At 66.4% G+C, this 46,857-nt stretch carries 45 protein-coding genes and 1 pseudogene (1 of these 46 running past the window's edge); 26 read left to right on the forward strand and 20 right to left on the reverse strand.

Features of this window, described 5'->3' with window-relative positions; genetic code table 11:
* The 6 genes from QM685_RS02115 to argS all read right to left on the reverse strand — a co-directional run.
* A protein-coding gene (locus QM685_RS02115; RefSeq protein ID WP_415112203.1) for an ABC transporter substrate-binding protein crosses the window boundary here: on the reverse strand, positions 1-395 show its 5' end (the start). It extends 1,192 nt beyond the left edge of the window; the window shows 395 of its 1,587 coding nt (coding positions 1-395); its start codon is at positions 393-395; its stop codon lies off the left edge, out of view.
* Positions 396-701: 306 nt separating this feature from the next.
* A complete protein-coding gene (locus QM685_RS02120) occupies positions 702-1,520 on the reverse strand; it encodes a helical backbone metal receptor (protein WP_415112205.1) in 819 nt (272 codons plus the stop codon).
* Positions 1,521-1,523: 3 nt separating this feature from the next.
* A complete protein-coding gene (locus tag QM685_RS02125; protein ID WP_415112207.1) occupies positions 1,524-2,297 on the reverse strand; it encodes an SDR family oxidoreductase in 774 nt (257 codons plus the stop codon).
* 15 nt (positions 2,298-2,312) lie between these two features.
* Positions 2,313-2,951 carry a thiol:disulfide interchange protein DsbA/DsbL gene (locus tag QM685_RS02130; RefSeq protein WP_415112209.1) on the reverse strand — a complete coding sequence of 213 codons (639 nt, stop codon included), beginning with the start codon at positions 2,949-2,951 and terminating at the stop codon, positions 2,313-2,315.
* Between the two features lie 135 nt (positions 2,952-3,086).
* On the reverse strand, positions 3,087-3,875 hold the full coding sequence (locus QM685_RS02135) for an SPOR domain-containing protein (RefSeq protein ID WP_415112211.1): 789 nt from the start codon (positions 3,873-3,875) through the stop codon (positions 3,087-3,089).
* 61 nt (positions 3,876-3,936) lie between these two features.
* Positions 3,937-5,727 carry an arginine--tRNA ligase gene (gene argS, locus QM685_RS02140; protein ID WP_415112213.1) on the reverse strand — a complete coding sequence of 597 codons (1,791 nt, stop codon included), beginning with the start codon at positions 5,725-5,727 and terminating at the stop codon, positions 3,937-3,939.
* Positions 5,728-6,138: 411 nt separating this feature from the next.
* On the opposite strand from argS, the gene QM685_RS02145 reads away from it, so the two are divergent.
* Positions 6,139-6,465, forward strand: coding sequence for a DUF1840 domain-containing protein (locus tag QM685_RS02145; protein ID WP_415112329.1), 327 nt, complete (start codon positions 6,139-6,141; stop codon positions 6,463-6,465).
* 184 nt (positions 6,466-6,649) lie between these two features.
* On the opposite strand, the gene QM685_RS02150 is transcribed toward QM685_RS02145, so the two are convergent.
* The 7 genes and pseudogenes from QM685_RS02150 to QM685_RS02180 form a co-directional block, all read right to left on the reverse strand.
* Positions 6,650-6,853 carry an acid-shock protein gene (locus tag QM685_RS02150; protein WP_415112215.1) on the reverse strand — a complete coding sequence of 68 codons (204 nt, stop codon included), beginning with the start codon at positions 6,851-6,853 and terminating at the stop codon, positions 6,650-6,652.
* Between the two features lie 145 nt (positions 6,854-6,998).
* Positions 6,999-9,728: pseudogene (metH, locus tag QM685_RS02155) on the reverse strand (methionine synthase); the annotation flags it as partial.
* Positions 9,729-9,800: 72 nt separating this feature from the next.
* Complete coding sequence (locus QM685_RS02160) at positions 9,801-10,871, reverse strand: homocysteine S-methyltransferase family protein (RefSeq protein ID WP_415112217.1); 1,071 nt, start codon at positions 10,869-10,871, stop codon at positions 9,801-9,803.
* Positions 10,872-11,162: 291 nt separating this feature from the next.
* Positions 11,163-11,420 (reverse strand): DUF3567 domain-containing protein, encoded by a 258-nt coding sequence (locus QM685_RS02165; RefSeq protein ID WP_415112219.1) that lies wholly within the window; start codon positions 11,418-11,420, stop codon positions 11,163-11,165.
* A gap of 119 nt (positions 11,421-11,539) precedes the next feature.
* Positions 11,540-12,328 (reverse strand): alpha/beta fold hydrolase, encoded by a 789-nt coding sequence (locus tag QM685_RS02170; RefSeq protein ID WP_415112221.1) that lies wholly within the window; start codon positions 12,326-12,328, stop codon positions 11,540-11,542.
* Between the two features lie 223 nt (positions 12,329-12,551).
* The gene (locus QM685_RS02175; protein WP_415112223.1) at positions 12,552-13,844 is read right to left on the reverse strand and encodes a DUF3108 domain-containing protein; all 1,293 of its coding nucleotides are present in this window, start codon (positions 13,842-13,844) and stop codon (positions 12,552-12,554) included.
* A gap of 42 nt (positions 13,845-13,886) precedes the next feature.
* The gene (locus QM685_RS02180) at positions 13,887-14,813 is read right to left on the reverse strand and encodes an IclR family transcriptional regulator (protein WP_415112225.1); all 927 of its coding nucleotides are present in this window, start codon (positions 14,811-14,813) and stop codon (positions 13,887-13,889) included.
* 147 nt (positions 14,814-14,960) lie between these two features.
* On the opposite strand from QM685_RS02180, the gene QM685_RS02185 reads away from it, so the two are divergent.
* The 6 genes from QM685_RS02185 to rfaE2 all read left to right on the forward strand — a co-directional run bounded on the left by QM685_RS02185 (position 14,961) and on the right by rfaE2 (position 21,517).
* Entirely contained in the window at positions 14,961-15,944 is a 984-nt protein-coding gene (locus QM685_RS02185; RefSeq protein ID WP_415112227.1) for a fumarylacetoacetate hydrolase family protein, read from the forward strand.
* A 240-nt stretch (positions 15,945-16,184) separates the two neighbouring features.
* Positions 16,185-17,411, forward strand: a complete 1,227-nt coding sequence (locus QM685_RS02190; protein WP_415112229.1) for an ABC transporter substrate-binding protein — start codon at positions 16,185-16,187, stop codon at positions 17,409-17,411.
* A gap of 76 nt (positions 17,412-17,487) precedes the next feature.
* Positions 17,488-18,411 carry an enoyl-CoA hydratase/isomerase family protein gene (locus tag QM685_RS02195; protein WP_415112231.1) on the forward strand — a complete coding sequence of 308 codons (924 nt, stop codon included), beginning with the start codon at positions 17,488-17,490 and terminating at the stop codon, positions 18,409-18,411.
* Between the two features lie 131 nt (positions 18,412-18,542).
* Complete coding sequence (locus QM685_RS02200; RefSeq protein ID WP_415112233.1) at positions 18,543-19,313, forward strand: PhaM family polyhydroxyalkanoate granule multifunctional regulatory protein; 771 nt, start codon at positions 18,543-18,545, stop codon at positions 19,311-19,313.
* Positions 19,314-19,936: 623 nt separating this feature from the next.
* A complete protein-coding gene (locus tag QM685_RS02205; RefSeq protein WP_415112235.1) occupies positions 19,937-20,815 on the forward strand; it encodes a ferritin-like domain-containing protein in 879 nt (292 codons plus the stop codon).
* 219 nt (positions 20,816-21,034) lie between these two features.
* Positions 21,035-21,517 (forward strand): D-glycero-beta-D-manno-heptose 1-phosphate adenylyltransferase, encoded by a 483-nt coding sequence (rfaE2, locus tag QM685_RS02210; RefSeq protein ID WP_415112237.1) that lies wholly within the window; start codon positions 21,035-21,037, stop codon positions 21,515-21,517.
* A gap of 102 nt (positions 21,518-21,619) precedes the next feature.
* Here the strand turns inward: rfaE2 and QM685_RS02215 are convergent, their stop codons facing one another.
* The 3 genes from QM685_RS02215 to QM685_RS02225 all read right to left on the reverse strand — a co-directional run bounded on the left by QM685_RS02215 (position 21,620) and on the right by QM685_RS02225 (position 23,776).
* On the reverse strand, positions 21,620-21,859 hold the full coding sequence (locus tag QM685_RS02215; protein WP_415112239.1) for a hypothetical protein: 240 nt from the start codon (positions 21,857-21,859) through the stop codon (positions 21,620-21,622).
* Between the two features lie 127 nt (positions 21,860-21,986).
* Complete coding sequence (locus QM685_RS02220; RefSeq protein ID WP_415112241.1) at positions 21,987-22,859, reverse strand: type III pantothenate kinase; 873 nt, start codon at positions 22,857-22,859, stop codon at positions 21,987-21,989.
* Positions 22,856-23,776 (reverse strand): biotin--[acetyl-CoA-carboxylase] ligase, encoded by a 921-nt coding sequence (locus QM685_RS02225; RefSeq protein WP_415112243.1) that lies wholly within the window; start codon positions 23,774-23,776, stop codon positions 22,856-22,858. Before QM685_RS02225 ends, QM685_RS02220 begins: the two co-directional genes overlap by 4 nt.
* Positions 23,777-23,889: 113 nt before the next feature.
* Here QM685_RS02225 and QM685_RS02230 point away from each other — a divergent pair, with 113 nt between their 5' ends.
* From QM685_RS02230 to QM685_RS02275, 10 genes are all read left to right on the forward strand, one after another.
* Positions 23,890-25,023: an MlaE family ABC transporter permease gene (locus QM685_RS02230; RefSeq protein WP_415112245.1), complete on the forward strand. Its 1,134-nt coding sequence runs from the start codon at positions 23,890-23,892 to the stop codon at positions 25,021-25,023.
* Entirely contained in the window at positions 25,020-25,898 is an 879-nt protein-coding gene (locus tag QM685_RS02235; RefSeq protein WP_415112247.1) for an ABC transporter ATP-binding protein, read from the forward strand. The genes QM685_RS02230 and QM685_RS02235 overlap by 4 nt, the downstream gene beginning before the upstream one ends.
* Before the next feature lie 31 nt (positions 25,899-25,929).
* Positions 25,930-26,901: an MlaD family protein gene (locus tag QM685_RS02240; protein ID WP_415112249.1), complete on the forward strand. Its 972-nt coding sequence runs from the start codon at positions 25,930-25,932 to the stop codon at positions 26,899-26,901.
* A gap of 30 nt (positions 26,902-26,931) precedes the next feature.
* Positions 26,932-27,558, forward strand: coding sequence for an ABC-type transport auxiliary lipoprotein family protein (locus tag QM685_RS02245; protein WP_415112251.1), 627 nt, complete (start codon positions 26,932-26,934; stop codon positions 27,556-27,558).
* A 31-nt stretch (positions 27,559-27,589) separates the two neighbouring features.
* Entirely contained in the window at positions 27,590-28,747 is a 1,158-nt protein-coding gene (locus tag QM685_RS02250; RefSeq protein WP_415112253.1) for a VanZ family protein, read from the forward strand.
* A 147-nt stretch (positions 28,748-28,894) separates the two neighbouring features.
* Positions 28,895-29,218 (forward strand): (2Fe-2S) ferredoxin domain-containing protein, encoded by a 324-nt coding sequence (locus QM685_RS02255; protein WP_415112255.1) that lies wholly within the window; start codon positions 28,895-28,897, stop codon positions 29,216-29,218.
* Between the two features lie 32 nt (positions 29,219-29,250).
* The gene (locus QM685_RS02260; protein WP_415112257.1) at positions 29,251-29,895 is read left to right on the forward strand and encodes an alpha/beta hydrolase; all 645 of its coding nucleotides are present in this window, start codon (positions 29,251-29,253) and stop codon (positions 29,893-29,895) included.
* 322 nt (positions 29,896-30,217) lie between these two features.
* Entirely contained in the window at positions 30,218-31,447 is a 1,230-nt protein-coding gene (locus tag QM685_RS02265; RefSeq protein WP_415112259.1) for a D-alanyl-D-alanine carboxypeptidase family protein, read from the forward strand.
* A 13-nt stretch (positions 31,448-31,460) separates the two neighbouring features.
* On the forward strand, positions 31,461-32,414 hold the full coding sequence (locus QM685_RS02270; protein WP_415112261.1) for a D-amino acid aminotransferase: 954 nt from the start codon (positions 31,461-31,463) through the stop codon (positions 32,412-32,414).
* Complete coding sequence (locus QM685_RS02275) at positions 32,386-32,655, forward strand: DUF493 family protein (RefSeq protein WP_415112263.1); 270 nt, start codon at positions 32,386-32,388, stop codon at positions 32,653-32,655. Before QM685_RS02270 ends, QM685_RS02275 begins: the two co-directional genes overlap by 29 nt.
* Before the next feature lie 19 nt (positions 32,656-32,674).
* Here the strand turns inward: QM685_RS02275 and QM685_RS02280 are convergent, their stop codons facing one another.
* Positions 32,675-33,658, reverse strand: a complete 984-nt coding sequence (locus QM685_RS02280; protein ID WP_415112265.1) for a transcriptional regulator GcvA — start codon at positions 33,656-33,658, stop codon at positions 32,675-32,677.
* Positions 33,659-33,756: 98 nt separating this feature from the next.
* Between QM685_RS02280 and QM685_RS02285 the strand changes: the two genes are divergently transcribed.
* From QM685_RS02285 to QM685_RS02315, 7 genes are all read left to right on the forward strand, one after another.
* Positions 33,757-34,083: a DUF2917 domain-containing protein gene (locus QM685_RS02285; RefSeq protein WP_415112267.1), complete on the forward strand. Its 327-nt coding sequence runs from the start codon at positions 33,757-33,759 to the stop codon at positions 34,081-34,083.
* Between the two features lie 77 nt (positions 34,084-34,160).
* Positions 34,161-34,892, forward strand: coding sequence for a lipoyl(octanoyl) transferase LipB (gene lipB / locus QM685_RS02290; RefSeq protein ID WP_415112269.1), 732 nt, complete (start codon positions 34,161-34,163; stop codon positions 34,890-34,892).
* Positions 34,893-34,905: 13 nt separating this feature from the next.
* Positions 34,906-35,910 (forward strand): lipoyl synthase, encoded by a 1,005-nt coding sequence (lipA, locus tag QM685_RS02295; RefSeq protein WP_415112271.1) that lies wholly within the window; start codon positions 34,906-34,908, stop codon positions 35,908-35,910.
* 256 nt (positions 35,911-36,166) lie between these two features.
* Positions 36,167-36,958 carry a glycerophosphodiester phosphodiesterase gene (ugpQ, locus tag QM685_RS02300; RefSeq protein ID WP_415112273.1) on the forward strand — a complete coding sequence of 264 codons (792 nt, stop codon included), beginning with the start codon at positions 36,167-36,169 and terminating at the stop codon, positions 36,956-36,958.
* A 434-nt stretch (positions 36,959-37,392) separates the two neighbouring features.
* Positions 37,393-38,673, forward strand: a complete 1,281-nt coding sequence (locus QM685_RS02305) for a dicarboxylate/amino acid:cation symporter (protein WP_415112275.1) — start codon at positions 37,393-37,395, stop codon at positions 38,671-38,673.
* A 50-nt stretch (positions 38,674-38,723) separates the two neighbouring features.
* Positions 38,724-40,745 (forward strand): sensor histidine kinase, encoded by a 2,022-nt coding sequence (locus QM685_RS02310; RefSeq protein WP_415112277.1) that lies wholly within the window; start codon positions 38,724-38,726, stop codon positions 40,743-40,745.
* A gap of 17 nt (positions 40,746-40,762) precedes the next feature.
* Entirely contained in the window at positions 40,763-42,112 is a 1,350-nt protein-coding gene (locus QM685_RS02315) for a sigma-54-dependent transcriptional regulator (RefSeq protein ID WP_415112279.1), read from the forward strand.
* Positions 42,113-42,182: 70 nt separating this feature from the next.
* Here the strand turns inward: QM685_RS02315 and QM685_RS02320 are convergent, their stop codons facing one another.
* The gene (locus QM685_RS02320) at positions 42,183-42,719 is read right to left on the reverse strand and encodes a TlpA disulfide reductase family protein (RefSeq protein WP_415112281.1); all 537 of its coding nucleotides are present in this window, start codon (positions 42,717-42,719) and stop codon (positions 42,183-42,185) included.
* Between the two features lie 201 nt (positions 42,720-42,920).
* On the opposite strand from QM685_RS02320, the gene QM685_RS02325 reads away from it, so the two are divergent.
* Positions 42,921-43,613, forward strand: a complete 693-nt coding sequence (locus QM685_RS02325) for a hypothetical protein (protein ID WP_415112283.1) — start codon at positions 42,921-42,923, stop codon at positions 43,611-43,613.
* 334 nt (positions 43,614-43,947) lie between these two features.
* On the opposite strand, the gene QM685_RS02330 is transcribed toward QM685_RS02325, so the two are convergent.
* Together QM685_RS02330 and QM685_RS02335 are read right to left on the reverse strand one after the other, a co-directional pair.
* Entirely contained in the window at positions 43,948-45,561 is a 1,614-nt protein-coding gene (locus QM685_RS02330) for a YifB family Mg chelatase-like AAA ATPase (RefSeq protein ID WP_415112285.1), read from the reverse strand.
* Positions 45,562-45,681: 120 nt separating this feature from the next.
* Positions 45,682-45,936: an accessory factor UbiK family protein gene (locus tag QM685_RS02335; RefSeq protein WP_026228952.1), complete on the reverse strand. Its 255-nt coding sequence runs from the start codon at positions 45,934-45,936 to the stop codon at positions 45,682-45,684.
* 377 nt (positions 45,937-46,313) lie between these two features.
* On the opposite strand from QM685_RS02335, the gene QM685_RS02340 reads away from it, so the two are divergent.
* Positions 46,314-46,652: a P-II family nitrogen regulator gene (locus tag QM685_RS02340; RefSeq protein ID WP_013088261.1), complete on the forward strand. Its 339-nt coding sequence runs from the start codon at positions 46,314-46,316 to the stop codon at positions 46,650-46,652.
* Positions 46,653-46,857 lie beyond the last annotated feature (205 nt).

Genomic DNA, 46,857 nt, shown 5'->3' on the forward strand with positions numbered 1-46,857 from the left:
CCGCTCGCGCCCGCCACCTTGTGCCACGGATTGTTGTCGTTGAGCATGCGGTCGAACGTGAAGATCACGTCGTCGGCATTGAGCGCGCGGGTCGGCTTGAAGTAGTCGGTGGTCTGGAACTGCACGTTCGGGCGCAGGTGGAACGTGTAGGTGAGGCCGTCGGGGCTCACTTCCCACTTGTCGGCGAGCGCCGGCACCACCTTCTTCGCGGCTTCGTCGAACGAGACCAGCGAATTGAAGATCACGTCGGCCGACGCATTGGTCGTGACGAGCGAGTTGAACTGCACCACGTCGAAGCCGTCCGGGCTCGATTCGGTACAGACGGTGAGCGGCTTGGCGAGCACGAGCGCGGGCGCTGTGAACAGGATGGCGGCTGCGAGCAGTTTGAAGCGCATAGGATCTCCGGTAACGAGCGCAGTCAGGCAGTGCGTCTGGTTGTGTTTATGGCGATGACGCGGGGCGGGCGCGGGCGTCGTCATTCGTCATGATTGTGATACGTTCCCGGCGCCGTCGTACAGGCCGGGCGATCCCGGCCCCATCCCGGCTGCCCCCGGCGGCGCGCCTTCGCGAAAGCTTATCGAAGGGGGCGGGTGGCGACAACAATTTAATCCACATATCCATATGGTGGCGGGGAGGTCGTGGAGCGGCGGGCGGCTGCGGCGAGAGGCGAACGGCAGGGAATGCGCCGACCCCGCCAGTGCTCAGGCCGCCGCCGCGTAGCGCAGCAGATAGCCGACGCCGTCGATCGCGCGCACGCCGTACCACGACGTCATTTCCCCGTCGATCAGTTCGATGCGCTTGCCGGCGACGCGCGGATCGCGCGCGAGCGCATCGCGATGCGCCGGCGTGAAGCGGTACGGTTCGCTGGACAGCAGGATGCGGTCGACGTCGGCGAGCCACGGAGCATCGTCGAAGCCGAACGCCGGATAGCGCGCCGCGCCGGCGATGCCACCTTGCACGTCGGGAAGCGTGTGCCAGTTCACGAGCCGCAGCATGGCGGCGATGTAGGTGTCGCGCGCAACCGTCATCCACGGTTCGCGCCAGATCAGGTACAGCACGTTTTGCGCGGCGAAGCTGCGCGCGGCGGCTTCCCGCAGGCGCGCCTCGAGCGCGTCGCTCAGGCGCCGCGCTTCCCGCTCGCGCCCGAAGATCGCCCCGAGCAGCGCGTAGAGCGCGAGGTTGTCGCGCGGTGTCCGTGGATGCGTGACGACGATATGCGGCACGAACGCCCGCAGTTGTTCGACGGTCTCGCGTTCGTTTTCGTCGATATTGACGATCAGGTGGGTAGGGCACAGCGCGCGGACCGCGTCGAGCTTGACGGCCTTGGTGCCGCCGACCTTGCGCACCGCGCGCACCTTGTCGCGTGGATGCACGCAAAAGCCGGTGCGCCCGACGATCTGCCGCTCGAGGCCGAGCGCGAACAAGGTTTCGGTGATGCTCGGCACCAGCGACACGATGCGCGCATCGGCGCCCGCCGGGGTGTGCGCGACGCCGGCTGCATCGAGCGCACGGGGCGGCATCGCTTACTCGGTGGCGGCGCGCGGCTTGCGCGGCGCGCGTTCGAACACGCGGTCGTAGAGCCAGCGCGGCAGCACGTGCAGCAGCATCGCGGCGACGCGCATCTGCCACGGAAAGACCGCGAACGAAACCTGCCGCTCGACCGCCTGCGCGACCTTCGCCGCGAAGCGGTCCGCGTCCATCAGGAACGGCATGCTGTACGGGTTGTGCTCGGTCATCGGCGTGCGGATATAGCCGGGCGCGATCGTGACGACGCCGACGCCGAACGGCCGCATCTCGACGCGCAACGCCTCCAGATACCTGAGTGCCGCCGATTTCGACGCGCTGTACGCGCCCGAGCCCGGCAAGCCGCGCACCCCCGCGACGCTCGCAATGCCGACCAGCGTGCCGCGCCTCGCGTCGGCCATCGCGGCGGCGAACGGCTCGAATGTCGCGACCATGCCGAAGTAATTGATGTCCATCACTTCGCGGAACGTGCGCAGATCGCCGTGCCCGGTGAGCGCGCCGCGGCTGATGCCGGCATTGGCGATCACGACGTCGGGCAGCCCGTGTTCGGCGATGAAGCGCGCGGCCGCATCGGCGAGCGCTTCCGCGTCGCGCACGTCGACGGGATAGATCGAGACGGTGGTCTGGGGATGGGACTGCTGGAACGTGGCGAGCGCATCGCCGCGGCGGGCCACGAGGCCGAGAATCGCGCCGCGCCGGGCATATTCGCCGGCGAGCGCGAGGCCGATGCCGCTCGAAGCGCCGGTAATGAAAACCTTCAGTGGAGAGGTCATACCGGCGCCTCGTGATTACATCTTCTTCGCGCGGACCTGGGAGACGAGGTAGTCGAGCACCTGGATCGTGCCGGGCAGGGTGCCGGTGGCGGCCGGACCGGTTTCATATTTGCCCTGCACCGCGAGCGTCGGCACGCCGTCGATCTTGTAGTCGTCGAGCAGCTTCTTGTCCTTCTGCAGCGCGCTTTGCGTCGAGAACGAGTTGTACGCCTCCATGTACTTCTTCGGATCGACGCCGAGCTTCGCGAGGAATTTGGCCTGGTCTTCCGGCGTCAGCAGATAGTCCTTGTTGACGTGGATTTCGTTGAAGACCTTCGGCGTGAGCTCGTTGGCGACGCCGAGCGCGTCGAGCGCGTGGTACATCTTCGAGTGCGGAATGAAGTCGTCGCGGAAGGCGACCGGCACGCGGCGGAACACGACGTCCGGACCTTGCCGCTTCACCCACGATTCGAGGAACGGGTCGAATTCGTTGCAGTGCGGGCAGCCGTACCAGAAGAATTCAGTGACTTCGATCTTGCCGGCCGGCACGTCGGTGGGCTGCGGCGTGGCCAGCACGGTGTAGTCCTTGCCGGAGACCGGCGCGGCCGGCGACGCATGCGCGGTGGCCGCGATCAGGCCCAGCGAGAGAAACAGGATGCTCAGCAGTTTTTTCATGTTGTGTTGACCCAGGTATGGCGATTCGGCATGGCAGCTTCGCGAGGCAGTGACAGGCGGGGCGGCCATCGTGCTTCTGACCCGCGTGGTGCGCCGATAGTTCGGGGCGCCGCGCGGGCCGGCGTTACCGTTTATTTATTGTTTGGTGAAGCGGATCACGGCGGTATCGACGCCCGCGTCCGACAGACGCTGACGGCTCGAATTCATGTCCTCGAACTTCGAGAACGGCCCGATGCGCACGCGATAGTACGTCACGCCGCCCGCGTCGCGCTGCGTCACTTTCGATTCGAAGCCCTGGAACGCGAGGCGCGCGCGCTGCTGTTCGGCGTCGGCGGCGGTCTTGTACGCGCCGACCTGCAGGAAGTAGCCGGTGTTCGCGTCGCCCGGCGCCGGCGCGGCGCCCGAGCCCGGCCTGGCGTTGTTGGCCGTGGCGGTCGGCGCGCTCGACGCCTGCGGCTTCTTCACCGGAGCCGGCGCGACGATGCCGCCGGTGCCGTTATCCTGCGCGGGCTTCGGCGCAACGGCGGTGCCGTTCGCGTTGCTGTTCGCGTTACCGGCCGACGGCGGCACTTCGACGATCTGCGGCTCTTCGAGCATGCCCGACTGGGTCTGCGCATTGGTCTGGCCCGGCGCGGTGTTCGGCGGCGCGGGTTGCGCGGCCTGCGGCACCGGCTGGCCCGGCGTCTTGCCTTGCAGCGGACGGTTCGGGTCGTATTGCGCCTGGCTCGCGCCGTTGTCCGGCGCCGCGGGCGGCGCGACCTTCGACACGAACGGGGTAGGCGCACGGGTGATATACAGCGCCACCACTACCGCGATCGCCAGGCCGACGATCAGGCCCAGCACGATACCGAGAAAAGTCCCCCCGGTTTGTTTCGATTGCTTTGTTGTGCGGCGTGGTTTTGCCATCGTACGAATCACCTGCAAAAAGAATCCAGGAACGGCCGCCGATTATAGCGACGGCCGCATGCATGTTGCGCCGGATGAGTTACATCTTGACGGGAGCGGAGACGCCGATCGTCGCGAGACCGTTGGCCAGCACCTGGCGCGTGGCCGCGAGCAGCGCGGCGCGTGCGTTGCGCTCGGCCGCATCGTCGACCAGCACGCGCTCGGCTTTGTCATTGTAGAACGAGTGGAATTCCCCGGCGAGGTCGCGCAGGTAGAACGCGACCGCGTGCGGCGCGAGTTCGTCGGCGGCGTGCTGGAGCATGTCCGGGAACTCGGCGAGCTTGTTGAGCAGCGCCATGGCGCGCTCGCTCGTGAGCGGCGCCAGGTCCACGCTCGCGAGCGTGCTTTCGTCGAGACCGTAGCGCGCGGCGCACTCGGCGATCACCGAGCAGATCCGCGCGTGCGCGTACTGCACGTAGTGCACCGGATTCTCGTCGTTCTGCTTCAGCGCGAGGTCGATGTCGAACACGAATTCCGTGTCGGCCTTGCGCGAGATCAGGAAGAAGCGCACCGCGTCGCGGCCGCGCCGGATCGTTTCCTCGTCGATCAGATCGACCGCCGCTTCCGAGCCCGGCGTCGCGCCGCCCGACCATTCGATCAGGTCGCGCACCGTCACGTAGCTGCCGGCGCGCTTCGAGATCTTCACCTCTTCGCCGTTGCGCATCACGGTGACCATCTTGTGCAGGATGTAGTCCGGGTAGCCCTTCGGAATGCCGATCCCAAGACCTTGCAGGCCGGCGCGCACGCGCGCGATCGTGCCATGGTGGTCCGAGCCCTGCACGTTGATGACCTTCGTGAAGCCGCGCTCCCACTTGGCGACGTGGTAGGCGACGTCCGGCACGAAGTACGTGTAGGTGCCGTCGCTCTTGCGCATCACGCGGTCCTTGTCGTCGCCGTCGTCGGTCGTGCGCAGCCACAGCGCGCCTTCCTGCTCGTAGGTCTTGCCGGCGGCGATCAGCGCGTCGACCGTTTTCCCGACGCGGCCTTCCGTGTACAGCGACGACTCCAGATAGTACTGGTCGAACTTCACGCCGAACGCCTGCAGATCCATGTCCTGCTCGCGGCGCAGGTACGTCACGGCAAAGCGGCGGATCGCCTCGAGGTTCTCGACGTCGCGCGCGCCGGTGACGGGCGCGCCGTCGCTCGCCTCGACCGTCACGCCTTTCATATAGTCCTGCGCGATTTCGGCGATGTACTCGCCGTTGTACGCCGACGCGGGCCAGCCGGCGTCGCCGGGGGCGAGGCCGCGCGCGCGCGCCTGGGTCGACAGCGCGAGCGTGTGGATCTGCACGCCGGCGTCGTTGTAGTAGAACTCGCGGTGCACGTCCCAGCCCTGCGACGCGAGCACGTTCGCGAGCGCGTCGCCGAGCGCTGCCTGGCGGCCGTGGCCGACGTGCAGCGGTCCGGTCGGGTTGGCCGACACGAATTCGATCAGCACGTGCTTGCCGGCGTCGCGCCGCGAGCGGCCGTACGCTGCGCCTTCGGCGAGCACGGCGGAGATCGCCGCCTGCTTGGCGGCGGCGGTGAGGCGCAGGTTGATGAAACCGGGGCCCGCGACTTCGGCGGCGTCGATCAGGCCTTTTGCCCGCGGCTGCGCGAGCAGCGCGTCGACGATCTGTTGCGCGAGCTGGCGCGGATTGGCGCGCAGCGGCTTGGCGAGCTGCATCGCGACGTTGCACGCGACGTCGCCGTGAGCGGCGACTTTCGGGCGTTCGAGCGTGATGGCGGGCGATACGAAAGCGGCTTCGGTTGCACCCTGCGAGGCGAGCGCGACCTGTTTCACCGTCTCGGCGAGCAGTGTTTCCAGAGTTTGTTTATGTGCGGGCAGCATGCTTGTTGCGAGTCCAGTGAGGCAATCCGGTAAGGCGGAAGAGGCGCCGGCCGCGGCCGGCGCCGGGAGCGTGGGAAGCGGCGGCGAGGCGTCGCGGCGCTACCGGCGGCCACGTTGCCCGCGACGCGGCAAACAACGCACGTCGGCGTGCCATGCATGGTTCAACCACCTTGTCGCGCGTTTGCGTCGGCCTGTCGTCACGCTTGCCGTCAAGCTTGTCGCGCTTCGCCGCGGGCGGCGCATGGCGGCGCGCTTTTCCGTTCAGACGGATTTTAGCAGGTGCTAATATGTTCAATGAGATGCCCGCCAGCGACGTGGCCACCGGGCTTGCACGGGGCGCGTCGGGCGAGCGCTGGCGCCGTGCGCGGGCCGCTCGTGCGTCAACCCGATATAACGAAAAAGGGAACAGTCATGCTGATTACTTTCAAGTGCCACGCCTGCCCGGACGTGATGATGCTGGAAAATCTGGCGCAGTATCTGGTCGGCATTGTCGGCAAACGCCTTGGGGAGCGGGGCGTTATCACTCATGAGGAAACGGGCCCGGCCATCGAGAAACTCGAAGCGGCAATCACCTTCGACAAGCAGGAACGCGCCGAGCACGACGGCCATTTCCACGAAGGCGAAGACGGCCACGAACATCATGAGATTCCGCCCGGGCTCGCGCAGCGCGCGTATCCGTTCCTCGACATGTTGCGCGCGGCGCAGAAGGAAAACGCGGATATTGTCTGGGGGCTTTGATTCCGGGCCGACGAGGCTGAAAGCCGGTCGCCGCGGGATGAATCGCCGCGGCTGCGTGGTCCCGGTCCGCGAATCTCGAGGGGAGCCTGTGTAGACCGGCAGCATGCACTCCCCGCGCCATAAAGAGAAGAGCCCGCTCGATGCGGGCTCTTTGTCATTCAACGCACTGCACCGGCCGCGCCGCTTACTGGCTCGCGGCCTCCGCCGGTGCGGCGGCCGCCGACGCGCCCTTTTTCATTTTCTTCTTCGGCTTTTTCACGTGCTTTTCGGTCGGCGGCGAATACGAACTGGCCGAGCTCGCGCCGCCCGGCGCGGCGGGTTGCGCGAGCGCCACGGAAGCGCTCGCGGCCAGCGAAACGGCGGTCAATAACAGCGTCAGCTTCTTCATACGATTTTCTCCGTTGTCGGTTGCAATCTCGATGAACCGGCGCATTCAGGCCGCGCCTGACAGGATGAAAGCCGCCTCAGTCTACAAAGCCGAAAATACCGTGGCTGCAAATATTCAGTCTTTCGGGGCCGATATAGTGGGCGGCTTACAGCAACGGCGCCAACGCGCGCTGCGCATCCGCGTTCGACAGCGACATCCGCTGCGCGTAGTCCTCGAGCTGATCCGCGCCGATCTTGCCGACCGAGAAATAGGTGCTGTCCGGATGCGCGAGATAAAAGCCCGACACGCTCGCCGCCGGCAGCATCGCGAGCGATTCGGTCACGCTCATGCCGATCTCGTTGGCCTGCAGCACGTCGAACATGTCGCGCTTGACGAGATGGTCGGGGCAGGCCGGGTAGCCGGGCGCCGGACGGATGCCCCGATACTTTTCGGCGATCAGTTCGTCGTTGGAGAGGTTTTCGCTGTTTGCGTAGCCCCACAGGTCGCGCCGCACGCGCGCGTGCAGCGCCTCGGCGAACGCTTCGGCGAAGCGGTCCGCGAGCGCTTTCAGCATGATCGCGCTGTAGTCGTCGTGATCCTTCTCGAACTGGCGCTCCTTCACGTCGACGCCGAGACCGGCCGTCACCGCGAACATGCCAATGTAGTCGGCCACGCCCGAGTCCTTCGGCGCGATGAAGTCGGCGAGCGAACGGTTCGGCCGCATCACGCCGTCGACCACCGGCCGCACGCTCTGCTGGCGCAGATTGCGCCACGTCAGCGCGACTTCGGTGCGCGATTCGTCCGTGTAGATTTCGATGTCGTCGTCGTTCACCGTGTTGGCCGGCAGCAGCGCGATCACACCGTTGGCCTGCAGCCAGCGCCCCTGGATCAGGCGCGCGAGCATCGACTTGCCGTCGGAAAACACGCGCCGCGCCGATTCGCCGACGATCTCGTCATTCAGGATCGCCGGATACGGGCCAGCGAGATCCCACGTCTGGAAGAACGGCCCCCAGTCGATGTAGTTCGCGAGCTCGCTCAGATCGAAGTTTTTGAACACACGGCGGCCGATGAACTTCGGCTTGACCGGCCGATAGTTCGCCCAGTCGATCTTCGTCCTGTTCGCGCGTGCCTCGGCGAGCGTGACCATCGGCTGCGCTTTTTTGTTTGCATGCTGGTCGCGGATGCGCGCGTAGTCGGAGTTCAGTTCGTCGATGTACTTTGCCGCGCCTTCGTCGGACAGCAGGTTCGACGCGACCGACACCGAGCGCGACGCGTCCGGCACGTACACCACCGGGCCCTCGTAATGCGGCGCGATCTTCACCGCGGTGTGGACGCGCGAGGTCGTCGCGCCGCCGATCAGCAGCGGAATTTTCTTCACGCGGAAGTAGTCGTCGCGCTGCATTTCCGACGCGACGTAAGCCATTTCCTCGAGGCTCGGCGTAATGAGCCCCGACAGCCCGATGATGTCCGCGCCCTCGACCTTCGCCTTCGCGAGGATCTCGCTGCACGGGACCATCACGCCCATGTTGACCACTTCGAAGTTATTGCACTGGAGCACCACCGACACGATGTTCTTGCCGATGTCGTGCACGTCGCCCTTGACGGTCGCGATGACGATCTTGCCCTTCGCGCGCACGTCGCCGCCGGCGGCCGCGAGCTGGCGCTTTTCTTCCTCGATGAACGGGATCAGATGCGCAACCGCCTGCTTCATCACGCGCGCCGATTTCACGACCTGCGGCAGGAACATCTTGCCCTGGCCGAACAGGTCGCCGACGATGTTCATGCCGTCCATCAGCGGACCTTCGATCACGTTGATCGGACGGCCGCCGGCGGCGGCGATCTTCGCGCGCACTTCCTCGGTGTCGTCGACGATGAAGTTCGTGATGCCGTGCACGAGCGCATGCGCGAGACGCTTTTCGACCGGCTGGTTGCGCCACTCGAGGTTCTCTTCCTTCTTCGCGGCGCCGGTCTTGAACTTGTCGGCGATCTCGAGCAGGCGGTCGGTGCCGTCTTCACGGCGATTCAGCACCACGTCTTCGACGCGTTCGCGCAGCTCCGGATCGAGATCGGCATACACGCCGAGCTGGCCCGCGTTGACGATGCCCATGTCCATCCCCGCCTGGATCGCGTGATAGAGGAACACGGTGTGGATCGCCTCGCGCACCGGGTCGTTGCCGCGGAACGAGAACGACACGTTCGACACGCCACCGCTCACCTTCGCGTACGGCAGGTTCTGCTTGATCCAGCGGGTCGCCTCGATGAAGTCGACCGCGTAGTTGTTGTGCTCCTCGATGCCGGTCGCGATCGCGAAGATGTTCGGATCGAAGACGATGTCCTCGGGCAGAAAGCCCACTTCGTTCACGAGGATGTCGTACGAGCGCTTGCAGATCTCGGTCTTGCGCGCGAACGTGTCGGCCTGGCCCTGCTCGTCGAACGCCATCACGACCGCAGCCGCGCCGTAGCGGCGAATCAGCTTCGCGTGATGAACGAACGCCTCCTTGCCTTCCTTCAACGAGATCGAGTTGACGATCGCCTTGCCCTGCACGCACTTCAGACCCGCTTCGATCACTTCCCACTTCGACGAGTCGATCATGATCGGCACGCGCGCGATGTCCGGCTCCGACGCGATCAGATTCATGAAGCGCACCATCGCCGCTTTCGAATCGAGCATCGCCTCGTCCATGTTGATGTCGATCACCTGCGCGCCGTTTTCGACCTGCTGGCGCGCGACGGCCAAGGCTTCGTCGAACTGGTTGTTCAGGATCATTCGCGCGAACGCTTTCGAGCCGGTCACGTTGGTGCGTTCGCCGACGTTGATGAAGAGCGTGCCGGACGTGACGTTGAACGGCTCGAGGCCGGCAAGGCGCATGGTGTGATCGGTCATGGCGTGAGTGCGAGTCGGGTGCGTTAAGGGGCGTACCGTCGGGGGCGCGCGGTGATGTCCGGTCCGTGTGAAGTGCGGCTCCGCTCAGGCCGCCTCGCGATACTGCGTCGGCCACTTGCGCGGCTTCAGCTCGGCGAGCGCCTGCGCGATTGCCGCGATGTGCTCGGGCGTCGTGCCGCAGCAGCCGCCCGCGATGTTCACGAGACCGGCTTCGGCAAATTCCTTCAGCAGGCCCGAGGTATCGGCCGGCAGCTCGTCGAAGCCGGTGTCGCTCATCGGATTCGGCAGGCCGGCATTCGGATAGCAGGACACGTAGGTGTCGCACAGCTTCGCCAGCTCGGCGATGTACGGACGCATCAGCGCCGCGCCGAGCGCGCAGTTCAGGCCGAACGTGAGCGGCTTCGCGTGACGCAGCGAATTCCAGAACGCCTCGACCGTCTGGCCCGACAAAATGCGGCCCGACGCGTCGGTGACGGTGCCGGAGATCATGATCGGCAGGCGCTCGCCGGCGTGCTCGAACAGCTCGTCGAGCGCGAACAGCGCGGCCTTCGCGTTGAGCGTGTCGAAGATCGTTTCGACGAGGAACAGATCGGCGCCGCCGTCGAGCAGCGCCTTCGCCTGCTCGTAGTAGGCCGCGCGCAGTTCGTCGAACGTGACGTTGCGCGCGCCCGGATCGTTGACGTCGGGGGAAATGCTCGCGGTCTTCGGCGTCGGTCCGATCGCGCCGGCGACGAAGCGCGGCTTGTCCGGCGTCGAATACTTGTCGCACGCGGCGCGCGCGAGCTTCGCCGATTCGAGGTTCATCTCGACCGCGAGCGACTCCATGCCGTAGTCGGCCTGCGCGACCGTGGTCGCGCCGAACGTGTTGGTCTCGATGATGTCCGCGCCCGCCGCCAGATACTGCTCGTGAATCTCAGCGATGATCTGCGGCTGCGTGATCGACAGCAGTTCGTTGTTGCCCTTGATGTCGCGTTCGTAGTCCTTGAAGCGCTCGCCGCGATAGCGGGCTTCGTCGAGCTTGTAGCGCTGGATCATCGTGCCCATCGCGCCGTCCAGGATCAGGATGCGCGAGTTCAACAGCGCGGGCAGCGCCGCGCCGCGTGTGTAAGCGGCGTCGGAACGGACTGACGTGGCGGTTCGAGCGGACTGGGTCATGACGGACGGGGGCTTGCGCCGACGTTGGCGGAAAGCCTGTCATTGTAGCCGCTGCCGGGTGGATGCGCCCGGCGCGGGGCGGCTTCGGGGAATTGGGCGGCGACGCGCGGGCGGCCGCCAGAAACGATGGCGAAAGCCGGCCACAAAAGCATTCGACAAAAAACGGCCCGGCATGCCAAAAGCCTGCCGGGCCGTTTCATTACCGCCGACCGCCTGACGAGGACCGCCGGCGGGGGCCGGACGGCGCGGTCGATTGATGTCGCCAGAATGCTAAGCCGAATTACCTCGCGATTAGTGAAGGATCACCGGTTGATGCATCAAGCTGTCGAACTGGCCGAGGAATTCGTCGACCTCGTCGAGCGTGGGCTCGCCCTCGATCAGCTTCTGCACGTGCTCGCGAAAGTTCGCCGCCATTGCGCCGTCGAGGTAGATTTCGCGCTGCATGTTTTTATCGACGATCTCGTAGCCGCCCGACCTCATGGCCAGTTGGCCCTCTTGCGGCGGAAACTCGACGACACAGTAGTTGGGGCTGTTGTAGATCATTTGCATGGCGACACTCCTTATTTCCGGTGGGCTCCTGGCCCTTTCTGCACCATAAGTGGAGCATGTGAGATGGAATTCAAGGGGTGGGTTCGGATCGACGCTTGTAACAACTCCGAACCTGACGGTTAGACCGGCCGTTCCAGAAACGATTCAAGCAATGCGGCAAAACGGTGAGATTGCTCGATGGGCGCGAGATGAGCGGCATCGAGCAGTTCGAAGCGGGCGCCTTCGATCGCGTCCGCTATCGCCTGTGTAGCAGCAGGCGGCGTGCCCGTGTCGTGGCGGCCCGCTACCGTAAGTGTAGGACAGCGGATCGCGCCATGCTTGCCGCGCAGGTCGAAATCGCGCAACGCCTCGCAGGCCATCGCGAAGCCTTCCGGCGGCGTGCGACTTAGCACTTCGCGGATTGGCTCGACTGCTTCGGGATGCGCGGCCTGAAAGTCGGGCGTGAGCCAGCGGGCGATCGTCGACGGCGCGAGCGCCGCCATGCCGTCGGTACGCGCCGTGTGCGCGCGCTGATCCCATAACGCGCGGTTTTCGGGCGGCGTGCCGCCGGTGCTGTCGGCGATCGTCAGGGTATCGACGCGCGTCGGGTGATCGAGCGCGAATTGCTGGGCGATCATGCCGCCGAGCGACAGGCCGACCACGTGCGTCGTCGGCGCGCCGAGCGCATCGAGCAGCTTCGCGAGATCGTCCGACAGATCGCCGATGCCGAATGGTTTGCGCGCCACCGCGCTCTCGCCGTGGCCGCGCACGTCGTAGCGCAGCACCGTGTAATCGTCGCGGAAATAGCCGGCAAGCTGATCCCAGATCGACAGATCTCCACCCAACTGATGAATGAACGTGAGCCACGGGCCACCGCCCTCGTTGCTCAGCACGTAGCGTGTTTCGATACCGTTGAGGTTCACTTGCATGCAGGCTCCTTGAAGAAAGGAAAACGCAGTGAAAAAAAGCCCGGTTGATTCGTCCGCGCGATGAACTCGCCACGACGACGAAGCGCGTCGCTTCAGGCGGCGGCTCGCGCGAACGTTTGCTGCTCGAGATGCGAGTCGGCGTTGCACAGGAAGTTTCGCCGAAGTTGCGCAGATCTGCTTGATCCCGTTTCGCGGCCGGTCCGGCAGCCCGCCGCGCGAGGTCTCAAGGCTTGATGTTCGCGGGGGCGGTCGAATCGACCGGCGCGGCGGGAGCGGTGTCGGGCATAACTGCCGGGGCGCCGGTGGGTGGGGCCGCGGGTGCGTTGCCGGGAGCCGCGGGAGCCGAGCCGCCGTCACCGCTATCGGGCGGCGCGCCGGCGAGATCGAGCTTGCCGCGCCACACGAGCTCGAATTGCGTGCCGTTCGGTTCCGTCTGCAGGATGCGCGCCGGCAGCCAGCCGAGCGACGGCGCGAGCCACACGTCGATGCGGCGCTGGTCGCCGTCATGGCGGGGCAGCCGTTTGAAATGACGCGTCTCCAGATAGCCTTGCGCCGCGCGAATCGTTTCGTCGCCGATCGTCTCGATCGGCCAGTCCTCGCCGCTATCCGTATCGACGACGAAAAACTGCCGCGTCACGCCCGGCGTGTACGCACCCGGATCGCCGCGCACGAGGCTCGCGAGCTGCATCACGACGCTGAAACGGTCCTGTGCGCCGTCGGGCAGCGGGAATGTCGCGGGCGTGCGCGTGAAGCCGATTTTTTTATCGCCGCGGTTGAAGATCGCGATGTCTTCCGCGCGACGGCCGCGCTTTTCACTGTACTGCGCGGGCGCGAGACCGAACGCATCGATGCCGCCGTGGCTCGAAAACACGAATGGACCGACGAACGGCAGCGGCACCGAAACGATCATTTCGTAGCCCTGCGCGCTGCTGACCCAGTGAATCGTGCCGGGCTGGTTGCGCACGCCGTTGTAGAACGTGTCGTATTCGAGCTCGGCCGACGGCGGCACCGAAAACTTCACGCCCTTCGATGCCTGCGGCGCGCTGGCCGCGGCGGCCGCGCTGGCGGCGTTGCCGTTCGCATGGGCGGCTGCATTCGCGCTCGCGGCGGCGGACGGCGCGCTCGCGGCGACCTCGGAGGCAGGCGCGGCCGCCGGCTCATCCGGTTTGGCCGGCTGCAAGGCGCTCAGTACGTGCTGTTCGCGCGGCGGCCTGGCAGCGGGCTTGTGCGCGGGCGCCGGCGCATGCTGCGCGGGCGCGGCGGGCTGATGCCCGGCTTGCTCGGGTTGACGCTCGACCCGCTCGGGCGTCAGCAGCGCGACCTGCACCGGCACGTGCCCGTGATCGGCCGGATTCAGATTCACGCGATTGCGCTCGAACCACTGCGCGGCGATCCAATGCAGAACCGCCACGGCCACGAGCACCGCGACCCAGCGCCACGCGCGCGAAGCATGCCCCGGCCGGGGGCCGGCGGGCGGCAGGCGATCAGAACGGCGGGCGGTGGAAGCAAAGACCATGGGCAATTGAACGTGAAGCTGTGTGAGGCGCGGGGTGCGCTATCAACCGTTTTTGCTGCGCGGCGTCGCGCTATAGCCAAGCTCGTACGACAGCTTTTGCGCGCATTCGCGCAGCGCCGTGTCGATCTCGCCGCCCCAGCGGATATCGAACGCGCCTTCATGGCCAAGCGCGACGATGCCGAGCGCGAGTTCACCGGTCGAATCGAACACCGGCATGCAGAACGCGTGGATCGTCTGCAGCAGCATGCCTTCGACGCGCGCCGCCTGATGCTCGCGCACCTCGGCGAGCACCTTGTCGAGTTCCTCGCGCGTGCGCGGCGCGCCGCTATACGACGAGCGGCGCGAGTCGGCCAGTTCGCGCTCGAGCATCGCGGCGGTCTTGCTGGCCGGCATGTAAGCGGCAAACAGCAGACCGGTGGCCGAACTGAGCAGCGGCATCACGTCGCCGAGTTTCAGCGACGCCTTGGCCGGATAGCTCGACTCCATCCAGTGCACCATCGTCGGTCCCTGGTTGCCCCATACCGCGATGCCCACGGTCAGATCGAGCCGGTCGCGCAATTCGGCGAGCGCGATGCGCGCCAGTGTCACGCCGTCGACGCGCGCCAGCCGCGCGAGCCCTAGTTGCAACGCGAAGCCGCCCAGTTCGTAGCGGCCCGACAACGGGTCCTGCGCGACCACGCCCAGACGCAGAAAGCTCACCAGATAGCGATGCGCCTTCGCCGGACTCATGCCCGCGCGCTGCGCGAGATCGCGCAGCATCATCGCGCGCGGTTCGCGGGTCAGTACGTCGAGCAGCCTGAAACCGACTTCGATCGACTGGATGCCCGAGCGCAGTTTTTCTTCGCCCGGTTCGCCGGTTTCATCGTCGGCGCTGGTGGCGTCGGCGGTATCGGTCGAGTCGAGCAGATCGTCGGCGGACATGGAGTCGGTGCGAGTACGGCTCGTGCCGGAGCGGGCGTTGGCGGACATGTGCAAAAGGCGCGGGCAGCGCGTTCGGTAATCGTAGTGGCGGTAGCGACGGTGCAACGACGGCGAACACACCGAGACTGGGCCGCGCCGATTCACCATCGTAGAATAGATTCCTTCCATCGTCACTAACCCACGGTTCACAGCTCTATGAAACTTGCCTCGCTGAAGGACGGCACGCGCGACGGTCAACTGATCGTCGTGTCCCGCGACCTGCACACCGCGGCCATCGCCGACGCGATCGCGCCCACGCTGCAGCGCGTGCTCGACGACTGGGCCTTCTACGCGCCGCAACTGCTCGATCTCTACGACGCGCTCAACCAGAGCCGCGCGCGCAACAGCTTCGCGTTCGACCCGAAAGACTGCATGGCGCCGCTGCCGCGCGCGTTCCAGTGGGCCGACGGCTCGTCGTACGTGAACCACGTCGAACTCGTGCGGCGCGCGCGCGGCGCGGAAATGCCGCCCGAATTCTGGACCGACCCGCTGATGTACCAGGGCGGCAGCGACGATTTCATCGGCCCGCGCGACGACGTGGTGTGCGCGTCCGAAGCGTTCGGCATCGACTTCGAGGCGGAAGTCGCGGTCATCACGACCGACGTGCCGATGGGCGCGACGCCCGAGCAGGCGTTGCACGGCGTGCGCCTCGTCACGCTCGTCAACGACGTGTCGCTGCGCAACCTGATTCCCGCCGAACTCGCGAAGGGCTTCGGCTTTTTCCAGAGCAAGCCCGCCACGTCGTTCGCGCCCGTCGCGGTCACGCCGGACGAACTCGGCGAGCATTGGCGCGAGGGCCGCGTGCACCGGCCGATGATCGTCCATTGGAACGGCAGGAAAGTCGGCCAGCCGGACGCCGGCACCGACATGGTGTTTCACTTCGGGCAACTGATCGCACATGCGGCGAAGACGCGCAATCTGCGTGCCGGCTCGATCGTCGGTTCGGGCACGGTGTCGAACAAGGACGCGAAGCGCGGCTACTGCTGCATCGCCGAGAAGCGCTGCCTCGAAACGATCGAGCACGGCGCGCCGCAAACGGAATTCATGAAGTACGGCGACACCGTGAAGATCGAAATGTTCGACGAGGCGGGCAAGTCGATTTTCGGTGCGATCGAGCAGAGCATCGCGCCGCTCGATTGAGGTTCGATTAAGGTTCGATAGCGGCGTTGGTTCGACGCCGCTTTCACGTGGCTTCGGTGCCGCGAAAGGGTTTCGCCCGATGCCGCGACCCCGGGGCGCGGCTACACTGACTGGCGCGGCGCGCCCAGCCGGGGTGGCTGGCCGCTGGCGGATCGGAGAATCCGCGCACGTGCCTGCAAGCGCGTGAACTGGCGGGCACCGGCAGTCGATCAAAACGAAAAACCGACCTGAGGAGACAGCATGCCGCGACTGGAATCCATTGAATCTGCAAGCAGGTGCGCGAGCACGGCCAGTTCGCGCGGCCCGCTCGCACGCCTGGTACGCCGCGCCGCCACGCTGTGCGCCGCGCTCGCCTGCGCGCTGCCGTTGACATCGTTCGCGCAGGTCAAGGTCGGTCTCGTGCTGTCGCTGACGGGGCCGGCCGCGTCGCTCGGCATTCCCGCGCGCGACACGGTCGCGCTGCTGCCGAAACAGATCGGCGGCCAAAGCGTCGAATACATCGTGCTCGACGATGCATCCGACACGACCCAGGCCGTGCAGGATACGAAGAAGTTGATTTCGGAAAATCACGTCGACGCGATCATCGGTTCGTCGATCACGCCGAATTCGCTCGCGATGATCGACGTCGTCGCCGAGGGCGAAACGCCGATGATCTCGCTCGCGTCGTCGGCGAAAATCATCGAACCGGTCGACGCGAAACGCCGCTGGGTCTTCAAGACGCCGCAGACCGACGCGATGATGGCCTCGGCGATCGCCGAGCACGCGAGCGCGCACGGCGTCAAAACGATCGCGTTCATCGGCCAGGCCGACGCGCTCGGCGAGACTTTCTATGCCGAGGTCGCGAAGTTCGCGCAACTGCATCACATCGACATGGTCGCGAGCGAGCGCTTCAATCGCACCGATCCGAGCGTGACCGGCCAGGTGCTCAAGATTCTCGCGGCGCATCCGGATGCCGTGGTGGTCGGCGCGGCCGGCACGCCCGCCGCGCTGCCGCCGAAAACGCTGCGCGAGCGCGGCTACAAGGGCGTGATCTATCACAATCACGGCGTCGGCAATAACGACTTCCTGCGCGTGTGCGGCGCCGATTGCAACGGCACGTTCCTGCCCGCGAGTCCGGTGCTCGTCGCCGCGCAATTGCCGGCCGACCATCCGGCGAAGCGCCTCGCGCTCGACTACATCGCGCGCTTCGAGGCACTGCACGGGCCGGGCAGCGTGTCGGCATTCGGCTCGTACACGTGGGATGCGGGCGCGCTGCTCAATCACGCGATACCGGTCGCGCTGAAGGCGGGCGCGCCGGGCACGCCGCAATTCCGCCGCGCGCTGCGCGACGCGCTCGAATCGACGCACGGTCTCGCGGATACCAACGGCGTCGTCGACATGAGCGCGACCGACCATCTCGGGCTCGATCAGCGCGCGCGCGTGATGGTCGAAATCAGCAACGGGAAGTGGGTTTATCAGCCGCGCTGAAGCCACGGCGCGCCGTGCTCGCAAGCTGGCGCGACCGCGCTCCGAACGGCACGACACATCCTTGGAGATTTTCATCATGTCCCAGCCACCGCCGAGTAGCGACGACGCAGGCAATTCGGACGACGCAGCCAATACGGACGACACGTATTACGCGAACTATCGCTCGCTGCGTGTGCGGCGCCATCCGCATGGCGTGCTCGAGGTCGTGATGAGCGGCGAGGGCGCGAACCGGAGCGCACTCGCCACCGCGAACGCGCGGATGCATTACGAACTCGCGGAGATCTGGCGCGACATCGACCGCGATCCCGACACGCGCGTCGCGCTCATTCGCGGCGAGGGCAAGGGCTTTTCGGCGGGCGGCGATCTGCAGCTCGTCGAAGACATGGCGAACGATTTCGACGTGCGCGCGCGGGTGTGGCGCGAGGCGCGCGACCTCGTCTACAACGTGATCAACTGCGGCAAGCCGATCGTGTCGGCGATGCACGGTCCGGCGGTCGGCGCGGGCCTCGTCGCCGGGCTGCTCTCTGATATCTCGATCGCGGCGAAGACGGCGCGCATCATCGACGGGCATACGCGGCTCGGCGTCGCCGCCGGCGATCATGCGGCGATCGTCTGGCCGCTACTGTGCGGCATGGCGAAAGCGAAGTACTACCTGATGCTGTGCGAACCGGTGAGCGGCGAGGAGGCGGAGCGCATCGGGCTCGTGTCGCTCGCCGTCGACGAAGGCGATCTGCTGCCCAGGGCGTTCGAAGTCGCGCGCAAGCTCGCCGACGGTTCGCAGACGGCGATCCGCTGGACCAAGTACGCGCTGAACAACTGGCTGCGCTCGGCGGGGCCGGCGTTCGATACGTCGCTTGCGCTCGAATTCATGGGTTTTGCCGGGCAGGACGTGCGCGAGGGCGTCAGCTCGTTGCGCGAGCGGCGCGCGCCGGATTTCGGCGGCGGCGATCCGTGGCGGCAGGCGCGTGACAGTGATGGCGTGGATGGCGGCGGCAGGTAGGGAGGCCGGCGCGTGCCCTGTCGATCCGCGACCCGACAAACGGTCCTGAGCCCACTTTCCGCACGGTATGATCGAATCAACGCGCGCGGCCTGCGCGCGCGACATTTCTCTTATGCATTGAGGCGACAAGCATGACCGACACGACTGATTCCACGCCGCCCTTTCCCGGCTTTCCGGGTTTTCCGCCCGCTGAAATGCTCGATCGCATGTGGAGCATGATGCGGCTGTCGCCGTTCGGCTCGGCGCTCACCGGCGCGCAGCCGGGGAGCGGCGCGAGCCCGTCGCTGTCGATGATGTCCGACATGATGGCGCCGCTCACCAACGTCGAAGAACTCGACAAGCGCATCACCGACATGCGCGCGGTCGAGCAATGGCTGAAGCTGAACCTGAGCATGCTGCAGTCGGCGATCCAGGCGCTCGAAGTGCAGCGCGCGACGCTTGCGACCCTGCGCGCGTTCGGCGCGTTCGCGCAGTCGTCGATGACGCAGCCGGCGGCGGCTTCCGCCGCGCCGAACCCGGCGCCGAGTCCCGCTCCGGCGCCGGGCTGGGGGAAGCCGGCCGAGCCGGCGCCCGCGCCTGAAAGCGCGGCTGCGGCGCACGCCGAAGAAGAGGGCACGCCCGCGGCGCCGTCATTCGACGCCTCCGCGTGGTGGAATCTGCTGCAATCGCAGTTCAATCAGATCGCCCAGTTCGCGATGACGCAACCGGCTGTCGCGGTCGCCGCGGCGGGTGGCGGCACGCAGACGGCATCGCCGGACCCCGCCGACGCGCCCAGGCCGGCCGCGGAAGGTGCGAAGCTCGCGGCCAAACGGCCGGCCGCGAAGCGCGCAGCGACGTCGACCTCGGCCAAACGCGCGGCCGGCGAGGGCACGAGCGCGGCGTCGCCGAAGAAATCAGCTTGAGCGGGGCGGCAAGCGTGGTAGAAGCGCGACAGGAGCGGTAAGGATGCGTGAGGAAATCGCGCACCTGCACGCCGTGACGCGCAAACGAGCGCTGCAACGAGCGCCGTATAAGCACGCGCATTCGCCTTCACACGCCGCTTTCACCCCCGCTTTCCGCCGCCGGTTCGCCCTTCGCGCGAGTCGCGTGTCTGGTTGGGAGAAGTCAATCCCACAGCGCGATCGCGCGGTTTCCGACGCCGGTTCCATCAAGTCCGCGTGCTATCATTGTGTAAGCTTTATCAGTCGTTTGGGCGTGTGCTGAAAAGAACCAATCCTGCCGCCCTCGCGTCGTTTGCCGCCGGCACTCCCGTACCGAGCTGACGGTTTCAACGCAGACTGGTTCGACCTCAGGCAAAGGGTATCCAGTGTCCCTCACCCACGGTTGGCCGCGCCGCGCCTGATTCGCGCTTCAGGCGCCCGTGCAAACGCCCGGACTTCTTTGCTGCCCGATGCATCTGGGCGGCTGTTTAACGCGTAAAATTGAATGCTTGGCTGATAAATGGCACGTCCGTTCGTCGCAGGCAAAAACGGCTACACGTAGCAGCAACAGACACACACAGTATGCGCAGAACAGGGGTGGGACTATGAACACCATGCTTTATCCGGAACTTTATAAATCGCTCGAATCCGTTCGATGGGACATGGAGAAAGACATTCCCTGGGACAAGTTCGATGCATCGCTATTGACCGACGAGCAGGCCGCGACGATCAAGATGAACGCGATCACCGAATGGTCGGCGTTGCCCGCCACCGAAATGTTTCTGCGTGACAATCATCACGACAGCGATTTCTCCGCATTCATGAGCGTGTGGTTCTTCGAGGAGCAGAAGCACTCGTTGGTGCTGATGGAATACCTGCGCCGTTTCAAGCCGGAACTGGTCCCGACCGAAGAGGAACTGCACGCGGTGCGCTTCGAATTCGATCCCGCGCCGCCGCTCGAAACGCTGATGCTGCACTTCTGCGGCGAAATCCGCCTCAATCACTGGTATCGCCGTGCCGCCGAATGGCACACCGAACCGGTCATCAAGCATATTTACGAAACCATCTCGCGTGACGAAGCGCGCCACGGCGGCGCGTATCTGCGCTACATGAAGAAAGCGATGGCGCAAACCGGCGACATCGCGCGTGCCGCTTTCGCCAAGATCGGCGTGCTGATGGCGTCGGCGCGCCGCACCGAAAAGCCGCTGCACCCCACCAATCTGCACGTGAACCAGGCGCTGTTCCCGCGCGACACGATCCAGTCGCGTCTGCCGGATCCGGAATGGCTCGAGCGCTGGCTCGACGAGCAGATCCGCTTCGACGACGGCTGGGAAAAGAAGGTCGTCGAGCGCATTCTGCACAATCTGTCGCTGCTGTTCGAGCGCACGTTCAACACCGCTCAGGAGCTGAACCGCTATCGCAAGGAAGTGGTCGCGCGCCTGCAGGCCGCCGATCAGAAGCCGGCACAGCAGCAGCCTGCGTGATCGCGCTGGCGCCGTGATCCGCGCCGTGATCCGCGCCGTGATCCGGATTCGCGCAGTCGGGCGATACCTTTCAAGCGAATCGGGTCATACGGTTTCGTTACTGTTGTTTTAAAACGGTCCGGCAGGCGTGAGCTTGCCGGACCGTTTCGCTTGAGGCCGTCGAGCGTGTATCGTGACGGCACGTTCTTTTCCCTTTCTCCGTCACTCTGCAACGCTGCGATGGCCGCTATCTTTGAACGCAAGATTCTTACGCGCGATGACCTGGTGAAACTGCGTCCTTCGTTGCGCGCGCCGGTCGTATTCACGAACGGGGTGTTCGATATCCTGCATCGCGGGCACGTGACCTACCTGGCCGATGCGAAGGCGCTGGGCGCGTGCCTGATCGTCGGCGTGAACAGCGACGCGTCGGTGCGCATGCTCGGCAAGGGCGACGACCGGCCGATCAACACCGAGGCCGACCGGATGGCCTTGCTCGCGGCGCTCGAGAGCGTCGACTATGTGGTGAGCTTCGGCGAGAAAACACCAGTCGAGCTGATTTCGGCGCTGCGGCCGGACGTACTCGTGAAGGGCGGCGACTACGATATGGATGCGCTGCCCGAATCGGCCCTCGTGCGCGGCTGGGGCGGCAAGGCGCTCGCGATCGCGTTCGAGCACGACCGCTCGACGACCGCGCTGTTGAAGAAGGTGCGGACGCAGGGTTGATAAGGCGGATTGCCGATGTGATCAGAGGCGGGCTGCCGAGAGTCTTTGAAATCGCGATACGACACCGGCGCGCAAAGCCACGGCACCCGCCGCTCGACCTCGCTACTGCGGCAACGCCGAGGCTGAAATCGGCGCTTCCGGCACCGGTCCGCCGACCACGGCCTGATCGGCTGAATCGGCGGCGCTGACCGGCTTTACCTTCAGTTCCTCCGGATGAATCTGGCGGTTCAGATGATTCGGCTCGCGTCCGGCGGCGGTGGGCGTCGGCCCGAACGCGCCGCGCAGCGCGACGAAAGCCAGCACGTTGGCGAGAATCAGAATGACGATCGGCCAGCGAAGCATTGTGGGTTGTTCCAATCCAGAAAAAAGTTGAGCCGGGATCGAAGTGCGGACCGCCGAAATCGGCTTGCCGGAATGGGCCCCGAAGCGGGCCGCGGCAGCCGTTCACGGTGTCCAGGTCAGATGTGCGTCACGCGCCCAGCCGCGCCGTATCCTCAGCGGCAATCAGCGCAAGCCCCGACAGCACGAGCGAATCGTGGCGAGTATGCGGCACTTTGAGCGCGCTCGCCACTTCGTCGGCGGCACCGCCGCTGACGACGAGCCGCACTGGCACCTGCCACTCGTCCTGCAGGTCGCGCCACATCCGCTCGATCAGTCCCGCCTGCGCGAGCGTGCAGCCCGCCGACAGCGAACGCGGTGTGTCCGTCGCGAAGAACGGACCACGGCGGCTCGCGTCGGCCGCCCCGAGCGGAGCACCGGCGTCGAGCAGACCGCGTGCCCGGGCGGCGTCGAGCGTCGGCAGTTGCGCGGTGTGCTCGCCGAGCGAGCGCATCATCAGCGTCCAGCCCGGCGCGATCAGCCCACCGATAAACGCGCCGTCCGCGCGTAATGCTTCGAGCGTCGTCGCCGTGCCGAACGTCGCCAGCAGCAGATGCTCGCCGGGAAACGCCGCATGCGCGCCGATCATGCCCGCCCAACGGTCGCTGCCGAGCGTATGCGGCGCGGCGTAGCAATTGGTCACGCCGCATTGGCGCGCGCTCGCACGGACCGTCGTGAGCGGCAGTCGCGGCCACTGCGCGTCGACGAGCGCGGCGATGCGCGCCGAGACGTCTGCCCCGGCGACGTTGGAGACCCACGCCCCGCAAGGCGCCGGCCAACCGGACCAGCCGGGCTGTGAGCCAGGCTGTGCCCCGGGCGGCGAATCCGGCCGCAAGCCGGACCCGGCAACCTCGTCGTGCGCGAGCGCGCCGGCCGCGAGCTGCGTGCCGTCCGGCTGCACCAGTGCCCATTTGATCCGGCTGTTGCCCGCGTCGATCAGCAGATAAGGCGCGCGCTGTGTCATGCGGCACCGTCGGCGAGGCGCAGCGACACGTCGCCGGTCGCGATGCTCTGGCGGCCGGTGGCCGTATCGAGCAGCAACTGGCCGCGCTCATCGACGCCCGCCGCGACGCCGCGCGCCAGTTCGTTGCCTTGCTCGAGCAGCACGACGTCGCGGCCCGCGTACGCATGCACCGCGTTCCAGCGCGCCTGGAACGGCGCGAAGCCCTCGGCGCCGAAGCGCTGCAAGGCGGGTTCGAGCGCGTTCAGTTCAGCGGCGAGCGTGTCGGTCAGATTGGCGTTCGGCAGCGCGCGCTGCAGCGCGGTCGGCACCGTGCCGCGTGCCTGCGGCGGCACGTCGGCGTTGAGCGCGCCGACTTTCGCCGCGAGGTCGTCCGCGCCCTTCACGTTGGTGCCGATGCCGATCACGACCGCGCTCGCGTCGTCGGTGCTCCATGCGGTTTCGATCAGGATGCCGGCCAGCTTGTCGCCTTCGAGCAGCACGTCGTTCGGCCACTTCAGCGCGATCTGGCCGGGACCGGCGAGCGGCAGCGAGCGCAATCCGTCGACGAGCGCGACGCCCACTGCGAGGCTCAGCCCGGCGAGCCCTTCGAGCGGCCGAGGCAGCACGCACGCGACCGAAAACAGCAACGCATTGCCCGGTTCCGCGTACCACGGACGGCCGCGGCGGCCGCGCCCGGCGGTCTGCAGATACGCGACCCGCACGATCGGCCGCGGCAGCGCGTTCACCTTGCGCGGCAGCGCCTTCACGCGGGCCATCAGGTCGACGTTGGTCGAGCCGGTTTCCTCGACGATTTCGATCGGCCAGTCATGCGCGTGCTGACCGAACAGCTTGACCGCGCGCTCGCGGTCGATGCGCCAGTCGCCTGTGGGAGCGGACTGGGCCGGGGCGGAACGGGGGGGAGTCCTGGAGGCATTCATGTCGCCTATTGTAGCGACAGCGCACCCGCTGAGGCTTCGGGTTTTGAGTGCGGACCATCGGCCGAGCCTTCGTTACAATGGCCCCTGATCCGATAACCAGATTCACACGATCCTTGAACTACGACACTCCGCCCGGCCTCGAAGTCGCGGCCGGCAGCCAAGGCAAGATCGTCCGTCTCTCAGGCCAGTGGACGGCGCTCGCGCTCGCGCGCGATCGCGACACCGGGCACGTGATCCCCCTGCTGCGCTCGCTGACCGGCGCGCAGGGCATCGACGAGTGGGACCTGTCGCGCATCGACAGGATGGATCACGTCGGCGGCCAGGCGCTGTGGCGCGTATGGGGCCGCAAGATGCCGCCCGGCACCGCGCTCACCGACACGCAGCGCGACATCTTCGATCGCATCGCGATGCTCGACACCGTGCGCGAGAGCGCCGAACCGGTGCCGCGCTTCGATCCGTTCACCCAGCTCGGTCTCGCGATCTTTTCATTCGGCGAGCATCTGTACGGCGGCGTCGCGATGCTCGGGCGTGTCGTGCTCGATCTGCTCGCCGTCATCCGCAAACCCAAAATCACGCCGTGGACCGAAATCTCCGCGAACGTCTACAACGCCGGCGCGCGCGCGCTGCCGATCACCGCGCTCGTCGCGTTCCTGATCGGCATCGTGCTCAGCTATCTGTCGGCGCAGCAGTTGCGGGTGTTCGGCGCGAACCAGTTCATCGTCAATATTCTCGGCCTCGCGGTGATCCGCGAACTCGGCCCGGTGCTCTCGGCAATCCTGGTGGCGGGCCGCTCGGGCTCGGCGATCACCGCGCAGATCGGCGTGATGCGCGTGACCGAAGAGCTCGACGCGATGCGCGTGATGGGCATCTCGCACGGCCTGCGACTGATCCTGCCGCGCGTGATCGCGCTCGCCGTCGCGATGCCGCTGCTCGTGATGTGGACCAACGTCATCTCGTTGACGGGCGGCGCGATCGCCGCGAAGCTCGTGCTCGGCATCGACATGAATTTCTTCGCGCGACAACTGCCGGTCGTCGTGCCGATCGCGAATCTGTGGATCGGCCTCGGCAAGGGCGCGGTGTTCGGCATGCTGATCGCGCTCGCCGGCTGTCATTTCGGCTTCCGCATCAAGGCCAATTCGCAAAGTCTCGGCGAAGGCACGACGACCTCGGTGGTGACCTCGATCACGATCGTGATTCTCGCGGACGCGGTGTTCGCGATTCTCTTCCAGAACGTGGGGCTCGGATGATCGCGCCGCTCACCGAGGCCGTGCGCGGCCAGCCGGTACCGTCGATCGAGGAGCCCGTGATCGAGGTGATCGACATCACCAAGCGCTACGGCCGCAACATCGTGCATCAGCATCTGAGCCTCGAGGTGCGGCGCGGCGAGATCGTGTCGATCGTCGGCGGCTCGGGCTCGGGCAAGACCACGCTGGTGCGGCAGATTCTCGGCCTCGAGCGGCCGTCGTCGGGCACGATCAAACTGTTCGGCGAAAACCTCGCGACCATCTCTCCCGAAACCGCGCTGCTGATGCGCAGCCGCTCCGGCATGCTGTTCCAGCGCGGCGCGCTGTTCTCGTCGCTGTCGGTGTTCGACAACATCGCGCAGCCGGTGCGCGAGCTGGGCAAGGTGCCCGAAGACCTGCTGCGCGACATCGTGATGCTCAAGCTCGAAATGGTCGGACTGCCGTGCAAGCATGCGTCGAAGATGCCGTCGGCGCTGTCGGGCGGCATGATCAAGCGGGTCGGCATCGCGCGCGCGATCGCGCTCGAACCCGAGCTGCTGTTCCTCGACGAACCGACCGCCGGGCTCGATCCGCAGGCGTCCGACGAATTCGTCGAACTGATTTCCGGGCTGCATCGCGCGCTCGGCCTGACCGTGGTGATGGTCACGCACGACCTCGACACGATGGTCGCGCTGTCCACGCGCGTCGCGGTGCTCGGCGACCGCAAGGTGCTCGTCAACGCGCCGGTCGAGGAGGCGGCGGGCGTCGATCATCCGTTCATCCGCGAATATTTCCTCGGCCTGCGCGGGCGCCGCGCGTTGCAGGCGCTGCCGCCGGAGCGCCGCGCGAAGCTGCCGCAGGCGGCGCTCGAGCCGGCGTCGTCCGAGATATCGCTATGAAGCAGGCCGCTATGAACCAGGAAACCTGACAATGGAAAACAAAGCACACGCGTTCTGGGCCGGACTGTTCACGGTCGTGCTGACGGTGGCCATCGCGCTCGCCGCGTTTCTGTTCAACGTCGACCGCACGGTGCGGGTGCCGTACGATCTGATCGCGCGCACCAACGTGACCGGTCTCTTTGCCGACGCGGCGGTGCGCTTTCGCGGGCTCGACGTCGGCCGCGTGCAGTCGATCAAATTCGATCCGAGCCATCCTGGGCAGATCGTGATCCGCATCATGGTCGACGAGCACGCGCCGATCACCCGCTCGACGTTCGGCAGCCTCGGCTTGCAGGGCGTGACCGGCATCGCGTTCGTCCAGCTCGACGACACCGGCCGCGATCCGACGCCGCTACGGTCTTCCCCGCAGCAGGTCGCGCAGATGCCGCTGCGCCCCGGCCTGCTCGACCAGTTGCAGCAACGCGGCGACGTGCTGCTGCGCAAGCTCGAAAAAGTCACCGACAACGTGAACGACATGCTGTCGCCGGAAATGGTCGCGCAGCTGCACGACACGGCGGCGAGTATCCAGCAGGCGGCTTCCGGCGTCGCGACGCTGACGCAGCAGTTCGCGCCGGTCGCCGGCAAGCTGCCCGGCACGATCGACCAGCTCAATCGCACGCTCGCGTCGACCAACCAGATGATCACGGGCCTGAACCGCCCGGACGGGCCGTTCGAGCGCAATCTGAACAAGGTCGGCACCGCCGCGCAGCAGGCGGGCGACGCGCTCGCCGAGATGAACACGTCGCTGCAGGATCTGTCGGCGCGGGTCGGCTACGAGACACTGCCGCGGGTGAATTCGCTGAGCGAGGACGTGCGCTCGGCGGCCCAGTCCATCGATCGCGCGGCCGATACCTTCAGCACCAATCCGCGCAGCGTGCTGTTCGGCGCGCCGCGCCCGGCGCCGGGTCCGGGCGAGACCGGCTTCGCGTGGCCCGCCGCGCAGGCGACCCCCGCAGCCCACTAAATCCGCAGGCCAGAACAGAGGAAGATGCTCATGTCACGCTCGATTCACCGACTGTTGTCCGCACGCGCCGCGTTCGCCGCGCTGCTCGCGTTCGGCGTGCTGGCCGCGGGCTGCGCGGGCACCTCCGCGGTGATCGCGGACACCCGCTACGACTTCGGTCCGCCGCCGCAAGCCGCCGCGGCGGCGCCGCTGCCCGCCGTCAAGGTGCTCGAAGTCGGCGCGCCGTCCGTGCTCGAATCCGACCGGCTGGTCTATCGGCTGAGCTACGCCGACGCGCAGCAGACCGCCGCGTACGCGAACAGCCACTGGACGATGATGCCGTCGCAATTGCTGACGCAGCGCCTGCGCAATGCGTTGAGCGCTCGCGGCACCGTGCTCACGGGCGCCGACGGCGTGGCCGCGCCGGTGCTGAGGGTCGATCTGCTCGAGTTCGAGCAGGTGTTCGACAGCCAGGCCGACAGCCACGGCGCGATCACCGCGCGCGCCACGCTGATGCAGAACGGCAAGGTGATCGGCCAGCACACGTTCGTCGCGCGCGCGCCCGCGCATTCGCCCGATGCGGCCGGCGGCGCGCAGGCGCTCGCCGCGGCCAGCGACGACCTCGTCGCGCAGATCGGCGCGTGGCTCGGCTCGCAGGCGCTGGTCGCCGCGCAATGACCGGCGGGCAGCGCACGCAACGGAGCGCTGCATGAGTGAGCGACCCTGGCTGCGCCGGCCGTCGGCGCTGGCCCGTCAGGCACTGCTGCTGTACACGGCGCTGATCGTCTACGGCTCGTGGTATCCGTTTTCCGGCTGGCGCTCGCTCGGCCTCGCGCCGTTCGCCTATCTGTTCGATCCGATGCCGCAGTATCTGACGGCGTTCGACGTCGTCACCAACGTGCTCGGCTATATGCCGTTCGGCGCGCTGCTGGTGCTCGCGGTGTACCCGCGCTGGCGCGGCACTCTCGCCGTCGCGCTCGCGTTCGTGCTGGGCGCGCTGCTGTCCGGCACGATGGAGGCGGTGCAGACCTACCTGCCGACGCGCGTCGCATCCAATCTCGACCTCGCCGCCAACACGCTCGGCGCGCTGCTCGGCGCGGCGATGATGTCGCCCGCGACCGGCGCGCTGCTCGATCGCGGTTTGCTCAGGCGGATGCGGCTGTTGTGGTTCGAGCGCGGCCATGCGGCGCTCGCGTGTCTCGTCGTCGCGTGGCCGTTCGCGACGATGTATCCGGCGCCGCGTCTGTTCGGCCTCGGCAACTGGCCGCGCGCGCTGTGGCTGCGCTTCGATCCGGTGTCGCAGGATGCGCTGCTCACGTGGACGCCGTCCGCATGGCACGTCGGCGCATGGCCGGCGGTGGCCGCCGCGTGGCTGCCCGACGACGCGTGGGAGATGGTCATCACGACGCTGAACCTGTTTGCGGCGCTCGCGCTCGCGTCGCTGCCGATGCGCCGCCACGCGCCGCGCGGGGGGCTGTTGCTCGGGTTCGTCGTCGCGACCTTGTGCGTGAAAGCCGGCGCGACATTCCTGCAATCGCAATCCGGTCTCGCGTTCGACTGGGCGACGCCCGGCGCGCTGCTCGGGCTTGCGTGCGGCACCGTCGCCGCGCTCGTCACGCTGCCGCTCAGGCGCCGGGTGCGCGCGGCGCTCGCGGGGCTCGCGCTCGTCGTCGCGCTGGTGTTCGCCAATCTGCTGCCGGTGAATCCGTATTTCGACGCCGTGCTCGCCGACTGGCGGCAAGGGCGTTATCTGCATTTCAACGGGCTTGCGCGCTGGCTTGCGTGGGTGTGGCCGTATGCGGCGCTGGTGTGGCTTGCGTTTGCCGTCGAACGGGCGTGGTTGAAGCGGCGGGCGAAGCCTTCATGAGGCGTCCGTGAAGGTCCCGAGCCTGTGGCCAACCCCCGGCGTCTCCCAGGCCCGCTCGCTATAATCGTCCGCACGACAGGCGCATTACGCAGGCCACGCGCCGATGGCGCCCTTGCACTTCCTTTCAGCCTCGCTCCCCCGGACATCATGGATTCCTTCTACAAGCACCACGTCTTCTTCTGTCTGAATCAACGCGAGCCCGGCGCCGAGCGTCCGAGTTGCGCGAACTGCAACGCCCAGGCGATGCAGGAGTACGCAAAAAAGCGCGTGAAGCAACTCGGCCTCGCCGGTCCCGGCAACGTGCGCATCAACAAGGCGGGCTGTCTCGATCGCTGCGAACTCGGCCCGACGCTCGTCGTGTATCCGGAAGGTGTCTGGTACACCTACGTCGACGAGAGCGACATCGATGAGATCGTCGAGTCGCATCTCGCGAACGGCAAGGTCGTCGAGCGTCTGAAGATCGATCAATAACTCGAACCAGCAAGCGATCCACAGGCACCCCCATGAACGTGAACACGAAGAAATATCTGATCGACGGCCCGGTCGGCAAGATCGAGGTCGCGCTCGACCTGCCCGACGGCGTACGCGAGAACGGCGCCGCGCCGCGCGGCATCGCGCTCGTCGCGCACCCGCATCCGCTCTTTGGCGGCACGATGGACAACAAGGTCGCGCAGACGCTCGCGCGCACGCTCGTGCAACTGAACTACGTGACGTATCGATCGAATTTCCGCGGCGTCGGCCAGACCGACGGCGAGCACGACGCGGGCGTCGGCGAGCGCGACGACCTGCGCGCGGTGCTCGAGCACATGCGCGCGGAAGGCGAATACGGCGCTCTGCCGCTCGTGCTCGCGGGCTTTTCGTTCGGCACCGTCGTGCTGTCGCATGTGGCCGCGAAGCTGCGCGAAGAAGGGCAGGAGATCGAGCGCATGGTGTTCGTCGGCACCGCGGCGAGCCGCTGGGACGTCGCGCCGGTGCCGGAGAACACGCTCGTGATTCACGGGGAAGTCGACGAGACCGTTCCCATTCAATCCGTTTACGACTGGGCACGGCCGCAGGAATTGCCGGTCGTCGTGATTCCGGGCGCCGAGCATTTTCTGCATCGCAAGCTGCACGTGCTGAAGCGGATCATCGTCGACGCCTGGCGGTAAGAAACGCGCGCCCCGCGCGTTTTCCGGGGGACAGGTACGCGTAAACGTGGGCGAATCGCCACTCTTGGCGCGAAGCTGGGCTGGTGGCGCGCGTATAATGAGCGCTCTTTTTTGGGCGCAGCGCCGCCCATCCGGCAGATTCGCGCGCCGCGGAGTCGTTTCGCGTGCAGCGCGGCCGGGTGCGAAGCGCTGCGCTCGCGAACCGATTGCGCCGCCGGAAGTCCAATGAGCGCCGCGCCGTTTTACGGCCAGATGCCCGCCGACCGGCTCCCCCAACTATGCGCGCTGCCGCGCGATGTATTTTTCTGCACGAATCGACCTTATGCGTTTCTCCTCCTCTGGCCGCACGTCATTCCCGTCAGTCGCTTCCCTCGCTCCCGCCTCACTTAATCGCGCCATCACCCTCGGTCTTATCCTGCCGGCCACGCTCGTTGCGACGAGCGCGTTCGCACAGGTGCCGCCGCCGGGTGTGAATGCGCGCTCGTGGGTGCTCGTCGACGCCACCAGCAACCAGGTGCTCGCCTCCGGCAATGCCGACGAGCGCGTCGAGCCGGCCTCGCTGACCAAGCTGATGACCGCGTATCTGGTGTTCGAGGCGCTGGACTCGAAGAAGATCACGATGGATCAGACCGTGATGCCGGGCGAAGCGGTGCGCCGTGTGAAAACCGACGAATCGCGCATGTTCATCGAGGCGAACAAACCGGTCACCGTGCATGACCTCGTGTACGGCATGATAGTGCAGTCGGGCAACGACGCGGCGATCGCGCTCGCCGAACTGGTCGGCGGCAGCGAGGCGCAGTTCGTCAACATGATGAACGCCGAGGCGCAGCGCCTCGGCATGAAGCACACGCATTTCGCCGACGTGAACGGCATGCCCGATCCGCAGCACTACACCACGGCGGGCGACCTCGCGATCCTGTCGGCGCGGCTGATCCGCGACTATCCGGATTACTACAACATCTTCGCGGTCAAGGAATTCACGTACAACAAGATCAAGCAGCCGAACCGCAACCGTCTGCTGTGGATCGACCCGACCGTCGATGGCCTGAAGACCGGCCACACGCAGGCCGCCGGCTACTGCCTGATCGCGAGCGCGAAGCGTCCGCTGCCGGGCACGCCCGACGCGTCGCGCCGTCTCGTCTCGGTGATGATGGGCGAGCCCAAGGAGCACGACCGCGTGCAGGACAGCCTGAAGATGCTGAACTACGGCTACACCGCGTACGACACCACGCGTCTGTACAAGGCGAACCAGGTAGTGGCCACGCCGCGCGTCTACAAGGGGGCGCAGGACAACGTGCAGGTCGGCGTGAAGAGCGACCAGTACATCACGCTACCGAAGGGCGCGGGCGACAAGGCGAAGCCGCAGATCGAACTGAACGATCCGCTCGTCGCGCCGATCGCGAACGGTCAGCAGGTCGGCACCGCGAAGCTCGTCGCCGACGGCAAGGTGCTCGCGCAGTTCCCGGTCGTCGCGCTGCAGCCGGTGCCGCAGGCCGGCGTGGTCGGCCGCGTGTGGGATTCGCTGATGTTGATGTTCAACAAGAAAAAGTAAGGGCTGCACCGCAATGACCGCTGTCTCCGATGTTTCGCTTGACCCGATCGTTTATCTGAACGGCGAACTGGTGCCGTTGTCCGAAGCGCGCGTGCCGGTGCTCGACCGTGGCTTTATTTTCGGCGACGGCATCTACGAAGTCGCGCCGCTTTATGCGCACGCGAGCGGCCGGCGCACCGCGTTTCGGCTGACGCAGCATCTGGCGCGGCTTGCACGTTCGGTCGACAGGATCGGCATCGCCAATCCGTTCGACGACGCCGGCTGGCGCGAGCTGATCAGGCGCGTGGCCGAAGCCAACGAGACGGATGGCGGCCTGCGCGCCGATCAGGACGCGATTGCGTATATCCAGGTCACACGCGGTGTCGCGAAACGCGGCCATGCATTCCCGGCCGGCGTGAAGCCGACCGTGTTCGTGATGGTCACCGCGCTGAACCTGCCTGATGCCGCGCAACGCGCGCAAGGCGTGCGCTGTGTGAGCGCCGAGGATCGCCGCTGGCTCAATTGCGACATCAAGTCGGTGTCGTTGCTCGGCAACGTGCTGATGGCGCAATACGCGGCCGAAAACGATGCGTTCGAGACGATCCAGTTCCGCGATGGCCTGCTGACCGAAGGGTCGTCGTCGAACGTGTGGGTCGTGAAGAATGGCGTGCTGGCGGCGCCGCCGCGCAGCCACAAGATTCTCGAAGGGATCCGCTACGGTCTGATCGAGGAGCTGACGGCCGAATGCGGTATCCGTTTCGAAGCACGCGAGATGACCGAGGCCGAAGTGCGCGCGGCTGACGAAATCATCGTCAGTTCGGCCACCAAGGAAGTGTTGCCGGTCACGCGGCTCGACGACGAGCCGGTTGGCGCGGGCAAGCCGGGCGCGGTCTTTGCGGCGCTGTATGCGGCGTATCAGCGAGCCAAGGCCCGCGAGGCGGAAGAAGGAGTAGAAGAGAATGAATCCCGAGAACGACTCGCTGTTTGAGTTTCCCTGCGATTTCCCGATCAAGGTCATGGGCAAAACGCACCCCGAGTTTGCCGCGACGATCGTCGAGGTGGTGCGGCAATTCGATGGCGACGTCGATGCGTCCCGGGTCGAAAGCCGGCCATCGGGCAGCGGCACCTACACGGGGCTGACCGTCACCGTGCGCGCTACCAGCCGCGCGCATCTCGACGATATCTATCGCGCGCTGACCGGCCATCCGATGGTCAAGGTCGTGCTGTAAAGCGTCGCCACGTTTCTGATCACGGCGCGGCGCGCAATGCGTCCGCCGCCGTCCCTTCCGCCGCGAGGCGCGCACTCGCGGCCGGCCCCACCGAGCAGGCCAGGTCGAAAAGCTGCCTGAAGCGCGCCACCTCGTCGAACACCCAGTCGCGAAACGCCTTGACCCGCTCGGTTTCGAACATCTGCGGCGGGCAGATGAAATAGTATTGCCACGGGCTCGGCCCATTCACATCGAAGAGCCGCACGAGCCGGCCCGCCGCGATTTCATGCATCGCGAGCGAGCGGCGCGTGAGCGCGACTCCCTGGCCGTCGACGGCCGCCTGCAACAGATTCGACGAATCCTGGTACAGCACGCCGCGCTTCGGCTCCGGCCAGTCGGTGAGGCCGGCCGCGTCGAACCACGGGCGCCACAATTCGTCGTCGGAACGCAGCAGCGGGAGCTGGGCAAGGTCGGCCGGGGTTTGCGGCAGCTTGCCGCCGTTGAAGTGCGGCGCGCAGGCAGGAAAGTAGATCTCCTCGAGCAGCAGTTCCGCGTGCAGCCCCGGATATTTGCCGAAGCCGAAACGGATCGCGACGTCGACGTCATCGCGTGCGAAGTCCGTCAGCGCATTGGTGGACAGCAGCTCGAGGTCCCACTGCGGATGCGCCTCGATAAAGCTGCCGATGCGCGGCGTGACCCAGCGTGCCGCAAACGACGTCAGCATCGACACCACGAGGCGACGGTCGCGGTCGCCCGCGCGGATCGCGCGGGTGGCGTCGGCGAGTTGCAGTAGCGCCTGGCGCACCTGCGCGGCATAGCGCCGGCCGGGTTCGGTGAGACGCACGCGTTTGCCGTCGCGCGCGAACAGCGCCACGCCCAGTTCGGCCTCGAGCGCGCGGATCTGGTGGCTGACCGCGCCGTGCGTGACGAACAGCTCGTCGGCGGCGCGCGAAAAGCTTTCGTGGCGGGCGGCGGCTTCGAATGCCTTGATCGCGTTCAGTGCGGGGAGTTGGCGAAGGTCCATCGCAATATTTCTCACATAGAGGTGAAAATTGATCGTTTTGTCAGAACCCTTGCTACATCTACGATTCTAGCCATGAAACGATTTTTGGTGAGGGCATCATGCGAGAAATTTCCTCTAGCATTGCGTATGAAATCCGCACGGGCGAAACGCTGCCGCTGAAGGTGGCGCGCAGCACGAAGCTGACCGTGCGCGGCGGCGCGGTCTGGGTCACGCGTAGCGACGACATCAAGGATTACTGGTTGCAGCCCGGTCACACGCTGCATCTGCGGCGCGGCGAGCGGCTCTGGCTCAGCGCCGAGGGCGCCACGTTCGCGAAGGTGACGTTTTCGGTGCCGACGCGTTGCGACGAGCGCGCGCTGAACTGGCTCGCGCGCATCGGCGAGCGGTGGATGATGCGGGTGCGTGGAGGGTGGCGCACGGTTTAAGGGCGGCAGGGGAAAGGGCTCCCCTGGCTCCGCCCGCACCGGCGCGGATTCCCATATTTCGGTAAACTGCCGGGATCATGTGCGCCACCCCGGTTTCCCCGTCTCCGTTGCCCTTACCCACCGTCGCGCCGCCGACCCTGCGCTGGCTCGGCCGCGAACCCTACCAGGCCAGTTTCGACGCGATGCGCGCATTCACCGACGCGCGCAACCCCGACACCCCTGACGAAATCTGGCTCGTCGAACATCCACCCGTCTTCACGCTCGGCCAGGCCGGCGATCCGGCCCACCTGCTGGCCGCCGACAGCGGTATCCCGCTCGTCAAGGTCGATCGGGGCGGGCAGATCACGTATCACGGGCCGGGTCAGGTGGTCGCGTATCTGCTGCTCGACCTGCGCCGGCGCAAGCTGATGGTGCGCGAGATGGTCACCCGGATCGAGCAGGCCGTGATCGATACCCTGGCGGCGTATAATCTCGCCGGAGAACGCAAGGCGGGCGCTCCCGGCATCTACGTGGCGCCGGGTCCCGGCGCCGGGCCGCATGCCGGCGCCAAGATCGCGGCGCTCGGCCTGAAAATCCGCAACGGCTGCAGCTATCACGGCGTGAGTCTGAACGTGAACATGGACCTGCGGCCGTTTCTCGCGATCAATCCATGCGGCTACGCGGGGCTCGAAACGGTCGACATGGCGACGCTCGGCGTCGCCGCCGGCTGGGACGACGTGGCCCGTACCCTGGCAGCACGCCTCACCGCAAACCTCGACGGCAATCCCGCGGCCGTCGCCCAACCGCAGGCCGGTGCGCTCACCGCCTGACTGGATCGAACGAATGACTGACGTTACCGCGAATCCCGCAGCCTTCCCCGCACCCGAAGGCGTGCCGCCCCCCGCCGCCTACGACGCCACCGCGAAGCAGAAAGCACAAGCCAAAACCGCTCGCATCCCGATCAAGATCATCCCGATCGAAAAGCTGAAGAAGCCGGACTGGATCCGCGTGAAGGCGGCCACGGGCAATTCGCGTTTCTACGAAATCAAGCAGATCCTGCGCGAACACAATCTGCACACCGTGTGCGAAGAGGCGAGCTGCCCGAACATCGGCGAATGCTTCGGCAAGGGCACCGCGACCTTCATGATCATGGGCGACAAGTGCACGCGCCGCTGCCCGTTCTGCGACGTCGGCCACGGCCGCCCCGATCCGCTCGACGCGGAAGAGCCGGTCAATCTCGCGCGCACGATCGCCGCGCTGAAGCTCAAGTACGTCGTGATTACCAGCGTCGACCGTGACGATCTGCGCGACGGCGGCGCGGCGCATTTCGTCGAATGTATCCGTCAAACGCGCGAGCTGTCGCCGGAAACGCGCATCGAAATCCTGACGCCGGACTTCCGTGGCCGCCTCGACCGCGCGATCGGCATCCTGAACGCCGCGCCGCCCGACGTGATGAACCACAATCTCGAAACGGTGCCGCGTCTGTACAAGGAGGCGCGCCCCGGTTCGGACTACGCGCATTCGCTGAAGCTGCTGAAGGACTTCAAGGCGCTGCATCCGCACGTCGCGACGAAGTCCGGCCTGATGGTCGGCTTGGGCGAAACCGAGGAGGAAATCCTGCAAGTGATGCGCGATCTGCGCGAGCACGACGTCGATATGCTGACGATCGGCCAGTATCTGCAGCCATCGGAGCACCATCTGCCGGTGCGCGCGTACGTGCATCCAGACACTTTCAGAATGTACGAGGAAGAAGCGTACAAGATGGGCTTCACGCACGCCGCCGTGGGCGCGATGGTTCGTTCGAGCTATCACGCCGATGTGCAGGCGCATGGAGCCGGTGTGGTGTGACGCGCTTGCGCTTTGCCGTGCCGTGTTGCTGGTTGCCGATAGCAGCAGAAAAGCCCGCCGATACGCGGGCTTTTTTGTGCGCGCGCTGATGTTCGTCGATGCATCGATCCGGTCCTCGCTGTGCCGCGTCCGACACGCGATACTACGCGCGGGGCTCGCGCGCCGGACCGCCGAATATCTGTCAGTAACGCGCCGGTAACACATCAGTAATGCGTTGCGAGCACACTGAACCGCTCAATCAGGAAGGGAACGAGACGTGGCAAATGGGATCGATCGCGGGGTATCCGCACAATGGCCTTATCCGCGGCTGGTCGCGCATCGCTGCGGCGGCACGCTGGCGCCGGAAAACACGCTGGCCGGTTTCGACGCGTGCGTGCGTCACGGCTACCGGATGGTCGAATTCGACGCGAAGCTTTCCGCCGATAACGAACTCTTCCTGATGCACGACGACACGCTCGATCGCACCACCAACGGTCACGGCCTTGCCGCCGCGCACACGTGGCAGCAGCTCGCCGCGCTCGACGCCGGCGCGTGGCACGGCCCGCAGTTCACCGGCGCGCGGCTGCCGACGCTTGCCGAAGCGGCCGAACGCTGCGCGCGCGACGGTATCGCCGCGAACATCGAGATCAAGCCGTGTCTAGGGCGCGAAGTGATCACCGGCACGCTGGTCGCGAGTGGCGCGCGGACGCTCTGGCAGCGGCAGACACCGCCGCCGCTGCTGTCGTCGTTTTCGTTCGACGCGCTCGCCGCCGCGCGCGAGGCTGCGCCGTCGCTGCCGCGCGGCATGCTGTTCGAGGACGTGCCGGCCGACTGGCTGCGCATCGTGCGCGAACTGGACTGCGTGTCACTGCACGCGAGTCACGTTCATTTGAGCGAGCCGCTGGCCGCGCGGATCCGCGCGGCCGGGTTGCGGGTGCTCGCCTACACGGTGAACGACACTGCGCGCGCGCAACTGCTCGCGCAGTGGGGTGTCGACATGATCTGCACGGATCGGATCGATCTGCTGACGCATGACATGCTGCCGCCCGCGCCGCCACTGCCGGTCTGAGAACAGGGCTGGGGGCACAGGGTAGGCGCGCGGGCGGAGCAGCGGCCCGCGCCCCCTTGCAGCACCCGCCACCCCCGCACAAACCCCTGCGGGTTTCCCCGTAATTCCGCGCCCGGCGGATTCTGGATTCTCCGACGTCCATCGTCCGGATTTCCGGAATCCCGGACGGCGCGCGTTCTGCGTTGCCAGAAAACCCATAAGAATCAAGGCTTCCAGCCCCGCATCGAACTGGCACCGACCTTGCGAATCAAAGCGCGCGGCCGCCACGGCCCGACAACTAAAGCAAGGAGACAACGATGTCCGATTTCCCTTCCCGGTATTTCTGAATTCGTCGTCTTGGTCGCCCTCGCCGCAGCGCGTCCGCACGACGACATTTCGTTCGCGCGCCACGCACCGCCGCGGGCCATGAGCTCATCTCCCTCGCAGGAACTATCGTGAAGAAACCTATCCATAAAGTGCTGTACGTCCAGGTGATCGTGGCGATCATCATCGGTATCGTACTAGGGCATTTCTACCCGAACTTCGCCGTCGACATGAAGCCGCTCGGCGACGGCTTCATCAAGCTCATCAAGATGGTGATCGGGCCGATCATCTTCTGCACGGTGGTCACGGGCATCGCCGGCATGGAGGACATGAAGAAAGTCGGGCGCGTCGGCGGCAAGGCGCTGCTCTATTTCGAGATCGTTTCCACCTTCGCGCTCCTGCTCGGCCTCGCCGCCACGCATCTGTTGCGTCCCGGCGTCGGCTTCAACGTCGACCCGGCTTCGCTCGACAGCCGCGCGGTCGCGTCGTATGCGGCGAAGGCGCACGGCCAGAGCACGGTCGATTTCTTCATGCACATCATCCCGGACACGCTTTCGTCGGCGTTCGCGCAGGGCGAAATCCTGCAGATCCTGCTGATCGCGTTGCTGTTCGGCGCGGTGCTCGCGACGGCCGGTGAGAAGGGCAAGGTCGTGACGAACTTCATCGAAGGGATTTCGCACGTGCTGTTCGGCATGGTGCGCATCATCACGAAGCTCGCGCCGATCGGTGCGTTCGGCGCGATGGCCTTCACGATCGGCAAGTACGGCATCGGCTCGCTGCTGCCGATGCTCAAGCTGATCGGCACGTTCTATCTGACCTCGATCGTGTTCGTGGTGTTCGTGCTCGGCGCGATCGCCCGCATGGTGGGCTTCAACATCTTGCGTTTCGTCGCGTACATCAAGGAAGAGATGCTGATCGTGCTCGGCACGAGCTCGTCCGAAGCAGCGCTGCCGCAACTGATGCTGAAGCTCGAAAATCTCGGCTGCTCGCGCTCGGTGGTGGGGCTCGTGGTGCCGACCGGCTACTCGTTCAACCTCGACGGCACCAACATCTACATGACGATGGCCGTGCTGTTCATCGCCCAGGCGACCAACACCGACCTCACGTGGGGGCAGCAGCTCACGCTGCTCGCCGTGACGATGCTGACCTCGAAGGGCGCGAGCGGCGTGACCGGCGCGGGCTTCATCACGCTGGCCGCGACGCTCGCCGTCGTGCCGACGATTCCGCTGTCGGGCATGGTGCTGATTCTCGGCATCGACCGCTTCATGAGCGAGTGCCGCGCGCTGACCAACATCGTCGGCAACGGCGTGGCGACGGTCGTCGTGTCGGCGTGGGAGAAGGAGCTCGACCGCAGCAAGCTGAACTCGGTGCTGCGCGGCGATGTGGCCGTCAAAGAGCCGGCTGGCGCTTGAGCGGCACGTAGGTTCATCACTTCTGTCGTTACGAGCGCGGACGCCTGCCTATGAAACCGGCGTCCGCGCATCCATCGGGGATGCCACCGATTCCTCCGGCGCCCCCGCTGCCTTATGCCACAATGTCCGATCCCCCTCGATCGGACCTTGCCAACGTGACGCGCCGCCTGCTGATCCTCTTCGTGCTCGCAGCCGGGCTCGTGGCGGCATGCTGGCTCACCTACAGCATCGCGTGGAGCAATGGTGTCGACACGCTGCGGCGCAACGCCGCCGTGCGCGCCGAGCGCACCGCGAGCGCGCTGAAAAGCACGCTCGAGCGCTACGAATCGCTGCCTTATCTGCTCGGCGAGCATCCGATCGTGCAGGACGTGCTGATCGATCCGAATCCGGTCAACGTCAAACGCGCCAATCTGTACCTCGAAGACCTGAACCGCCATGCGCGTGCGACGGTCACCTACATCATTTCCGCCGACGGCTATTGCGTCGCCGCGAGCAACTGGCGCGGGCCGGGCAGTTTCGTCGGCGCGGGCTACCAGTTCCGGCCGTATTTCGTCGATGCGGTGAACGGCGGCGTGGGCCGCTTCTTCGGCATCGGCACGATCTCGCAGGCACCCGGCTACTACATCTCGCAGCCGGTGCGGCGCGACGGCAAGATCGTCGGCGTGGCGGTCGTCAAGCTCGATCTCGAATGGTTCCAGGGCGTCGATGCGTCGGAGCCGCTCGTCGTCACCGACGATCATGGCGTGATCTTTCTGTCGTCGGTGCCGGCGTGGAAATATCACACGATCCGGCCGCTGCCCGGCCAGGTCGCCGATTCGATCTATCAGGCGCGCCAATATGCGCAGCAGCCGATCGCACCGCTGCCGGTGACGATCGAGCGCACGCTCGAAGGCAATGCGCAGATCCTGCGCATCGGCGGTGGGCGTTCCGCGCCGCGCTACCTCGCGTCGCGGCGCGGCATGGGCGAGCCGGACTGGCATCTGATCACGATGTCGCCGGTCGATCCGGTCGATGCCGACGCGCGCAAGGCGACCATCGTGACCGGCTTCGGCTATGTGTCGCTGGTGCTGCTCGCGTTCTACTGGCGCATGCGCCGCGCGCGCGTGCGCGAGGTGATGCGCAGCCGCGCACTGCTTCAGAAGGCGTACGCGGAGCTGAACCAGCGCGTCGCCGAACGCACCGCGGATCTGTCCGAAGCGAACGAACAGTTGCAGAAGGAAGTGGCCGAGCGCACGCGCGCCGAGCAGGAATTGCGCGCCGCGCACGACGAGCTGATCCAGGCGAGCAAGCTCGCCGCGCTCGGCCAGATGGCGGCCGGCATCACGCATGAGCTGAATCAACCGCTCGCCGCGTTGCGCGGCTTCTCGGACAACACGCGCGTGCTGCTCGAACGCGGCGACCAGGCATCGGCGCGCGAGAATCTCGAAGCGATCGCGGCGCTCACCGAGCGCATGGGCAAGATCACCAATCAGTTGAAGCTGTTCGTCGGCCGGGCGCGGCCGCGCAGCGCGCGCGCGCCGATCGTGCGGGCGCTGCGCAACGTCGTCGCGCTGCTGCAAAAGCGCCTGCAGGGTGTCGAGCTCGAGTTCGTACTGGTCGATGCGCAGGCCGATGCCGGTGCCGATGCCAACGCGGCGGCCGGCGCGCGCGCGCCGCTGAATCTCGCCGACGATCATCCCGAGCGGGTTGCGCATTGCGACGAGCTGCGGCTCGAGCAGGTGCTGATCAATCTGCTCGGCAACGCGCTCGACGCGACCGCCGGCATGAGTCCGCCACGCATCACCGTCGAGGTCGAGGTCGCCGACGCGAGCCTGTCGATCACCGTCGGCGACAACGGCCCGGGCATTCCCGACGACGTGCTGCCGCGCCTGTTCGAGCCGTTCTTCACGACCAAGGAAATGGGCCAGGGGCTTGGTCTCGGTCTCGCGATTTCATCGTCGATCGCGCGTGATTGCGGCGGCTCGCTGGTCGCGCGCAACGCGCCGCACGGCGGTGCATTATTCGTGTTGACGCTGCGCCGCGCGCGCGTGCAGACGAACTCTTCGCAGGCGCCGCTGACCGCGGGCTCCTGATATCACCGGAACACGCAATGAACGACGGCCTGCAAGTGCTGTATATCGAAGACGACGAGCTGGTGCGGCGCGCGAGCGTGCAGAGCTTGCAACTGGCGGGCTTCGACGTGATCGGCCATGCGTCGGCGGAGTCGGCGGCCAGGGCGATCAGCGCGGACTTTTCCGGCGTGATCGTCAGCGATATCCGCCTGCCCGGCGCGAGCGGGCTCGATCTGCTCGCGCAGTGCCACGAACGCGCGCCCGACGTGCCGGTGATTCTGGTGACGGGCCATGGCGATATCTCGATGGCGGTGCAGGCGATGCGCGACGGCGCGTATGACTTCATCGAAAAGCCGTTCGCGTCGGAGCGGCTGATCGAAACCGTGCGGCGTGCGCTGGAGCGCCGCAAGCTCGTGCTCGAAAACCTCGCGCTGCGCCGCGAGCTGGCCGGACAGAATACGGTGGCGCCGCGCATCATCGGCCGCAGTCCGGCGATCGAGCAGGTGCGGCGGCTGATTGCGAACGTCGCGCCGACCGACGCGTCCGTGCTGATCAACGGCGATACCGGCGCGGGCAAGGAGCTGATCGCGCGCAGTCTGCACGAATTGTCGCCGCGCCGCGACAAGCCGTTTATCGCGGTGAACTGCGGCGCGCTGCCCGAGCCGATGTTCGAATCCGAGATGTTCGGCTACGAGCCGGGCGCCTTCACCGGTGCGGCGAAACGGCGCATCGGCAAGCTCGAACACGCGTCGGGCGGCACGCTGTTTCTCGACGAGATCGAGAGCATGCCGCTCGCGTTGCAGGTCAAGCTGCTGCGCGTGCTGCAGGACGGCGTGCTCGAGCGGCTCGGCTCGAATCAGCCGATTCGCGTCAACTGCCGCGTGGTGGCCGCCGCGAAAGGCGACATGGCCGAGCATGTGGCGGACGGCTCGTTCCGCCGCGATCTGCTGTACCGGCTCAATGTGGTGACGATCGCGCTGCCGCCGCTCGGCGAGCGTCGCGAGGACATCGTGCCGCTGTTCGAACATTTCGTGCTCGATGCGGCCGTGCGTTATCAGCGTCCGGCGCCGATCCTCACCGATCGCCAGCGCGCGAGCCTGATGCAGCGCGACTGGCCGGGCAACGTGCGCGAGCTGCGCAATGCCGCCGACCGCTTCGTGCTCGGCATCGCCGACGAACCGGTGCTGTCGTTCGACGACGACGGCGCGGCCACTCAGCCGCTGAAGGAGCGCGTCGAGCAGTTCGAGCGCGCGATGATTGCGGAGGCGTTGGAGCAGGCGGGCGGCGTGGTTGCTGTCGCGGCGGACCGGCTGCAGCTCGGCAAGGCGACGCTCTACGAGAAGATCAAGCGATATGGCCTCGCGGCCAAAGGGGAGGGAGAACGGTGAGGGGGGAAGCGCCGGCAGAGGGAAGTTGCGCCGGCGCGTATGAATCGGATTGTTTCCGGGGACTTCAGGATCAGGCTGAGGTGCCTTTCAGCGCTTTCGCGAGCAACTGGTCGAGTTCCGCGAACTGCGGCTCGCCGACGTAGCGCTTCAGGATCTTGCCGTCCTTGTCGATGACGAAGGTGGTCGGCGTGAGCTGGACGTTGCCGAACTGTTTGGCGGCCGAGCCGTCGTCCATCGCGACCTTGAACGGCAACTGACGCGTTTGCGTGTAGTTCGTCACGTACATCGGCGCGTCGTAGTTCATCGCGACCGCAACGAATTCGAGGCCCTGGCCCTTGAAGCGGTTATAGGTCTCGACCATCTGCGGCATTTCCTTCATGCAGGTGTCGCAGTTCGTCGCCCAGAAGTTGACCAGATAGACCTTGCCTTTGAGGTCCGCGGTAGTGAGCTTCTGGCCCGACAGCAGCGTGAAGGTCGCATCGGGCACGCGCTGCTGGCCGGCAAACGCGAAATAGCCGGCGACGGCGAGCGCGATGGCCACGGCAAACGCGATGAGGTAGCGAAGCGGGTTCGCGCGCCGGGCGGCAGTGGACGGATTGGAGCTCATGAACGGAACCTCGGGAGTCGCGCGGGCGGCGCGGAACAATGGGTCGGCAAGCGATGATCTTGAGGCGCTGCTGAATAGCCCGGCTATTGTAGCGCCATTGGTGCTGTTGCGCCGGAGCGGCAGGTCGGCGGGAAGGCGTGTCAGCAATGGATCGGCGGATAATAGGGTTTTACGTTCCTGTAAGCCCGATCTTCCGTCCCCATGCTCCGAATTGCCTTTGGCCCTCGCCGTTTGCTTGCCCGTGTTTCGTCCTGTCTTCGTTTGATGAGCTGTTTGGTGGTCCGCTCACCGGTCCGCTCGCCGAGCCGCCGCCGGCCGGCCAGTGCCGTTGGCGTTCCGGCGCATTTGCCGCGCGCGCGAGCGCTGCTCGGCACGGCGCTCGGCGCGCTCGCGCTCGGTGTCGCGCTTGGCGCGTGCTCGCCGACCTTCGACTGGCGCACCGTCATGAACAACGACAACGGCTACACGGTCGATTTCCCGGCCAGGCCGGGCAATGACCAGCGCGCCGTGCAGATCAACGGCACGCCGATGCAGATGGCGATGCAGACGGCCGAAGCCGGCAACGCGGTGTTCGCGGTCGGCACCGTGATGCTGCCGGACGACAGCGACGCTACCCGGCGCGCCGCGCTCGATTTCCTGCGCGCGGGCCTGGCACGCAACGTCGGCGCAGCACCGGACGCGCACGCGGTGCAAATCCCGCTCGCCGCGGGCGGCAAGACGCCCGGCCTCGAGATGAAGGTGAGCGGCGCGGCCGGCGCTCAGCATGAGACCCGCACCGTCTATGCACGGCTCGTGGCGCACGGCCGGCACGTCTACCAGGCCGCGATCATCGCCGATCAACCGCTGGCGCAGGACCAGGTCGACCAGTTTTTTTCGTCGTTCCAACTGTATTGAGAAACGGTACTTTTAGCCCTGTCCGGCGCATGGCGATCTACCGCGAACAGTGAAAGTTCCTTCGCAGGTTTGTGCGCTAATTCGCGGTTTACGTTGATGTTTTGCAGTTATTCACGACGCCTGTGGATAACTCTGTTGAGAACTCGGACCCATTCGCCGCCAAAGCCCGGCCGGTGGGCCTTTCGTCAGAATTCACGGGTGCTGTGCATTTTAAAAAGATCAATAAAATCAAGACCTTTTTGATGCGTCGCGCAGCATGCCTTTCAGATGTTTCTAAATCTGTCAGGAACTCGGACATGTGTATAAGTCAAGTCTTGACAGTAGATTTTTCTCCTTATAGCGAGCCATAGGCCCGGCGATATTGAATCGCCTCGGCGATCTGCGCGGCGCTCGGCATCGCCGCGCCGGCAAGGTCGGCGATCGTCCGCGCGACTTTCAACACCCGGTAGTAAGCCCGCGCCGACCAGGCGAAACGCTCGCCTGCTTCGCGCAGCAGCGCTTCGCCTGCCGCGTCCGGCCGACAGACTTCGTCCACTTCCCGGCCGGCCAGTTCGCGATTGGTCTTGCCTTGCCGAACCCGTTGCCGCTCGCGCGCGGCGCTCACCCGCTGCGCGATGGCCGCGCTGGCTTCGCCCGCGGTCGCGGCGCGGGCCGCGAGTTCGGCGGGCGTCAGCGCCGGGATTTCGAGCTGAATGTCGATCCGGTCGAGCAGCGGGCCCGACAGCTTGCGCAGATAGCGCGTCGCGATCTCCGGCGTGCAGCGGCAGCGCCCGCCCGGATCGCCACGCCAGCCGCATGGGCACGGGTTCATTGCGGCGATCAGTTGGCACGCGGCCGGAAAGTCGGCCTGCAACCCGGCGCGCGAGATCGTGATGCGGCCCGCTTCGAGCGGCTCGCGCAGCGTTTCGAGCACGACGCGATCGAATTCGGGCAATTCATCGAGAAAGAGCACGCCAAGATGGGCGAGCGTGATCTCGCCCGGCTGCGGCGGATTGCGTCCGCCGACCAGCGCCGCCGCGCTCGACGAATGATGCGGCGCGCGAAATGGCCGCTGCCGCCACTGCGAAGGTTTGAAGCCGATCCGGCTGGCGGACAGCAACGCGGCGGAAGTGAGCGCTTCGTCGTCGGTCATCGGCGGCAGCAGGCCGGGCAGGCGCGCGGCGAGCATCGACTTGCCGGCGCCGGGCGGTCCGATCAGCAGCACGTGATGGCCACCGGCCGCGGCGACTTCCAGCGCGCGCCGGGCGGCGCGCTGGCCGATCACGTCGGCCATGTCGGGGGCGACAGAGGCGGGTTGGTCGCCGGGCTCCGGCGCTTCGAGCGGGGTGAGGCACGCGTCGGCTTCGCCTGCGAGGTGCGCGCACAGCGACGGCAGATCGGCGGCGCCATAAACGTCGACGCCCGGCACGAGCGCCGCTTCCGCCGCGCTTGCGGCGGGCAGATAGAGCTGTGGGATGCGCAAGGGTGGCGCCGCGGCTTCCCCGGTAGATGAAGGCAACGCGGAAGAAGCATCAGAGGTCGTATCGGCATCGGCGCCGCTGGCGGCCACGCCGCCGCGCGCGGTGCCGCACGCCATTGCGAACGCGCCGCGCATCGGCCGCAGCGCGCCGGTCAGCGACAGCTCGCCGGCAAACTCGCGATGAAGCAGCGATCCGGCGGGAATCTGCCCGCTCGCGGCGAGAATGCCGAGCGCGATCGGCAGATCGAAGCGGCCGGACTCTTTGGGCAGATCGGCGGGCGCGAGATTGACGGTAATGCGCCGTACCGGGAAATCGAAGCCGCAGTTCTGCAGCGCCGCGCGCACGCGTTCGCGGCTTTCGCGCACTTCCAGATCCGGCAGGCCGACGATCGAAAAAGACGGTAGTCCGTTGGCGAGGTGAACCTCGACGGTTACTTCGGGCGCGCGGCCAGAGGCCGGCGCGCGACTGCGCACCACGGCAAGCGACATGTTTTCTCCCCGTCGGACCACGCGCTCGAGGCGAGCGCGAATCCCCTAAAACGCTGATGACGTCACGGCCCGCTTGCCGGTGATGTACAGCACTGCGCAGCGCCAGGGCTGCGAGCAGGGTTACGGCGTCTGGGTGAGCGGCAGCTTCTGCTCGAGCTCGGCGACGCGGCGCTCCAGTTCCTCGAGGCGCGCGCGCGTGCGCACGAGCACCTGAGTCTGCGTATCGAATTCCTCGCGCGTGACGAGATCGAGCTTCGAGAAGCCTTGCGACAGCATCGCCTTGACGTTGCGCTCGACATCCTTGGCCGGCGAGTTCTTGAACAGATCGCTGACGCGCGCCTGGAAGTCGTTGAAAACGTCGTTTGGTTGTTTCATGGTGTTCCCCTTGATGCACGAAAAATGTGCATGTTTCGTTACGTCCGTGCCCCGTTGCGGCGAATGGGCGATCCTGGTGCGCGCCGCTTCGCCTCGCGCGGCCGCATGAGCGCATTTGGTGCGCGCCATCGCGTTCGGACCTTCGAACACTCTAGCAACGATCCCTACGCCGCGCCACCGCCCGCCGCGCCGCTCGCCGTTCGGACAAGGCCGTCCGGGCGGCTTGCGCCACACGCGCGAGGCGCTGTCCGACGCAACATGGCATAGGAGTTGCTGTTACTGCCCCGCGCGCACTGCCAGGGCGTTTTTACCGGCAAGGCACAAGACCGCGGTTACGGGTACGCAACGGGATCTGCAACAGACTAGCGAGGAATTTCATGAAGCTCATTACCGCAATCATCAAGCCGTTCAAGCTCGATGAAGCACGCGAGGCCTTGTCGGCGATCGGCGTGTCGGGCATCACGGTGACGGAAGTCAAAGGCTTCGGGCGGCAGAAGGGCCACACGGAGCTGTATCGGGGGGCCGAATACGTCGTCGACTTTCTGCCGAAGGTGAAGATCGAGGCGGCGGTGTCGGACGACATCGTCGATCAGGCGATCGAGGCGCTCGAGCGGGCCGCGCGCACCGGCAAGATCGGCGACGGCAAGATTTTCGTCACGCCGATCGAGCAGGTGGTGCGGATCCGCACCGGCGAAACCGGCGCGGACGCGCTGTAACGACCACGACCAAAGCATAGCGACACAGATAGCGACAAGAGGAAAACGAAGATGCGCAAACTATTGATGTCCCTGCTGATGGCCGGCTCGCTGCTCGCGGGCGGTATCGGCGCCGCCCTCGCGGATGACGCTTCCGCGCCCGCCGCCGCCTCGGCTCCCGATACGACGGCGAGCGCGCCGGCGCCGGACGCCTCGGCCGCGGCAG

The organism is Paraburkholderia sp. (assembly GCF_047605525.1).
Lineage (GTDB): Bacteria > Pseudomonadota > Gammaproteobacteria > Burkholderiales > Burkholderiaceae > Paraburkholderia.

What these genes read in the sequence shown, in the direction of transcription:
- QM685_RS02120 (WP_415112205.1), bottom strand. Translation starts at nt 1,520, where the DNA reads ATGCCGCCCCGTGCGCTCGATGCAGCCGGCGTCGCGCACACCCCGGCG.
- QM685_RS02125 (WP_415112207.1), bottom strand. Translation starts at nt 2,297, where the DNA reads ATGACCTCTCCACTGAAGGTTTTCATTACCGGCGCTTCGAGCGGCATC.
- QM685_RS02130 (WP_415112209.1), bottom strand. Translation starts at nt 2,951, where the DNA reads ATGAAAAAACTGCTGAGCATCCTGTTTCTCTCGCTGGGCCTGATCGCG.
- argS (WP_415112213.1), bottom strand. Translation starts at nt 5,727, where the DNA reads ATGCTGCCCGCACATAAACAAACTCTGGAAACACTGCTCGCCGAGACG.
- QM685_RS02145 (WP_415112329.1), top strand. Translation starts at nt 6,139, where the DNA reads ATGCTGATTACTTTCAAGTGCCACGCCTGCCCGGACGTGATGATGCTG.
- QM685_RS02150 (WP_415112215.1), bottom strand. Translation starts at nt 6,853, where the DNA reads ATGAAGAAGCTGACGCTGTTATTGACCGCCGTTTCGCTGGCCGCGAGC.
- QM685_RS02160 (WP_415112217.1), bottom strand. Translation starts at nt 10,871, where the DNA reads ATGACCCAGTCCGCTCGAACCGCCACGTCAGTCCGTTCCGACGCCGCT.
- QM685_RS02165 (WP_415112219.1), bottom strand. Translation starts at nt 11,420, where the DNA reads ATGCAAATGATCTACAACAGCCCCAACTACTGTGTCGTCGAGTTTCCG.
- QM685_RS02170 (WP_415112221.1), bottom strand. Translation starts at nt 12,328, where the DNA reads ATGCAAGTGAACCTCAACGGTATCGAAACACGCTACGTGCTGAGCAAC.
- QM685_RS02175 (WP_415112223.1), bottom strand. Translation starts at nt 13,844, where the DNA reads ATGGTCTTTGCTTCCACCGCCCGCCGTTCTGATCGCCTGCCGCCCGCC.
- QM685_RS02180 (WP_415112225.1), bottom strand. Translation starts at nt 14,813, where the DNA reads ATGTCCGCCAACGCCCGCTCCGGCACGAGCCGTACTCGCACCGACTCC.
- QM685_RS02185 (WP_415112227.1), top strand. Translation starts at nt 14,961, where the DNA reads ATGAAACTTGCCTCGCTGAAGGACGGCACGCGCGACGGTCAACTGATC.
- QM685_RS02190 (WP_415112229.1), top strand. Translation starts at nt 16,185, where the DNA reads ATGCCGCGACTGGAATCCATTGAATCTGCAAGCAGGTGCGCGAGCACG.
- QM685_RS02195 (WP_415112231.1), top strand. Translation starts at nt 17,488, where the DNA reads ATGTCCCAGCCACCGCCGAGTAGCGACGACGCAGGCAATTCGGACGAC.
- QM685_RS02200 (WP_415112233.1), top strand. Translation starts at nt 18,543, where the DNA reads ATGACCGACACGACTGATTCCACGCCGCCCTTTCCCGGCTTTCCGGGT.
- QM685_RS02205 (WP_415112235.1), top strand. Translation starts at nt 19,937, where the DNA reads ATGAACACCATGCTTTATCCGGAACTTTATAAATCGCTCGAATCCGTT.
- rfaE2 (WP_415112237.1), top strand. Translation starts at nt 21,035, where the DNA reads ATGGCCGCTATCTTTGAACGCAAGATTCTTACGCGCGATGACCTGGTG.
- QM685_RS02215 (WP_415112239.1), bottom strand. Translation starts at nt 21,859, where the DNA reads ATGCTTCGCTGGCCGATCGTCATTCTGATTCTCGCCAACGTGCTGGCT.
- QM685_RS02220 (WP_415112241.1), bottom strand. Translation starts at nt 22,859, where the DNA reads ATGACACAGCGCGCGCCTTATCTGCTGATCGACGCGGGCAACAGCCGG.
- QM685_RS02225 (WP_415112243.1), bottom strand. Translation starts at nt 23,776, where the DNA reads ATGAATGCCTCCAGGACTCCCCCCCGTTCCGCCCCGGCCCAGTCCGCT.
- QM685_RS02235 (WP_415112247.1), top strand. Translation starts at nt 25,020, where the DNA reads ATGATCGCGCCGCTCACCGAGGCCGTGCGCGGCCAGCCGGTACCGTCG.
- QM685_RS02240 (WP_415112249.1), top strand. Translation starts at nt 25,930, where the DNA reads ATGGAAAACAAAGCACACGCGTTCTGGGCCGGACTGTTCACGGTCGTG.
- QM685_RS02245 (WP_415112251.1), top strand. Translation starts at nt 26,932, where the DNA reads ATGTCACGCTCGATTCACCGACTGTTGTCCGCACGCGCCGCGTTCGCC.
- QM685_RS02250 (WP_415112253.1), top strand. Translation starts at nt 27,590, where the DNA reads ATGAGTGAGCGACCCTGGCTGCGCCGGCCGTCGGCGCTGGCCCGTCAG.
- QM685_RS02255 (WP_415112255.1), top strand. Translation starts at nt 28,895, where the DNA reads ATGGATTCCTTCTACAAGCACCACGTCTTCTTCTGTCTGAATCAACGC.
- QM685_RS02260 (WP_415112257.1), top strand. Translation starts at nt 29,251, where the DNA reads ATGAACGTGAACACGAAGAAATATCTGATCGACGGCCCGGTCGGCAAG.
- QM685_RS02265 (WP_415112259.1), top strand. Translation starts at nt 30,218, where the DNA reads ATGCGTTTCTCCTCCTCTGGCCGCACGTCATTCCCGTCAGTCGCTTCC.
- QM685_RS02270 (WP_415112261.1), top strand. Translation starts at nt 31,461, where the DNA reads ATGACCGCTGTCTCCGATGTTTCGCTTGACCCGATCGTTTATCTGAAC.
- QM685_RS02275 (WP_415112263.1), top strand. Translation starts at nt 32,386, where the DNA reads ATGAATCCCGAGAACGACTCGCTGTTTGAGTTTCCCTGCGATTTCCCG.
- QM685_RS02280 (WP_415112265.1), bottom strand. Translation starts at nt 33,658, where the DNA reads ATGGACCTTCGCCAACTCCCCGCACTGAACGCGATCAAGGCATTCGAA.
- QM685_RS02285 (WP_415112267.1), top strand. Translation starts at nt 33,757, where the DNA reads ATGCGAGAAATTTCCTCTAGCATTGCGTATGAAATCCGCACGGGCGAA.
- lipB (WP_415112269.1), top strand. Translation starts at nt 34,161, where the DNA reads ATGTGCGCCACCCCGGTTTCCCCGTCTCCGTTGCCCTTACCCACCGTC.
- lipA (WP_415112271.1), top strand. Translation starts at nt 34,906, where the DNA reads ATGACTGACGTTACCGCGAATCCCGCAGCCTTCCCCGCACCCGAAGGC.
- QM685_RS02310 (WP_415112277.1), top strand. Translation starts at nt 38,724, where the DNA reads ATGAAACCGGCGTCCGCGCATCCATCGGGGATGCCACCGATTCCTCCG.
- QM685_RS02315 (WP_415112279.1), top strand. Translation starts at nt 40,763, where the DNA reads ATGAACGACGGCCTGCAAGTGCTGTATATCGAAGACGACGAGCTGGTG.
- QM685_RS02320 (WP_415112281.1), bottom strand. Translation starts at nt 42,719, where the DNA reads ATGAGCTCCAATCCGTCCACTGCCGCCCGGCGCGCGAACCCGCTTCGC.
- QM685_RS02325 (WP_415112283.1), top strand. Translation starts at nt 42,921, where the DNA reads ATGCTCCGAATTGCCTTTGGCCCTCGCCGTTTGCTTGCCCGTGTTTCG.
- QM685_RS02330 (WP_415112285.1), bottom strand. Translation starts at nt 45,561, where the DNA reads ATGTCGCTTGCCGTGGTGCGCAGTCGCGCGCCGGCCTCTGGCCGCGCG.
- QM685_RS02335 (WP_026228952.1), bottom strand. Translation starts at nt 45,936, where the DNA reads ATGAAACAACCAAACGACGTTTTCAACGACTTCCAGGCGCGCGTCAGC.
- QM685_RS02340 (WP_013088261.1), top strand. Translation starts at nt 46,314, where the DNA reads ATGAAGCTCATTACCGCAATCATCAAGCCGTTCAAGCTCGATGAAGCA.